This window comes from Cryobacterium arcticum (genome assembly GCF_003185895.1).
Classification (GTDB): domain Bacteria; phylum Actinomycetota; class Actinomycetes; order Actinomycetales; family Microbacteriaceae; genus Cryobacterium; species Cryobacterium arcticum.
Genome location: NZ_QHLY01000012.1, coordinates 1 through 57,671, shown reverse-complemented (window position 1 = coordinate 57,671; position 57,671 = coordinate 1). Strand labels below are relative to the sequence as shown.

38 protein-coding genes, 1 tRNA gene and 1 rRNA gene (1 of these 40 running past the window's edge) are annotated in these 57,671 nt (G+C 65.3%); 10 read left to right on the top strand and 30 right to left on the bottom strand.

The window, feature by feature from the left end; translation table 11 throughout:
- From CTB96_RS09915 to CTB96_RS09890, 6 genes are all read left to right on the top strand, one after another.
- Positions 1 to 960, top strand: partial view of a DUF6603 domain-containing protein gene (locus CTB96_RS09915; protein WP_110126764.1) — the 3' end only. Its footprint begins 2,499 nt before the window's first position; 960 of the gene's 3,459 nt are visible here — the last part of the coding sequence; the start codon falls outside the window, past its left edge; its stop codon occupies positions 958 to 960.
- A 2-nt stretch (positions 961 to 962) separates the two neighbouring features.
- The gene (locus CTB96_RS09910; RefSeq protein WP_110126763.1) at positions 963 to 4,406 is read left to right on the top strand and encodes a hypothetical protein; all 3,444 of its coding nucleotides are present in this window, start codon (positions 963 to 965) and stop codon (positions 4,404 to 4,406) included.
- Between the two features lie 6 nt (positions 4,407 to 4,412).
- Positions 4,413 to 9,089: a hypothetical protein gene (locus tag CTB96_RS09905; protein ID WP_110126762.1), complete on the top strand. Its 4,677-nt coding sequence runs from the start codon at positions 4,413 to 4,415 to the stop codon at positions 9,087 to 9,089.
- A complete protein-coding gene (locus tag CTB96_RS09900) occupies positions 9,086 to 10,831 on the top strand; it encodes a hypothetical protein (RefSeq protein ID WP_110126761.1) in 1,746 nt (581 codons plus the stop codon). Before CTB96_RS09905 ends, CTB96_RS09900 begins: the two co-directional genes overlap by 4 nt.
- Before the next feature lie 85 nt (positions 10,832 to 10,916).
- Positions 10,917 to 12,701 (top strand): caspase family protein, encoded by a 1,785-nt coding sequence (locus CTB96_RS20335; protein WP_146215787.1) that lies wholly within the window; start codon positions 10,917 to 10,919, stop codon positions 12,699 to 12,701.
- A complete protein-coding gene (locus tag CTB96_RS09890) occupies positions 12,698 to 13,588 on the top strand; it encodes an alpha/beta hydrolase family protein (RefSeq protein WP_110126759.1) in 891 nt (296 codons plus the stop codon). The genes CTB96_RS20335 and CTB96_RS09890 overlap by 4 nt, the downstream gene beginning before the upstream one ends.
- 119 nt (positions 13,589 to 13,707) lie before the next feature.
- Here CTB96_RS09890 and CTB96_RS09885 read toward each other — a convergent pair whose 3' ends face one another.
- Entirely contained in the window at positions 13,708 to 14,073 is a 366-nt protein-coding gene (locus tag CTB96_RS09885) for a hypothetical protein (protein ID WP_110126758.1), read from the bottom strand.
- 577 nt (positions 14,074 to 14,650) lie between these two features.
- Between CTB96_RS09885 and CTB96_RS09880 the strand changes: the two genes are divergently transcribed.
- Positions 14,651 to 15,010 carry a hypothetical protein gene (locus CTB96_RS09880; protein WP_110126757.1) on the top strand — a complete coding sequence of 120 codons (360 nt, stop codon included), beginning with the start codon at positions 14,651 to 14,653 and terminating at the stop codon, positions 15,008 to 15,010.
- Between the two features lie 18 nt (positions 15,011 to 15,028).
- A complete protein-coding gene (locus CTB96_RS09875; RefSeq protein ID WP_427846502.1) occupies positions 15,029 to 15,736 on the top strand; it encodes a TY-Chap2 family putative peptide chaperone in 708 nt (235 codons plus the stop codon).
- A 101-nt stretch (positions 15,737 to 15,837) separates the two neighbouring features.
- Here the strand turns inward: CTB96_RS09875 and CTB96_RS09870 are convergent, their stop codons facing one another.
- From CTB96_RS09870 to CTB96_RS09850, 5 genes are all read right to left on the bottom strand, one after another.
- Positions 15,838 to 17,340 (bottom strand): FRG domain-containing protein, encoded by a 1,503-nt coding sequence (locus CTB96_RS09870; RefSeq protein ID WP_146215786.1) that lies wholly within the window; start codon positions 17,338 to 17,340, stop codon positions 15,838 to 15,840.
- Positions 17,341 to 17,441: 101 nt separating this feature from the next.
- Positions 17,442 to 18,029 (bottom strand): hypothetical protein, encoded by a 588-nt coding sequence (locus tag CTB96_RS09865; RefSeq protein ID WP_248283321.1) that lies wholly within the window; start codon positions 18,027 to 18,029, stop codon positions 17,442 to 17,444.
- Between the two features lie 215 nt (positions 18,030 to 18,244).
- Complete coding sequence (gene mobF, locus CTB96_RS09860; protein ID WP_110128409.1) at positions 18,245 to 21,730, bottom strand: MobF family relaxase; 3,486 nt, start codon at positions 21,728 to 21,730, stop codon at positions 18,245 to 18,247.
- A gap of 389 nt (positions 21,731 to 22,119) precedes the next feature.
- Positions 22,120 to 23,961, bottom strand: a complete 1,842-nt coding sequence (locus tag CTB96_RS09855; protein ID WP_146215785.1) for a hypothetical protein — start codon at positions 23,959 to 23,961, stop codon at positions 22,120 to 22,122.
- A gap of 272 nt (positions 23,962 to 24,233) precedes the next feature.
- Positions 24,234 to 26,711: a helicase C-terminal domain-containing protein gene (locus CTB96_RS09850; protein ID WP_110128408.1), complete on the bottom strand. Its 2,478-nt coding sequence runs from the start codon at positions 26,709 to 26,711 to the stop codon at positions 24,234 to 24,236.
- Positions 26,712 to 27,160: 449 nt separating this feature from the next.
- Here CTB96_RS09850 and CTB96_RS20330 point away from each other — a divergent pair, with 449 nt between their 5' ends.
- The gene (locus CTB96_RS20330) at positions 27,161 to 29,620 is read left to right on the top strand and encodes a preprotein translocase subunit SecA (protein ID WP_146215784.1); all 2,460 of its coding nucleotides are present in this window, start codon (positions 27,161 to 27,163) and stop codon (positions 29,618 to 29,620) included.
- A gap of 1,006 nt (positions 29,621 to 30,626) precedes the next feature.
- Here the strand turns inward: CTB96_RS20330 and CTB96_RS20780 are convergent.
- The 4 genes from CTB96_RS20780 to CTB96_RS09830 all read right to left on the bottom strand — a co-directional run bounded on the left by CTB96_RS20780 (position 30,627) and on the right by CTB96_RS09830 (position 32,329).
- Positions 30,627 to 31,265 carry a tyrosine-type recombinase/integrase gene (locus CTB96_RS20780; protein WP_248283320.1) on the bottom strand — a complete coding sequence of 213 codons (639 nt, stop codon included), beginning with the start codon at positions 31,263 to 31,265 and terminating at the stop codon, positions 30,627 to 30,629.
- Positions 31,244 to 31,813, bottom strand: coding sequence for an N-terminal phage integrase SAM-like domain-containing protein (locus tag CTB96_RS20775; RefSeq protein WP_248283319.1), 570 nt, complete (start codon positions 31,811 to 31,813; stop codon positions 31,244 to 31,246). The genes CTB96_RS20780 and CTB96_RS20775 overlap by 22 nt, the downstream gene beginning before the upstream one ends.
- A gap of 6 nt (positions 31,814 to 31,819) precedes the next feature.
- On the bottom strand, positions 31,820 to 32,074 hold the full coding sequence (locus CTB96_RS09835) for a helix-turn-helix transcriptional regulator (RefSeq protein ID WP_248283318.1): 255 nt from the start codon (positions 32,072 to 32,074) through the stop codon (positions 31,820 to 31,822).
- 178 nt (positions 32,075 to 32,252) lie between these two features.
- A tRNA-Pro gene (locus CTB96_RS09830) sits at positions 32,253 to 32,329 on the bottom strand.
- A 397-nt stretch (positions 32,330 to 32,726) separates the two neighbouring features.
- Between CTB96_RS09830 and CTB96_RS09825 the strand changes: the two genes are divergently transcribed.
- The gene (locus CTB96_RS09825; RefSeq protein WP_110126754.1) at positions 32,727 to 33,266 is read left to right on the top strand and encodes a hypothetical protein; all 540 of its coding nucleotides are present in this window, start codon (positions 32,727 to 32,729) and stop codon (positions 33,264 to 33,266) included.
- 101 nt (positions 33,267 to 33,367) lie between these two features.
- Here CTB96_RS09825 and CTB96_RS09820 read toward each other — a convergent pair whose 3' ends face one another.
- The 20 genes from CTB96_RS09820 to rrf all read right to left on the bottom strand — a co-directional run bounded on the left by CTB96_RS09820 (position 33,368) and on the right by rrf (position 57,101).
- Positions 33,368 to 34,990, bottom strand: coding sequence for a chitinase (locus CTB96_RS09820; RefSeq protein ID WP_219993248.1), 1,623 nt, complete (start codon positions 34,988 to 34,990; stop codon positions 33,368 to 33,370).
- Positions 34,987 to 37,308 (bottom strand): glycosyltransferase family 2 protein, encoded by a 2,322-nt coding sequence (locus tag CTB96_RS09815; protein WP_110126753.1) that lies wholly within the window; start codon positions 37,306 to 37,308, stop codon positions 34,987 to 34,989. The genes CTB96_RS09820 and CTB96_RS09815 overlap by 4 nt, the downstream gene beginning before the upstream one ends.
- A 719-nt stretch (positions 37,309 to 38,027) precedes the next feature.
- Positions 38,028 to 39,548: a ribosome biogenesis GTPase Der gene (der, locus tag CTB96_RS09810; protein WP_110126752.1), complete on the bottom strand. Its 1,521-nt coding sequence runs from the start codon at positions 39,546 to 39,548 to the stop codon at positions 38,028 to 38,030.
- Positions 39,541 to 40,227: a (d)CMP kinase gene (cmk, locus tag CTB96_RS09805; protein ID WP_110126751.1), complete on the bottom strand. Its 687-nt coding sequence runs from the start codon at positions 40,225 to 40,227 to the stop codon at positions 39,541 to 39,543. Before cmk ends, der begins: the two co-directional genes overlap by 8 nt.
- 4 nt (positions 40,228 to 40,231) lie before the next feature.
- Positions 40,232 to 41,314: a prephenate dehydrogenase gene (locus CTB96_RS09800; RefSeq protein WP_248283317.1), complete on the bottom strand. Its 1,083-nt coding sequence runs from the start codon at positions 41,312 to 41,314 to the stop codon at positions 40,232 to 40,234.
- 51 nt (positions 41,315 to 41,365) lie between these two features.
- On the bottom strand, positions 41,366 to 42,199 hold the full coding sequence (locus CTB96_RS09795) for a pseudouridine synthase (RefSeq protein ID WP_110126750.1): 834 nt from the start codon (positions 42,197 to 42,199) through the stop codon (positions 41,366 to 41,368).
- Positions 42,196 to 42,891 (bottom strand): SMC-Scp complex subunit ScpB, encoded by a 696-nt coding sequence (gene scpB / locus CTB96_RS09790; protein WP_248283316.1) that lies wholly within the window; start codon positions 42,889 to 42,891, stop codon positions 42,196 to 42,198. Before scpB ends, CTB96_RS09795 begins: the two co-directional genes overlap by 4 nt.
- Positions 42,881 to 43,711 carry a segregation and condensation protein A gene (locus CTB96_RS09785; protein ID WP_427846501.1) on the bottom strand — a complete coding sequence of 277 codons (831 nt, stop codon included), beginning with the start codon at positions 43,709 to 43,711 and terminating at the stop codon, positions 42,881 to 42,883. Before CTB96_RS09785 ends, scpB begins: the two co-directional genes overlap by 11 nt.
- A 31-nt stretch (positions 43,712 to 43,742) precedes the next feature.
- Positions 43,743 to 44,630, bottom strand: coding sequence for a ParA family protein (locus CTB96_RS09780; RefSeq protein WP_110126749.1), 888 nt, complete (start codon positions 44,628 to 44,630; stop codon positions 43,743 to 43,745).
- A 230-nt stretch (positions 44,631 to 44,860) separates the two neighbouring features.
- Complete coding sequence (locus CTB96_RS09775) at positions 44,861 to 46,096, bottom strand: low temperature requirement protein A (RefSeq protein ID WP_219993247.1); 1,236 nt, start codon at positions 46,094 to 46,096, stop codon at positions 44,861 to 44,863.
- 479 nt (positions 46,097 to 46,575) lie between these two features.
- The gene (gene xerD / locus CTB96_RS09770) at positions 46,576 to 47,493 is read right to left on the bottom strand and encodes a site-specific tyrosine recombinase XerD (RefSeq protein WP_110128401.1); all 918 of its coding nucleotides are present in this window, start codon (positions 47,491 to 47,493) and stop codon (positions 46,576 to 46,578) included.
- On the bottom strand, positions 47,490 to 48,194 hold the full coding sequence (locus CTB96_RS09765) for an NUDIX domain-containing protein (protein ID WP_427846481.1): 705 nt from the start codon (positions 48,192 to 48,194) through the stop codon (positions 47,490 to 47,492). Before CTB96_RS09765 ends, xerD begins: the two co-directional genes overlap by 4 nt.
- Complete coding sequence (gene pyrG / locus CTB96_RS09760) at positions 48,187 to 49,878, bottom strand: CTP synthase (protein WP_427846480.1); 1,692 nt, start codon at positions 49,876 to 49,878, stop codon at positions 48,187 to 48,189. Before pyrG ends, CTB96_RS09765 begins: the two co-directional genes overlap by 8 nt.
- A gap of 32 nt (positions 49,879 to 49,910) precedes the next feature.
- Complete coding sequence (recN, locus tag CTB96_RS09755) at positions 49,911 to 51,614, bottom strand: DNA repair protein RecN (protein ID WP_110126748.1); 1,704 nt, start codon at positions 51,612 to 51,614, stop codon at positions 49,911 to 49,913.
- Positions 51,615 to 51,623: 9 nt separating this feature from the next.
- A complete protein-coding gene (locus CTB96_RS09750) occupies positions 51,624 to 52,544 on the bottom strand; it encodes an NAD kinase (protein WP_110128398.1) in 921 nt (306 codons plus the stop codon).
- A 5-nt stretch (positions 52,545 to 52,549) separates the two neighbouring features.
- Entirely contained in the window at positions 52,550 to 53,494 is a 945-nt protein-coding gene (locus CTB96_RS09745) for a TlyA family RNA methyltransferase (protein ID WP_110126747.1), read from the bottom strand.
- Positions 53,491 to 53,757: a hypothetical protein gene (locus CTB96_RS20325; RefSeq protein WP_146215783.1), complete on the bottom strand. Its 267-nt coding sequence runs from the start codon at positions 53,755 to 53,757 to the stop codon at positions 53,491 to 53,493. Before CTB96_RS20325 ends, CTB96_RS09745 begins: the two co-directional genes overlap by 4 nt.
- A 10-nt stretch (positions 53,758 to 53,767) precedes the next feature.
- A complete protein-coding gene (locus tag CTB96_RS09740; protein ID WP_110126746.1) occupies positions 53,768 to 54,850 on the bottom strand; it encodes an HAD-IIA family hydrolase in 1,083 nt (360 codons plus the stop codon).
- Positions 54,786 to 56,882 carry a primosomal protein gene (locus tag CTB96_RS20770; RefSeq protein ID WP_248283315.1) on the bottom strand — a complete coding sequence of 699 codons (2,097 nt, stop codon included), beginning with the start codon at positions 56,880 to 56,882 and terminating at the stop codon, positions 54,786 to 54,788. The genes CTB96_RS09740 and CTB96_RS20770 overlap by 65 nt, the downstream gene beginning before the upstream one ends.
- A 102-nt stretch (positions 56,883 to 56,984) precedes the next feature.
- Positions 56,985 to 57,101: ribosomal RNA gene (rrf, locus tag CTB96_RS09730) — 5S ribosomal RNA — on the bottom strand.
- Between the last annotated feature and the right edge of the window lie 570 nt (positions 57,102 to 57,671).

The following is a 57,671-nucleotide window of genomic DNA, read 5'->3' as shown; positions in this document are numbered from 1 at the left end:
CATCTCTCGCCGTTCTCGTTTGAAGCCGGCGTGCGAGCCAGCGCTGCCCTCAAGTACCGCGGCCGAGAACTCTTCGGGGTGCATCTCAGCCTTACCGTCTGGGGTCCCGACCGCTGGCGGATCAAGGGCCATGGTTCCTTCAGCATCCTGTTTTGGGATGTCAGCGTCGACGTCGATGAATCGTGGGGCGATGACGTCGCTATCGAGCAAACTCGCTTGAACCTGGCGGAGCTGGTGGGAAAAGACCTGGCCAACGACTCCTACTGGTCGTACCAGCTTCCGGCCGGTGGGACCCTCGTCTCCCTCAACGTTGTGCCGCCCGCCGAGGGCGCTGCGCACCCCGTCCACCCTCTCTCCAGCATGAGTTATGTGCAGCGTCGCATCCCCTTTGGCCTGAACCTGGAACGGGTGGGATTCTGCGGGATTGAGGGGCTGACGAACTTCCCTGTTCCCACGATCGCTGTCACGTCAGCATCGACGCTGGCGGACGCAACGGTAGTCACGGACCAGTTCCCCGTGCCCGAATACCTCGATTTGACCGACGCCCAGAAGCTTTCGCGGCCGGGGTTCGAAACCCTGCCGGCCGGAGTCGCCACCGGCGCCGGGGGTTACATCGTTCCGAACGGGATCGACGACACCCCCTTCGACTGTGAACTGATCTTCTCCCGCCGCACCGGAGGAGGCATCCTGTCGGGCCTGCTGGAACTGGGCGCCGGGGCTATCAACGTGTTCACCGCCCGCGAGGCGGCCAGCCGTTCTCAGATGCGCCCCCTTCAACCGTCGAGACCGGATCTGGACCCGGTGGGAGTGCTCACTCCGCAGTGGGTTGTGGCAGACCACGACCGGATGGTGCAGGTCGACACCGGTGTTTTCGCTGCGGGTAGCGGCTCAGCGTTTGCCTTGGAGCATGAATTCGGCGGCGTTTATAACGTCGTCGAGATGTACGAGCTGGGAGGCTGACCGTGGCTCAGGTGTACCGCTTTTTCCCGTGGGTACGCCGCGGGCTCGCCGCCGGGCTGCCCGCCGTCCAAACGCCCCCCGCCCGTGGCACCGTGTCGTACAAGGTGACGGTCACCGCCGACATCGTCGCCGAACGCAGCGCCCAGCTGTATGGCCCCGGCGACATCATCGGCATCGACCAGCGCCTCATCGTGCGCACCGACCCCCGTCGCGCCGCCCGGGACGTCGAACCTAACTATCTCCCGTCCATCGAATTCGACACCCCCGACTTCCCGTGGCTGTTCACACCGTCCTCGGCCGACGCGTCCCGCCGGCTGGCCCCGTGGCTGGTATTGGTCTGCGTGAATGCCGATGTGGTCGCCGAACCGAATCTCACCGCACGCCGGCCATTGCCGTCGATAAAGGTTCCCGGACGTGCAGACGCCCATCTACCGGACCTCGCCGACTCGTGGGCCTGGGCCCACGCCCAGCGATTCGCCCAGGCGGGGGATTATTCGGACAGTGACGCTCTGAACACTGCTCCCGATCTTAACGTGTCTCGCCTCATCTGCCCCCGTCGCCTGGAGGAAGGCAAAAAGTACTTCGTCTGCCTCGTGCCCGCCTGGGATGCCGGCCGGGATGCCGGGCTCGGGATTCCCCGCGCCGATACGGCCGCGCCGCTGGCACCGGCGTGGAAATCTGAGTCGACCGACGTGGAACTTCCCGTCTATTTCCATTACGAGTTCACCACCGGCACGGCGGGAGACTTCGAAGCCCTCGCGCGCCGGCTAACACCGCTGGTCGTCGACACTGACGGGCTCACCGCCAACGAGCAACGCGCTGGCCGGGTCTACCTCGGCGCGGCCGATGACCAGACCGACACCGCGCAGGCGATGCCACCAAACGCGCCCCAGTCGTCCATCCGCTTCGACGCACCGCTGGAAACCCTGGACCGCCCGCTGCCGACGGTCGCCGATGTGCCGGCGGCGTTTGTCGCTGCCGTCGATCGGCTCGTTTCCCCTGCTGCGCCGAATGAACTCCTCCCGCCGATCTATGGCGACAGGTTCGCCCGCCGCGACGACGTCGACCCCGCGCACCTGACCACCACCTGGCTCGACGAGTTGAACCTCGATCCGCGGTCGCGCCTTGCGGCGAGGTTCGGCGGCGACGTTGTGCGAAAGTTTCAAGAGGAACTGATGCATGTCGCGTGGGAACAGGTCGGCGATGTCATGACCGCCAACTCGCAATTGGCCCGCTCCCGCTTTCTAGCGATCGTAGCGGCTCGCGCCCTCGAACGTCACGTCAGTGCGCTGCCGGCGACCCGGTTTCTCGCCGTCACCTCGCTGATGCACCGCCGCGTGCGGCTGGACGAGTTGACCGTCGCGGGAAAGATCGCCGCGACGAGCCTCCCCGACCGCGCCTTCGACCCGGCGTTGCGCCGGCTCACGAGCCCGGTGGGGCGAGCCGCCCGGGTATCGCCCAGCCGTACGCGCGTCAGTAGCAACCCGGAGTTGTCGCGGACGGTCGCTGACGCGTTACAGCGGTCGGACGTCGCCGTTGACCCTGCTCTTGTCGAACGCGACGGTGTTCACCAGTTTGAGATTGGAAGGCGGGCCAAGGAACTCGGATGGGATTCCATGGCCTCCGCCTTCGCCCCCGACCTGCAGATCCCGATCGGACAGGTCAATGCCAACCGGGAGATCGACCTGAACCTGCGCGTACGGGACGACATTGCGGCAACAGGCTTGTTCACCGCAGAGCATCTCAGGGTCGCCGCGCAAGTAGAGGCATCCACCGGGGTCGCGACCCAGCAGATCCTCGAACTCGCCGCCGCGACGATGAAACAGACACCGGATGCCCTGCAAATCGGTTTCAAGGCCCCGCTGGTGGCCGGCGGCGCCCTCGAGGTGAGCGCCCTCAAAGTCACCCTGCCCGGAGGCGGCCTCTTCGCCCCCGACGGCATTGTCAACGATTCGATTATCGACACCGGCGCGGTCATCACCGAGGTGCACCCGGGTGGCCAGGAAACGAAGCTCGTCACCATTGGTACCGCTCTCGTCTCCGCGATGCTGACACCCCAGGAGCGGCTCGAGCGTCTGTTGGTGCATCTACCTGCCCCTGCCGCCGGGGCAGCGAGTGCGACGATCGCAGACGGTATGCAGGCTGGTGCGGATGCCTCCCAGTTCACGTTTGTGGTGCGGGACACTAGCAACAGTGAGCTTCTGAAATATACGGGCACGGTGCTGGGACGGAAGGTGCTCTCTCGCGGCGGGGGAATCGTCAGGCCACCGGACGGCCTTCTCCGGGGACGCGCACCCAGGAACCTGAGGATTGACGAGACCACCACCGCGGCAGCCGGTAGTGAAAAAACTCTATTCGTCGGTGTGATGCCTCCGCTGGCCCACATCGTCTCGGCTTCCGCCTTCGACACCGCCTACCAGGAGATGGCGGGCGCCCTGCCCGCGGCTGCCGCAGCCCAGCACCTGGTGCGTGCGCCGCTGGCCTCCACCGCGGCCAACCCCGGGTACTCCGACACCCTGCGGGACGCGATCGCGCCGGGGAGAGTCTTCCGGCGACGCGCGGAGATGATTGTGAAGATCCCCGAATGGATCGATCGTACGGGGATGGACATCCTCGACCCCATCTCCGCGGCACCGGTCGTTGATGTCGCGGCGGTCGAACTGTTCGCGAAATCCGCGCCGGAGCGGATACTGCCCGCCGAGGTGTCCTTGCCCGACGACAGTGTTGCGGCGTTGCAGACCAATCCGCGTTTCGTCGCCGCCTTTATGGTGGGGGCCAACCACGAGTTCAACCGGGAGCTTCTGTGGCGCACCTACCCGAGCGACGCGCGCGGCACCTCGATATCACGATTCTGGAACTGGACCGACCGCTCTCGCCACGATATCGAGACCATCGGGCTCTGGCCCGGCACCGGCCCCCTGGTCGAGCGGTTGGCTGGCGGCAAGGCTCCGCAAATCGCGATGGTCATCCGCGGACGGCTGCTTCGCCGCTACCCAAACACACACCTGCTTGCCTGGAAAGCGAAATCTATCGGGGTACTGGAGGACATCCCCGCTGACCCCGCGAAGATTCGTGATGTCCTGCTGACTCCCCAGTTCACCCTGACGATAGAGCCCGACATCACCGTCGCCGGATTCGAGATCACCGGCAGCCAGTTCCTGGCTGAACCCGGGTGGTACCTGGTGCTGCAGGAGCCGGTCACCGAAGCGCGCTTCGGTCTCGACGACAACCAGGGCCGCGGCCCCTCCCGCCGCGGGTCAACCCGCCCGAACGACCTCGACTGGGACCAAACGGCTGTCGCCCCCGGCGGCCACCTGACGCCGGCACCACTGGCCATGACCGCCGGTGACTCCGCGCAGGTGGCGAACCTGCTCCTGCAACGCCAGGTCAGGTTCGCCATCCACTCCAGCGAACTCGCGCCTGTCCTTTCCCAAGACCAAAGGTGACCATCGATGCCTCCCGTCGACTTCTCCGCCTTCAGCCAGGCCCGTGAGCAGGTCGCCGGCGCCGACCAGCAGGTGCGCTCGGCGACCGCGACGCTAAGCGACCTGGTGGCCCGGCGCACCCAGGCGCTGCGCACCGGGGCGCCGCAGTCGCAACTGGACATCATCAAGACCGAGTTGGCCAGCGCCCGCCAGGCCCTGGACCGCCTAATCATCGACCGGCGCGACGCGGGGCTCACCCTCGGCGGTATTCTCGAGGCCACCCTGTTCGATCCCGAAGATCCCATCAGGTCGCTGCCACCCCACACGCCGGTCGCGCTGTTCCCGATCCGGATCGAGACGCGCTTTCTCAGCGATACCCAGATGCAGATCCGGGTCTACCCTGACCAGATCCACATCCACCAGCACAACCCCGACGTCACCGCGGCCGAGGCCGCGCTGGCTATCTCGTATTGGAACGCGGTGTGGGCCAATTCAGAGCTGGCCACCGATTTCTGGAGCGCGATCTCCGCCGAGATCGGGCCCGAGCGGGCGCGCTACGTGGTCGACCGCTTCACCCCCGAGGGCCTGGACAATCATGACCCGGCGACACCACCCGAGTTCCCCGACGTCGAGGTTCCCGTCACCCCCGTCCCGCGGCCGCCGACGGCCGGACTCCTGCCCACCCGCTGGCATGTGAAGATGACAGCGTCCAACGGCGAAGAACTGCACCGTGAGTGGTTTGCCACTGCCGTCGCCGATGAACTCCGCATCTCTCCCCTCGGAGAGGTGACCGACATTGAGACTCCCGGCGTCGACGGGGCTCCGGAACCGGCCGGGGTTGCAGTTGACGAATCTGTGCAGTGGCTCGTCGATTTCACCCAGGCAGAAAAGGTAGGGATGGCCCACACCCTCACCCTTCCGGCCGGCAAATCTTTCCAGGGCGGCGTCCAGACGCTGGTTGTTGTGGGTGTCGACACCACCCGCAGTGCGACCGAATCTGCACAGCTGATTGCATCCCACCTCGCCGACCATGCCCACTCCGACGGTTTCGGCCTACTCGAGAACAACATCCCGACCAACAACAGCGCCGGCGGGGCATCCGATTATGAGGCACGCAACCGCGACCGCTCGCGAACCGTCGCGCCCCTGGCACGGTCAGGGGCACCCGGTATCGACCTGGTGCGAGTACTCACGGCGTTCGGAACACCGGCGCGCGCGGAAGAATTCCGGGGCGTTCCCGGCAGCAGCGCCGACTACGAAACCACCGTCGGGGCGATGCACACCGCCCTCTGGGGAGCATCCTTCGGGTTCTACTTCGGGCACATGCTCTCGCCGCTGGCCAGCGAGAGCACCGCGGGCAATATCCGCGCCCTGGTGCAGCAGCAGGTGCGCCCGGCCGGCCCCTACGCAGCGATCCGGGTAGGTCGCCAACCCTACGGCATCCTCCCCGTGCTCCCCTCGCGAGGGTCCGTAAACAGGCCCGGCTCCCTCGACGGTGGGTTCGACGCGGCACTGCCAGAAATCCTCCAGCGCCTGCGCACGTTCGTCGAATTCTCCCCCATCCACAACACAGACGGCGAGGTCTCCTCCATCAGCACCCTTGACGCCCTTCCCAACCTGACCCACCAGCCGCCAGACACCTCCTCCAGCGATGTGCTCGCCCGCATCCTCAAGCTCGGACCGCTGGCGACCCGGCTCTCGATCCGCCCAAGTGCCAGCTCCGCCGTCTTCGCCAACTCCAATAAGGCGAGCGCCGAGGCGGTCAAAGCGCATCAGGATGCGGTCAACCTGATGCTCGCCCATCTGCTCGGAATCACCCCCACGGTCCTCGCCATCAACGGCCAGCGCCCCGCCCTGTTCGACCTCGTGGTGCTGCGCAAACCCACCTACTCCTTCAACGGGCTCCCCTGGGTTGCCGCCGACCTCGACTCCCCCGACGTCGTTCGGGTCGCGGTTGAGAAAATGAAACTTCGGGTGGCGGATGCTTCACACAATGTCAACGACGCCGCCAAACTCCTCACCGTCGCCCACGGAGACGCGGCCTCGATCTTCGAAGGCCTGCTGTTGCTCTCCGGCGCCTTCGACTACTGGCAGGCGGGCGAGCGGCACACCCACGACCTGCTGCTGAACCCCACGTCAGCCGAATTCCAGCTCAACACCGAGTTCCTCGGGCTGGCCACCACTGTCGCCCCGAGCGCCGCCACCGCCGCCATCGAAACGCCGCGACAGCTGTTCCAGCTCGCAGGCCCCCTCACCGACAACCTGCCGTTACTCGAATTCATCACCAATAACGCCCACTCCGCGGCCCCCGCACGAGCGATGCGCGACGTGCAAGCGTTCAGTGCAGCGCTCGACGCCCTCGCGACGCGCCCGCCCCGGGAGGTCGACCACGCCCTGCGCGGTCTCCTCGACCTCGGCTCTCACCGCCTCGACGCCTTCATCACCGCTGTCGCCACCCGACGGCTGGAGACGATCCGTTCCCAGCAGCCCAACGGCACACTGATCGGAGGGTACGGAATTGTGCACGATCTGTATCCCGAGAGCACCCCCGACAGTGAGGGCTACCTGCACCTTCCCTCTGCCGATCACGCCGCCGCCGCGTCGATCCTCCGCGCCAGTCACATCGCGAACCGCGCCGACGACCCGCGGGCGTTCGCCATCCGGCTGACCTCGGAACGGGTGCGCGGCGCCCTCGGCATCTCCGAGGGGATGACCCAGGGTCAACCGCCGAGCGCACTGCTCGGGTATCGGTTCGAACGCTGGCTTATCGAAGACCGTTTGCGCGCCAAGTACATCACCTGGTTTCGCAAGATCGCACCGCATCCCTTCGACGGCACGGCGGCGACCGTCGCGAGCGACGCCATCCCCGCCCACGATGTTGTCGACGGGGTCGCCCTCGCCGCCCTATACCTCCAGCGCCCCGAGGAGGCCCTCGACCGCATCACCGCCGCGGGTGCGGTGATCGCCCCTAGCGACCGCACAACATTGTTGCGCTACCTTGGCCGCCTCGCTGACCTGTTCGACGCTATGTCGGACCTATGGACCACTGAAGCCGTCTACCAGCTTGTGCGGGGCAACGCGGCGCGGTCCGCCGCAGCCTCCGCCGTCATCGACCGGCAGGAGCGTCCGCCCGAACCGCAATCGATCCTCACCTCAAGGGGCGCCACCGGCTATGCGCAGCGGATGCTGTGGCTGGCGAACGATGACGTCAACCCGGCCTGGCCAACGGACCTAACGGGTCAGATCGGCGTCGGCGCCAACGCCCTGGCTGCCAGTGTGCTCGGGGATCCAGCGCGATTCTCCCTCGCCGTCTACCTCGCCGACGACACCGGAAACCCCCACGAAGGAATCGCGCCACTTGTGGTATCCCTCGCTGACCTCGGCTTCTCGCCACTGCACCTGGTCCTAGCTTCGCAGGCCGACCAGGCCGACGAATCCAGCGCCCTCGAGGCCGCCGTCGCCGACTTCGCCAGTGCCCAACCGGGCTTCGGTGAGGCGCCATTGGTCATCGCTCGGGAATCCTCTGCCGGTGGCATCTCAATCGGCATGGGTAAACTCGTCGCCCTCTTGGACGCCGCCTATCACGCCATCGTCGGCCGCCCCGCCGTGACCCGGCGCGACCTGCTGACACCGTCGGGCCCGAGCGACGACGGCATCGACCTCGCAGCCTTGCAAGCCTTGGCCTCGCAGCTCCACGCAGCGGTCATCGATGCCCGAGCCACCCTTGGCGGGGCGTTCACGGGCGACGCGATCACCGACCGGGCCAAGGCTCTGGCGGGAATGGCCGCCTGCCGGACCCTGCTGATGCGGGTTCCCCCGGCGATGGTACTGGCCTCTCCGAGCGGTGAGAATGTCGGTGACGTTGCCCTGTTGACCGCAAGCCGTAATGCCCTCCGGGCCCTCGACGAGGTTCTCGGCGCCTGGGATAGAACCACCGCGACCGACGCCGACGAGAAGGAACTTGCCCGCATCCGCAGCGTGTTCGGAAAGGATTTCCCTGTCCTGCTCGACACCACCCTCCCACCCGAGCAGGTCGCGGAATGGCAGGCGACGCTTGGTGACCAAGACGCGCTGCGTGGTGGGCAGGGGCGCGCACCCCTCACCCGTTGGCGACGGCAGATGGCGATGGTGCGGGCCCCGATGCGGGCCCTGATGGACGCGCTCGATGCCGCGGCGCTCACCGGTGACCGGTCGGCCGGAGAGAACCTGTCCCTCGCCCAGTTTCCCCACGTTCCCGGTGCTATTTGGGTCGGCCTGCCGGTCGTCGGCACCGACGAGGAGTCAGTGAACAAGCCGACGGTCAGTATGTCCGCGGTCGTACTGGGGGCGTTCGACCCGACACGGCCGGTGCGCGGCATCCTCGTGGATGAGTGGACCGAGGCCATCCCCGAGCGGCAGACCGCGACCTCGGTCAGTTTCCAGTACGACGCCCCGGCATCAAGGCCACCGCAGGCCATCCTGCTCGGGGTCACCCCGGCGGAGACGGAGCGCTGGTCGACCGACCTTCTGGTCGACATCGTCACGGAGGCGTTCGACCTCGCGCGGCTGCGGCTTGTCGCACCCAACCAGATGCCCGGCGCCGGCGCGGTGCTGCCGACAACCTTCCTGCCGCACAACCTGTCGCAGGAGACGGCGAGCTGGGACTTCATCAAACACCTCGACATCAACGTGGATCTCACAGTGCTCGGAAAGTTGGCGAAATGACCACGTTCTACACCGAGTTGCAGAGCGACAGTGCGATCCTGAAAATCCTCCAGCCGGGAATCACCACCTGGCACCGCCTGGAGGCAGACCCCACCGCGCTGGACATGGCCCCGGGGCTCGACGCCCGCCTCGCCGACCCCCTGTGGTTGATCGGGCGACAGTGGCAGCTCGGTGAACTCCGGGGCGAAGACGCCGGAACCCCCATCCACGCCCACTTCTCCGGAACCACCGCGGCCCTCGCTGTTGCAGGCAGCGCACCCCCGACCGAGGATCCCGCCGACGCCTTGTGGGAGCCGCGGGTGGAAGCCGAGGCGAATGCCATCCGGGCCTACGGCACACTCCCGGCCGAGGCAGGCCTCGACTTCGAGCGGTGCCTGGCCGTCGAGGGAGCCGAGGCCCTCGTTCCCTCGGCGCGCCATGCCTTCCCTCTGGGTGGGCTCGACGACGCCATTCCCGCCGACCGGCGCCAGCGTTACCTACTCGAGTTGATGCGTGGCTCGGCGATCGACGGCGCAGCCCTGCTCGACGTATTTTTGGGACAGATGGATGCCGCGGGCTCGGTCTCCGCGTACCCCCCAACCATCACCGTGCCGGCCGAACTCACGGAAAAAGCCCTTCGCGCCGCCACCTCTTTCGTCGCCGAATGGCGCGACATGTTTGTGCCGGCGTCGCAGCCGTCCGCTTGGATCGACCGGCGCCTGGAGTACGCGTTTGACATCGCCTCCGACGACGGATCCACCATCAGCGTCGACGAGTACTCCGACGGACGAGTCGACTGGTGGTCGATGACGGCCGGAAATACCCCCGGGGTGCCAACGGATGCATCCCATAAGATCGAGGGAGATCGACTGCCCCTGCCGATCCGCTACGCCGGGATGCCAGCCGATCGGTATTTCGAGTTCGAAGACGGCACGGTCAACTTTGCCGGAGTCGACGGAGGAGCGGCATCCGTCGCCTCAATGCTGACCCTGGAGTATATGCTGGCCGCCAGCAACGACTGGTACCACCTGCCCCTGAGCCTTGAATACGGGCACAGTTTCACCCTGGATGAACTCACCGTCACCGACACGTTCGGCCGCACGACAACTGTACAGAGGGCTCCGGAGGGCGACAGCGGCTGGTCCATATTCACGATCTCCCGGGCATCTGATCCGTCGGCGACTACGCCTGCGTTTGTGCTACCCGCGGTGGTCGCCCAGACGCTGGAGGGTGAACCGATCGAGGAGGTCGCCTTCTTCCGCGACGAGACGGCGAATCTGGTCTGGGCGACCGAGCGGCGCACCCCGGGCCTTGGCAACGCCGCCACCTCCCGCCGCGCCGATGCCACCGTGGTGCACCAGGCAATTACCTCGGAGGGCCTGACCGACGCTGCGTACGTTTATCGGATGCAGTCTCCGGTACCTCTGAACTGGCATCCGATGATCGCCGTGGCGAATCCCGATGCCGAATTGGGAACGGTGCTGTTTCGGCGGGTGGCCCTTCGCCGCACCGTGCTGGATGTCGAAGGGCAGCCGACCGTCGACGACGGCCGCCCACACGGCGCCCTGCTCCAGGGCACCAACGATGTGCTGGAGATCGAGGAGAATGAGGTTCCGCGTTCGGGGATCATCGTCACCCGGTCATTCCAGATGGCGCGCACCACCAACGGCGGAAGGCTCCTGTGGCTGGGGCGGGCGAAACGGGTGGGGCGGGGCGAAGGATCGAGCGGTCTGTACTTCGACGTTCTCGACCCGGCCGAGTAGATCTCGTGTCAACCCGCAACCCTGCACGCCCAAGATTCAAACTCAGCACTCCGACTGAGCTTTCGACGATGAAAGGGAAACGCAAATGAAACGAGCGGCGATTCTCATCGGCGTCAGCAAAAGTGGAACGCTACCAGAACTCCGGGCAACCTTGCCAAGTGTTCGAGCCATGGAAGCATGGGCGCTCGATCAACGTATCGACCGCAAAATGGTCCAAGTGTTCACTGACGAGAATGGCCCACTCGACCCTGCTCCGATCAAGACTGCCATCGCCGCCTTGGTTGACTCTGGTGAAGTGGGGCAGCTGATCATCTATTTCTCCGGCCACGGTATCAACAATCGATACAATGAGTTTTGGCTCCTTTCCGGTGCACCCGAGGACCCCCAGGCTGCGGTAAATGTCTCAGGCAGTATGGAACTGGCTCGGTTCTCGGGAATACCACATGTTGTCTTTTTCTCGGACGCCTGCCGCACCGCCGCCGTCGGAATTCAGGCCCAGTACGTCTCCGGCAGCGAAGTCTTTCCAAGCAGGCTCCCTGGAGGAACTGAGCTTGCAGTTGACGTCTTTTGGGGCACAACGCTTGGGAATCCTGCATACGAGACAAAAGACGCCAACGACGCTGCTACGGCGTATAAGGCTCACTTCACTGAGGCGCTCGTCTACGCACTTTCAGGACGTCGAACGGACATTGTCGCTCCTGACGAGCACGGAGGCTTACCCCCATCCGGGCTAGTCCATCCCCGACCGCTTAAAACGTTCCTCAGGGGCGATGTCACGAAAAGACTTCTCGCGGCTGGGATCCCGATGAGCGTCTTTCAAGTCCCAGACGCCCGGATAAGTTCCGAACCGGAAGCGTGGGTATCTCGCGTACCCTTGCCTGCAGCCGGTGAGCAGTCGACGGATCGCGTTCCGGAATCGCCGCCCGCGCCAACTACCCCAACGGACGTTTCGACAATTCTCTTGGACAAAGCACTCAACCCCGATAGGCGCTATATTCGGGACCCTCTGGCGGAGGTTCGGAATGCACCAATCGCACAGGAGTTGTTTGACCGAATCCGGGAAACTGGCAACCCGTTCGGGCCGGATCGGTATGAGACACAGTGCGGGTTCAAGATCCGAGGCGCAAAGTGCGTTGACGCATATTCGAGCAGGTTTGCACCCGAGATCCTGAACGAAGCTACAGATTTCGACGCACAAGGAGTCAATTTCGAGCCAGGACAATTGGTGCGTATGCACACGGCCCAGTGGCCGCCTCCGCCGGGAGACAACGCACTGCTGACTTTTGAGGGAGGACATAGCGTCCTTCTTCCTGTCATTCCGGAATATCTCGCGACAGTAACTGTCGCAGATGAGGGAGTTACAGATGTCTTCTATGAGCCTTCTGCGAACAGCAACCGCTGGGTGACGTACGAAAGCCTGAAAGACGAACTGCGAGAAATCCGTAGTGTGGTTGCAGCTTCGGCGTACTTTGGGGCTTTCCAGCCAGGGGACGAAAACATTGAGGCGTTCGCTCGCCAAATGCAAGTCGCCAAAGGGCTGGACCCCACATTGGCCATCTACGCTGCGTATGCCTATCACGAAGTCAACGATCGTCAACGTATTCTGCAGATGGCGGACGTCCTACTGGCGGATATCGGGCTCGTCTTCTTTGATGTTGCAATGCTTGCGCGAAGTCTGGACGGACCCACCGTCGTTCCGTTCTTCCCGCTCCTTTCTCAAGGGTGGGCGCTCTTGGGAGCCTTCGATGCCATGCTCCCTCCCGCGCTTGAGGGGTTGGAGGGACATCTACGTCAATCGCTGTGGACCACATTCGATGACGGAGGAGCGTCCCAGGTGCGCTCATACATGCAGAGAGAGGCAAGAAAATGACCGCGGAACTCGTCCTAATTCACGGCCGGTCCCAACACGACCGCAACCCAGCAGAGCTCGAACAACAGTGGATCAGCTCGCTGAAGAAAGGTCTCGCTGCATCGTCGCTCGAACTCTGTCTACCGGACGACAAAATCCACTTTGTCTACTACGGAGACACTCTCGCGGACCTGGTCGCGGGAGTCAAGCCTGGAACAATAGCGGACGTCATCATCAAAGGTGAAGGCGACCAGAATGAAGCGGAAAAGCAATTCCAGGCCGCCATTGTGGAAGAGCTTCGGCAACAAATTGGCATTAGTGACGACGAAGTAAAGGAATGCCTTTCCGTCGAGTCCGTAGAAATGGGGGCGCTGAACCGGAGATGGGTTCAAGCGATTCTTGAAGCGATTGACCATCACGTCCCTGGAGCTAGCGGCCTTTCCTTGGCCTTATTCACCCGGGACGTGTACCAGTATCTACGCAACCCAGGGATACGCGACGCAATCGAGAACGGTGTTCGCCGCGCGATCAAGCCAGGTGTCCCGGCGGTCGTCGTTGGGCACTCTCTAGGTTCGGTTGTGGCCTACAACGTGTTGAAACGGGAAGGGAACCACGGAGGCTGGAGCATTCCACTTTTGGTGACCCTTGGCAGCCCGCTCGCGGTCGGAGCAATAAGGCAGGCGCTCACGCCTAACCACTTCCCCGAAAGCGTTTCAAGTTGGTTCAACGCGATGGACGACGACGACGTGGTTTCTCTGTATCCGCTCGATCAGAAGCACTTCCCACTTGATCGGGAAATAGAAAACCATACTGGCGTCGATAATTGGACAAAGGATAAACACGGGATTGAGGGGTACCTCGGCGACCCAATTGTCGCTCGCAAGATTCACGAGGTGTGCTGTACCTAGATCCACGCCCTGATAGCCGGTCATCGCGTGTTAGCGGGCGGTCGGAGCCTTGCGGGTGCCGATGTCGCCGAAGGTGCCGAGTATCAAGCGCAACCGGGACAGCTCAGTTCACCGCCGATCTACTGGTTCAAGCTCGCTTCGTATTCGGCGACCGCTGCGTCAAGCTCCCACCCCTCCACGAACGAGTCGTCCGGGATGAGGTATGGGCGATCGTTGTTCACGCCGTCCGAGCACTGGTAATCGTCGTGCCAGTCGTCGTTCATCGTGGGGTCCCAGTAACACTGCCACCCGCTCGTGGCGAAGTCGTCGGCACGTTGCTGGCCGGCGTAGTAGTCGCCCTCGGCCTCCAGATATTCTTCGGACTGCTCGTAGTCGGCGCGGCTGTCGAGGTGATCCTGGTAGCCGGGCTGAACGTCGGCGTACGAGGTGCAGCCCGCAAGGGCGAAAGCGAGCGTAGCGAAGAGGATTGCCGAGCGGAGTTTCATGGAAGGCGGGGCTCCAGGAGTAGACGAACGGACTAAAGCGCCCGGACTAGTAAGCACGAAATGAGGGTTTATCGTGGGCGTAGGGGCTTTGCCCATGTCCGGTCCAGGCCCAATACGAGGTGTCAGCGCCGGTCAGGGGCGTCTGTCAATGTCGAGAGTGCAACTGACCGATATGGGCGGTTATGCCAGCCAAACTTCATTTAGCCCTCCATCTTCTTTGCCTTGGAGACGAAGTGTCCTAGGGGACGGTGGCAGCACCGTGCCGGGGTCCCGTTCGAAGGCTCCAAGGGCGCATCCGAGCTGTCTTTGCAGCATCTCAGAGGAAGGTCAGAGCATTCGCTCAGTACGACCCAGACCTAGCGTTCGACTCGCAAGCTGACGCGGTTTGGCACGCGGCGGCGGAAAGCCTGCAGCACTTCCCAGCCCTGCCCGAGAACGCCTGGCTCGCGCCCCCTCCACACGACGAGTTCGCGGTGTGGGGCGTGCACCAGGAATGACATTGGCGGAAAACTCAACTCGTACTGGTTCTCAATTGGCCGATAGGCTGCACCTGCATCGACAGACCCGGAGGCCGCCTATGCCCATCGTGGCAATTCACTCAGTGCGCACGGCCAAAGGTCTCCCTCTAGAACCAGTCGGCGTGTGGGCGATTGACGGCGACCATTTCACTCCGCATTACCCGTCGGCCAATGAACACTTCATTGGTCGAGCTAAGAAGGCGCTGTTTTTCCGCCCAGGAGGAGTTCGGCTCGAGGACTGGGCCTTCCACAAGGCGCAGAGCTCCCCGAACTGGCGAATCCACGAGAAGGACGCCTTCTTATTCGACGAGACGGTCGACCCGCTCGTGGTGTTCTCAAACGCGCAGAAGGACCATTCCGCGACGGTAACGACGATGAAAGAGTGGGCCGTCCATGAGCGGCTACTTGCCGCCGAATAAGACCTAGCCGAGCACGTTATTGCGAGTAGGGGGTCAAACCGTTTCATCGTCAGCCATTCGTGGTGGATAGCGTCGGAACTCGTCCGGCGCCATCCAGAACTCATCGTTTACGAGATGCATCCTGGGGGTGGCTCCTACGACCTGCTGTGCGTTACTCACCCAGAAGTGGTATCCCCCGGCGGGGCTACGTACCCGCGCGTGATGCTCAACCGAGCCGGCACCATACAAGTCCACGACGGCCAGCATCACGAAATCATTGGGACATGGAATGACGCGTTCGCCGCTGCCACCCCGCACACGATCATCAAGGCGATTGAAAAGTTCTTTGCGGTGCCGCCGGAGAAGGCTCCCGAGACCACGCCACGCGCGCTCGTCTACCGGTTCATCGCAACAGCCCTCTCAATATCAGTGAACGCGCTACACCCGTGGGACGCGCGGTGTGAGTTCGTCGACTCCTCCGGAGAGGACGATCCTCGCGCGGGATACCTCAGCAACTTCCCGGCCGCCGTGGAAGCGCTTCGGTCAACGCCCGCGATCGGGATTTGGGGGGAACCACAGAGTCATTTTTGGGCGCTCCTTCTCGGTCAGGATCCCGTGGCGATTATCTCGATCGAAGGCACACTGTACTTGCCTACCGGGAAACCAATCAATCTCATGAAGACGTATCTCGAGCACGAGCGGCGCATCGTCCCGATGACCGTGAGGTTACTCAAAGCATTGTTCTAGGGCTATTTCGTGTTATTCGAAGACAGAAATAACCACACTTGAATCGCGCTTGCGTTGTGTGAGTAGACATCCCTAGCCGTAGATAGCGCGTAGTTCAGCTGTCACTTCGTGAGGTCGTCGAAGTGCTCGTTGAGGTACCGCCCCGACCCTGAAATGTCTGGGTACATCGTGGGGAAGTTGTACCCAAACCGGCTCTCTAGCACGTCACGAATCTCCGCTTTCGCCTTCGCAGTGATTCGGTACGTGAAAGTCGGGGCGAGGTTCGGCCCGTTCGCTTTTGCAGCACGGTTCGGGTGGTAGGTCTTGGCATATATCGAGGACGACGCGAGCAGGTCGGCCTTCGACCAATACTCCCCCGCGGCCCCGCGGCGGAACGACCGAGCGGTCTTCGCGTTAACGATGGGTACCCCGTCGAGCACGAACGCGCCGTTCTGGGCGGCGATGCGCGACTCGTACGCGGATGGCACCCACACACGTCGTTTGGCACCTGTCCCCCAGTCGGCGAGTTGACGCTCCTCCGGCGATACGAAGTAGTGCCAGAACGGTAGGGCGGTTTGCGGGAGGTCGCTAATCTTGACTCTCGTGTTCGCCTCAGAGACACGCTCCTCTTCGCCTTTCTTCGGTATCGGTCGCGTCGCTAGCGCGAGCAGGCGCGCGTCCTCCTCGTCCTGGCCGGGGTCAGCCTCACAGGCAAACCACGCCGCGACGTAGGGGTTACGAGTCACGTCGAGCAGCCGGGTTGGGGCCCCGTAGTGCTGCAACCTCGCGAGCAGCTCCAGAGAGTGCATTTCATCGAGACGCCAGTTGTCTCGGGCATATTCGATGAGACGCGCCTCAGCTTGCCGCATCTGCGTCTCAGTCGGGAACGGCTGCTCGCCCTTCGGGTCTTCCGACGGTTGAATGACGCCGTTCTGCTCCTGGAGCTTTCGGTAGAGGCTGCTCTGCAAGCCCCAGTCGGCGTTCTGCTGTCCGCGCCAGACCAGAGGCAGGTCAGGGTTCTTCTTGATGAGCTGCGCTATCGCCTTGTTGAGCGATTCAAAGCTGTCGATGACAACCTCGTCTCGCTCGAAGTAAGACGCGGGCGACCGCATTTCCTCCGAGTACGCGTAGTTATGCTCATCGCTTTCCTCGAAATAATCGCTCGCGCTAAGGGTGCTGGTCGAGAGCGCTGCGAGCTTCGTCCAGTCCATCGAACTGCTCATCGAGGAGAGGAATGACGTGGCACCCAGGCTAAGGCCCAAATCGGGCGTCGCCGGGAAGCTCTTCATCAGGTTACTTACCATCCCGGCATTCAAGCCCAGCCCTGCCATTGATGAGAGCTTCTCAAACCCCGGCCCGAAGGCCGCCTTCTGCGATTCGCGGATTGAGGCCGAAAACTCCGATAAGAATCCGGTCAATGGCCCGAGGGACTTTCCCGGCGCACCTGACGCAGCCATATTGTCGAGCACCGGCCCGAGCGCCCCCCTATGAGCGGCCAGGATCTCCGCCACCGCCTTGTCTGTTGCGGAGTAGCTATGGATCGGCGGTTGGGTTGCTTCCTTGATAGGAATATCCGGCACGTCAGTGATTCCATCGGACTTGTCATTAGCTTCGTCGTCTGCCAACGGTTCTCCCCAGCTCACTCCGAATCGAGCTATCTCAACCCGGCTGAGCACACCCTACCGAAACCTGGCTGGCCGGCCCTGATGCGAGTCGCTGTTCTCGGTCACCATTCCGGTATGCCAGAGTGCCACGGGTGCTCGGGCGGGAGGCCGACGCGCGGTTCTTGGGCAAAACCTCGGTACTCCGGCGGGAGAAGCACCGGTGCCTCGCGTGCGCTTCCGTCGAGGAGGTCCCACCGGTTCTCGTAGCGGCTCCAAACAGGAGCTAACACCCGCGCTCTTTCCACTGGGGCGTTCCGTTTCCCGGGCTCCGCGGACGGGTCGGTGAGCCAATTCATGTGCGAGATCCACGCGGCCGCTGCGACATGGTCGCGCGGCACGACGAACGCGCGCGGTGACGTCGCCAGATCGTCAGGGAGCATGACGAGTACGAACCATTCGCGGTCTGAGATCGACGGCAGCTGAGCGTTGGGACCCAAAGGCCAACTGACCTTCTCTCCGACACCACGCGCAGCCTTCACCTGGACCTCGATCATCCGCCGATCGCCTGTCGTTTGTACGGCGAGTATGTCCGTCCGCTCGAGACCATCGCGCGTGAGCGCGACGCCCCAACCAAGAAGGGAGAGCGCAGCACATGTCCAATGCTCACCGGCCGACTTACTCATTTTGGTATCTACCATGCTGGTCAGCATGGCAGGGATCGGCGAGCGGATCCGACATGGCCCGCCAGACCCAGGTCCATGCGATACCCGGACGCGAAACCGGGCCGAGTAGATGGAGTGACGCCACAGCGTCTCCGTCCAGGCATACGCGCTCACGGCGCCTTCACGCCCCGTGGTTCTAGGGTTGCGAATTCCACCGCCACACGGACATTAGGGCTTCTAGCGCCTGTTGCAGTCACTGGTCGTCACATCCGGACGCGCACAGGTGAAAGACCCTTAGCGAATTCCGGGCGCGGTGTCGCAAAGGCATACTGTTCCATCGCGATCCGTTTGGCGGCTTCTATTGCGGCACGAGCACAATCACTATCGCGTCGATGGGTCTCTGTCTGTGGGGCGGCGCCAAGTGCTTTTGTGCCGGCTATTGCGTAGCGGTTTCGGTATGCCGCCACCGTGCGCGCCTGCTCTCTCCACCTGGTTCTCTCCTGTTGCCGTGGGACCGGACCAAGTACCCCAGTCCACCTGGCGCATTTGAGCAATGCTTCGTCGAGTAGCTCGTTCGCCCGCGATTCGATCAGGTCGCTGCGCTCATCGAGAGCCTGGCGCATTTCCACGGTCATCGGTCCGATTGCCTTCGGGATAAGTCCCGCAATAAGTCGCGGCGCCCTGCGCGCTCTGCCTGCGCGGGCGCCACGCGCGACCGACTCCGTTATCCGGGAACAGAGAACGGCCGCCACATCCGCGGCGTCCTCCAACCCGCGTGCTGCAACGCCGCGAGAGAGCAGGCTCTTGACGTCGAGGTGGTGGGCTTCGGCTCGCCGCAGTTCCGCGCTGAGCACTCCGAATGCAGGTGATGTGATGGCCTCCTCGGCCTCATCGGGTGGGAGTCCGCTACCCCGCACTAAGGCCGCCCACCTGTCGTGCTGCGCGGCCGACGCGATCGTCTCATACTCCGCCGCAAGCTGTGCAAGTGAACCCCACGTATCCTGCTGCGCCGCGATCGTCTCGTGCGCGGACTGTGCGGCGCCGACGTGCTGCAGCACGCCGCAAAGGACGTTGCGAGCTGTCCCATCCGTGTCGTCGCCAGGTCGCGGCCCGACGTGGGCAGCATCGGGTCGGTCGACGGCGACGAAGGCCGTGTTTGCTTCGCGGCCCCTCGTCATTGCCACGTAGAGGTTCTCCCGCGTCATGCTAGCGGTCACGAGGACGTGAGCGGTGTCGGTCGTGATGCCTTGCGCGCGGTGCGAGGTGACGGCGTAGCCGAGTTCGAGGTGGTGCTTGACGTAGTCCGCGGGAAGCCGCACTGCGCTCCCCCACCGGTGGCCGTACCGGCGGACGTCGACCGAGCCGTTCTCGCACACCCTGCTCACGGTCCACCGGTCTCCATTGCGCACCCAGGTTCGGGAGGTGCGCAGTTGCCGGTCGTTTCGGCGGGTGATCACTGTGTCACCGGCAGCGGCACGGTTTCCGTCGTGGAGGGAGACTTCGCGACCCACGTCGATGCGACCTTCAAGGATGAGTTCTGTGCGGGCACGTGCATTCATCGCGGTGACCGCCTCGTTCGAGTCGCTGATCAGGACGGTCGCCCTGCCTGCTCGGGTGTCCGCGCGCCAAGCCGTGTAGGCGGCATCCGTCATCGACTCGGTGTCACCGCCGCTCACTCTGTCGTGTGCGATATAACGGTCGATCGAGTCGGGGTCGCCCTGGCGCAGTCCGAGGGAGGCGGTCTTCTCCCACTCGTGGGTGAAGCGGTGCACGTGGACGAGCTGAGGGGCATCCGCCCGGCTGTGGACCAGCATTGAGAATGCGCCTCCGGCATCCACCGAGTGGAGCTGGGCGTAGTCGCCAACCAGCAGGACCTTGGCACCGGCGCTCGCGGCGACCGCGGTGATCCGATCCAAGGTCAGGGTGCCCGCCAGGGATGCTTCGTCGACGATGACGAGCTGGCTGGCGTGGAAGGTCTCTCCATGGTCGAGATGGTTCTGCCACCACTTCGCCAGGTTCTCAGTGGGGATGCCGAGATCTTCTGTCAATACTTGAGCGGCGGCGGCCGAGGGAGCGAGCCCGACCACCGAGCCCGCATGGTGTGCTGCCTCCCACGCGTGCCGAAGCGTGGTCATCGCGGTCGTCTTGCCGGCTCCGGCCGGACCCACCAGGACATCAACAGCTCGCCCTGAGCCGGCGATCGCGCTGAGCGCGGCGACCTGGTCGTCAGCTAGCACGACGCCATTCGGTCGCTGCCTGAGTGACGTTGCGCGAAGCGTGGCCGGGTCGATTCGGGGGCCGGTGGTGTCCGCGGCGCGCTTCAGGAGCCGAGACTCCGCGTCGAGCAGTTCCGTCGAGGTAAAGACGGTGGCGTGCTTCGGCCGGAAGACGGATGTGCCGTCCGCTCGCTGGAACGAAGTAGGACTGGGCGCGAGCTCGGGAAGGGTGATCCGCAACGAGGCCCGCTTGGCGGTATCCACAACGAAGCCAATTACGGCTTCGCGATCAGACGCCGAGGCGAATCGCTGCTGTGCCAGCTGGCGTGCTGCCTCGGCGGCGAGATTCCAGTGCCGCCAGGTCGCACGCTTCTCGCTCACCGCCATCATCACTCTCGACCCGATCTCCTCGATCGCCTCCCCCGCCACCTCGTCGGCACGCAACACGGGAGCCCGCGAAGGCGTGGCTGCCACTGACGCCCACTTCGTCGCGTCCTCGCCGAGCACCCGCTCCGCACGTTCGCGCCACGCCGCGGTGAGTTCAGCAAGCGAGCGCACCTCCTTCCCGGGCCTCGTGGAGAGCGTCGCTTGCGCGCGAAGCCTTATGATCGTCACCGGGCCTGGCCGGCGGCCGTACCGGTCCAGGTAGGCGGCGATCAGCGCGTCGGTCCCGATATCAATGTGCCGCGACCGCGACGAGAACTCTGTTACAAGCGCCTCCGGAATTGTACTGATCGACAATGCGGGGTGGCGATCCCTCCCCCGCTCCCGCATTTCCCACCTCACGCCCAGTGATCGTGTCAAGGCGTCCGCAAATAAGGATTCGTGTAGTTCGGAGAGCGCAACGACGGCGGCGTGCATCGGCCGACCGTCGAGTGAGCGCCACTTGCCGTCGACTACGGTTTGTACCTTATTGCTGATCACCACGTGCGTGTGCAGGTGCGGGTCGCCCGCCCGGCTGTCGAAGTGGTCGAATGCAGTGGCGATCAGGCCCGTCACATCGACTTGCGCCACGGCTCCGTCGTACGCGGTGGTTCCTGTCCTTGTCGCCGCGACCTCGCGCTCCATGTACGCGACCACTTCGGCGACAGCTAGGTGATGTGCCTGGGCAATTCGCGCCTGCGTGGCTGCGTCTGCCACGCCCCAGAGGATGCTCGCCGACTTCGGAATCGAGAACGTGAAGTCGTACCCGGCAACCGCACGCCGGCGGGTCACAGTCTCCTGAGCGCTGCCGGGCTGTGCAGGGTCAGCTTGCCTTTGGTACTCGGGATAGGAGCGACCGAGCGGTGCCCCATCGACTGGGTCTCGTCCCAGCCCGATCAGGTTCTGCAGCTGGGGCTCCGTGACCTCGGCGCCCTCAAGGATGCGACCCGAGGCAAGGCCCGGCAGACCACTTCCCAGCCATCGACCTGGCGGGGTGCCCTTCGCGCTGTAGTAGCGGGTCAAGGGCGTGGCGAGCGAACGCTGTCCGTCGCCGGCAGCGACGGTGCGCAGCAAGTACTTGCACCCATCGCCGGCGCTCATCACCCGCATCGACACCGTCACCGCGGCCTCCTTCGTTGTTACCTAGGAGGTGTGCCGCCTCGATCTGCAAGAGGCGTGGCAATTCAAATTCGGATTCTCAGCGGTCCGGGGGTGCCGTTCCCCGAGTAGAGCTGGTGTCGCCGATCCGGCTGCCGACTCGACGAGATAGCGGCGTGGTCAACGGCTGATTGAATCAGGGCATGTCCAGCAGTTCGGAGTGCGTCTACCGGCTAACTTCATCTGGGAATGCGATGTCAAACGATTCCTTGGAAGGTTCAGGGCAGTTGTTCTGATGACTCGGCTCGTTCAGTTTGATGGGAGCCGACACGCCGAGTTCGTGCCGGATAGCCCCGCTGTCACGATGCCAGCGCCTGCGTGCTTGCGCCGGAGATGCAGTTCTACCTCTGGATCCTGACTCGGGTACTCTCCGGAAGGTTTAGTTCTAGTTCCCGCACGTATTCGTTCAGTTGGGCCTTCAGCCTGTGTGCAGCATGGCGGTCTTTGACCCGAGACTGAAGAAGGATCTCGTGGATTAGCTTTATTGCATCGAGATCCCCAGCGTTTCGGGCGAGCACCTCGACCTGGCGAATGTGACGGATCATGGTCACGTCAGAATTAAGGATGAACAGCCCGAGCACGGCAATGGCATACCTGAAGTCACCACTGCCAGCTAGAGGCTGCGACCCTGAATGGCAGCTGGCTCGCAGCTTCAAGAGACTTATGAGGAACTCCGATGGAGTGTGTTCTGCGGAGAGCATATCTGCGTGCGCAATGTACATGTCGAGTGGTATTTCAAGCCACGGGTCGGTAGAAGCGTGGCGTTGAACAGAGATTTGGTGCGGGAGTGTGCCCTCCGCCATGGCCAGGGTCAAGGCAATCTCTGAAACGCCACCAACGCCGTCAAGATCAAATTCCCACGCATTGTCTTTCTCCTCCGACCGACAAACGCCCTCGCCCCTATCGGACAACCAGAGCGCGGCGGTCTTGAACTTCGACATCCCGATGTAAGCCGCGTCGGCATCCGGAGTGGGCACCTCAATCCCAGCGTTGGAGAGTGCATTCGAGAGCGCCCAAGAGGTGGCAGCAAGGGACTCGAAAAAAGTGAAAATAGTGTCGATAACTTCTTCGACGCGCATCGGCTCTCTGGGCTTGTCCAGCTTGAAAAGCACTCTGCCGTCCACTATTGAGAACGCGCCCCCGTGCTGCCCAGCGTGACGCAAGTAAGCATCACTGCCCTGGAACCAAGGCGCGATCTCGGAATTAAGAAGTGTATTAGCGGCACCTGTCGCCCCTTCCATGACCAATTTATGAAAAGGCTTCTGCTTCATCCCTGACAGGAGGGCATACCAGACGAACTGATAGAGCCCCACTCCTTCATATATCTCGGAATGAAGTTTGATGATTCGCCGAATGAGCGTTGTCTCATTCTTCTCGTGCTGCAGGACGGCCTCGAATGCGGTGATCGCTTCTGCGTACGCACGATTCCCTTCTACTAGCGCTTGGATGGCCTCCGGAGCCGCTGCGATCTCGCTCAGCAGCTTGTTCTTATGGCAGAACTGGGCCGCCTCACTGGCCACGCGGCGGAAGCGGTCTATATCGAGGTGGACTTCAGCCACTGCGATGAGCGTGAGGTACTGAGCCCCGAGAGCATCAGCAACGGGGACGCCTACTTCCGCGGACGCCTCGGTCGCGCCCAATGAGGCAACTTCGAGCAGAGATAAGCCTGGGCGGTTGACGCGAAGTGCCTTAAGCGCGCGCTCCGAAAGGCTGCCTGCAGTGTGATCCTCGAAAACTGCTACCGCGTCAGCGCGGGCGTTATGCTTCCGAATAGATTCTCCGGCCCCGTCGAGTAAAGCCTGCGCTCCTTCAGAAAGCTGCACAGACTCTGCCATCGTGCTTGCCGTCAATACCGGTTTGTATGCCTCCCAGAGGAGTGATATTTGGGCGAGCGTTCGGCTGATAGCTCGTGCAAGCGCTAGGTCCGGTCTCAGGATCTGCACGGAGTCATGCCGAAAGCGCAGGCTCTCAATTGCCGCCACCGCATCGGTCACCGCCTTAACGGCGGCAGGGGAACCATCGGTTTCAGCGAAAGTGCTGATGGCGTTTGTGAACGATTTGATAGCGTCTAAGACCTGCGAGGGCTGCGCATGCTGGGCTCCCGAAAATTGGACGCGCCTTATGACCAATTCATCGTCGACTCGAACGACTGACGTCCGTCGCCGGACGACGTTAGCGTTCACCTCATTCTTGGGAGCCTTGGCCCCACAGTCGGGGCAAGCCGCGCCCAGCACTCGAATGCCTTTGCACTGGTCACATCTAAGGGTTTGAAAATGCATCGTGCCGCGTGATCGCACCGATAGCCTCCGTCGTTGCCTGGATACTACTGGGAGCCGACGACGTGGCTCGCCCAATCGGTTTCGGCGTGGAGGCGGACGGTCGGCTTACTAGCCCATGGGAGCTTCAACATGGAACCCCCGACCGTCACACTTGCGTGCGCTGCGTCGGTGCGGAACTAGGAAGTGCCACCGGTCGGTGCGATGAGCCTTGCAGTTAGGCCGTCGGGGTGGAGCCGGTTGCCTTCAATGAGTGCAGCGACTCGGCCGAGGTCGTTCCAGCCTTCGGCCGCAAGGCCCTCGCTGAGCGATCGGACGGAAGCGCTAAGTTCGCCCATCGCCCGCATGTTGAGAACCCGCATCCCCGTAGGAGCTGTGGCGTCAGAGTAGAGCTTCCGGGAGTGGTGGATCATCACTGGCGTTGCTGCTTGGTCCACGGGGTACTTGTTTCCAAACCACTGGAGCGCTGCACCGAGCTGCGCAGCGTCGCGCTTACCGACGAATTCACTGGTGGCGCCGCTCTTTGCTTCAATTACCCAGTATCGGCCACTTTCGATAGCCCATAGATTGTCGGGCCCGTTTCCGAGTTCACGCTCCGGCCGTTGCGAGCCGATTCCAAGAAATAGCCCCAGCTCCATAAGAGCCTCCTCGAATTCCTCGACGGCCGTGGGATCAAATGCCAATCGCTCTAATACGCCTTCTATCCCTACCCTCATGTGTGCTGGCGTCCCGAACATTCGTGTCAGTCGCGTCGACATCTTGTCTGCTTGGGCTCCAAGATAGGAGATCGGCCGGAATGTCAGACCAGAAAGAGGACGGACTACATACGGGTTCTTCGCTCGCGCCACAGCAAGCACACTCTGTGCCGTGGCAGGATCGTATCTGCCGATGTAAACCGCTTGCTGCTCAAGCAATTGCCCGGCCAATCGGGGGTCCACGCACGCTTCAGCAGCAACCGCGAGTTGCTCTGCGGCTCCGTGGAGGTCCCCAGCGACAGCGTCATCGAAGGAGCGCCGCAATGCTGGTGCGCTTTCTTCGACCCTTGCCAAGCCTGGGTCAATCCCTCTGAGAGCCCTTTTCGCAAACGTGACCCAAGACTCGTCTCGGTCTAAGGCCTGTCGAGCGGTCTCGACGATCTTCGACAAGGGTGTGTTATCCATTGTCCGAGCTACAGTGCGTGATGCTTTGAGTTGCGCCTGTGTCGCGGGGCTGAAGCGTTCAAGGGTTCGTGGGTCCACTGTCAGCTGTGCGAGCCTTTTCCCGATCAAGAAAACCACGCAATGATCTTCGTTGCTTCGAACCGCGCGTCCCATGCCCTGTTCGAGCCGCTGCACTTGGCGATCGTCGATTCCTGCAGCGGACTTTGCCAAAAGCGCCTCGAGACGTTCATCGCCGCTAAACGATTCAGGTAGGCCGTCCAAAACGAGGATCCGGCACGCTCGTTGGGGTAGGTCGATGCCATCGTATTTGTTCGCCATCACGACCAATCCGACGTGCCCGGCCTTCATATTCGCGACAGTTTGCTTCATGTTGCTCTTGTCGGCGCGGGCGTCGGCTAGCCCATCCCATCTGTCCATAGCTTTGTCGCTGGGGACGATAACGAGCGTGTTTTGGCTCTTGCTTAACTCGTGGACAGCCGCCCGAATATCTTCCGCCGATATAGACGGATTGATTTCCTGTGGAGCCAGGATCAAGCGCTCTCCGATATCGCCAGCCGTGAGTGGCTGGATAGGCGCCCTGGCGAGATCTGGTTCCACCCCAAAATCCGTGACGAGGGAACTGTCGTTTGCGAGGGTTGCGGTGAGGAAGATTCGCCGCTTCGCTTCGACGTAGCTCGACACGCGCTGGATTGGAGGACACGGGGGAACGATGGTGATCGCAGACCTGGTAAAGACGATCCTGCATAGCTCCAGAACCTCTCTGATCGCATCCCATGAAAAGTCGCTGGTGTTGGCGGGACTATGGGCACGGAGAATACCCCGGAGGGCGTCGATTTTGGAGTTCACTGCCCAGAACGGGACACGGACAAATCCACCACCGGTTGCTTCCCGGATGTCGAGAAGTGCGTCAGGTGATTGCTCCTTGAGGTCATCCTCGAACAAGTTCAGCAGTTGGTCGAAAGTGGCATTCTTGCGGGGGATCTCAAGCGACATCTGCCCCCGGAGAATCGACAGAATTGCGTGCGCGTCGTCAATTACTACGGCACCGATGGGCACTCGTTGGGAAGTAGGTCTGTTGTCGGAAAACACTGACCGCCCGTTGAAGAGCTTCGCGGCGGTAACCACCGCAATTGCCTCGCCGGAGAAATATCGACTGTCTTCTGGATCGGTGACGGCTTGTATCCCGAGATGTTCGGCCTCACTGATTACCTGAGAAACGAGATAAGAGTCGGGTGCGACGTACAAAGCAGGAGCAATTCCCTCATTGAGGTAGCTCTGCAACATCACGAGCCCATCTATCGTTTTTCCGCCGCCAGTATTGACCTTCACGACGATGTCTCTTGTGTCGCGCACTTCGTGCCAACGCGTGAGGATCTGAGCTTGTACGTCTCGGAGGTAGCCCCATCCTTCTTGCTTTTTCGGGAGTTGTTCGTACAGCTCCCGTGGCTCTGTTGGCAGTCCGAGTTCGGCGTCCCGAAGTAGCGCGCTGAAATCCATGGTCCTTCTCCGCTCGAGAAGCATCTGGCCGCGACGCATCGATGCAAGCGCGGCGCGCCCCCGGTCCAAACATTACTGTTCGCGCGTATCCCATAAGCCAGAAGTGAGCTCCCGGGCTCCCCCCCTTTCTAGTTACTCACGGCGGGGCCGGTCCGAGAATTGCCCTTCTTGCCTGGAACTAAGGGCCGTCTAAACAAAAATTAGTTGGACACGTTGGCTGGACACGTCCGACAGCTGTCGCCTCTGGGACCAGAATGGGGCAGCCAGCCGGGCGATTTGGCGCGATCGACTTTGGGCCACTGAAGACCACGCCGTGCGCCTGAAATTCTCACCGACCCACCATCGATATGCCCTCGGTTCAACTGTTCGAGCACATCAAGATCGGGTTCAGCGAGGCCACTACCCTGAACCATGACCTCACAGACTAGCGAACGAACAAGGGACCGTTGATGGGTCGATCAAAACGCAACAAGAGGAATTCGCGGGGGCAAGCTGCAGGACCAGGCGCTGAAACCGATCCGCACATCGCGGTCATTGCAGACAGTTGGGCCGCAATGCTGGACTTGGCCAATAAGTTCGCGACCCCGGACGCTTCTTCGGAAGCAATCGAGATTGCATTTGCCGAATCAGTTGATGCCCTCGCGAGTAAAATGAGTCGATTTGACGCCATCAGGCTTATAGAGGTGGCTCGCATGTCTCTACTACCCATGGCCCCAGAGGGCGTAATGGCGAACTCGGCCGATGCCGGGGCAGCCAACGTGGAACTGCTCGCGCTGGTCGCACTTGCTGTCAGGCCGGAACCGCCGTTCGCTAAGGTCCAAGGGAAAGAGGTTCAATCGCAAGAGATGAGCGAGTTCGTCGCAGGAGCGAAGGAGGAGCTAAATGCCCTGCTCCGACTCGCTCAGTTTCGAGCGGCTGCTCAGGCGGACCCGACTGACAAGATGTCGATGGTTTCGCTGCTCATTCAAGGGTCCGAGATTTGGGTGCGAAATCTCTCGTACCCGGAAATGGTGAGCGAGACAAATCTCGCACTCTTAGACGGAGACTCAGTCATCCAAGCAGCGCTCACTACCGGACTTGGATTCAACGCCGGTGAAGCACTCGCCATTCTGAACGCCTGCCATGACTTGCAAATGGTTGCGCTCAACGCGCGGCGCGAGGCAATGGCAGTGACGATGTCCACGATGATTGACTCGGGTGAAGGTACGGAGCACGATCCTGAGCTGGTGAAGAGCGCGAGGGAAACCTTCAACTCGGTCTTTGAACCGGAGGCTCGTGACGTCACCGTGACTGCCAGTGAATTGGCGGAATGCACAGGCATCAGCGAAACGCGTGTCCGCGCAGTCATCGAGCGATTTCGGCTCGACCTCGGAGCTTCCTCAGTTTCCGATGTCGTCGACGCTTTTGTGACCGGGAACAACCCGATGCGTAGCCGTCCCCTGATTATTGCCGCCGAGGATCGAGTGATGCTCGCCCATAATGCTCTCAACACCTTCGCGGTCCGGGAGAACTTGGAGGAGTACCTGAAGACAACCGTTGTCTGGGACAAATATGCAAAGCATCGGGGCGACTTGCTTGAAGCCAGGACGCGGGTGGCACTTGACAGAGTTCTACCGGGTGCATTTTTCCGAGACGCCTTCGAGTACTACGTTGCCGCCAATGAAAACGAAGAGATCACCAAGGACCCTGCGAGGTACACCAAACGAGTAGAGGGGGATCACCTCGTCGTCCTCGATGACGTCGCGATAATTGTCGAAGACAAGGCAGTTGCCCTGAGCTCACTCTCGCGCGGCGGGAAGAAGCAACGCATTCGTACGGACCTAACAGGGATCATCACCAAGGCGGCTGCCCAAGCCGGGCGTATGCGGGACCGCATCGATCACGACGGTGGGCTTCGAATTGAGGGCGAAGGCTGGGTCGACCTAAGTCACATTCGAGAGATTCACACTATTGCGGTCAGCCTCGATGACCTCGCTAGTGTGCTGACGGCTACGGCACATTTGATAGAGGCTGATTTACTTAGCGTCGAGAACATTCCATGGACTGTGTCGCTCCATGATCTTGAGCTCATCACTCAGCTCATTGAGCGTCCGGCAGAGTTTCTCCTGTACCTACGGAGGCGACGCGACCCCGAAGTGACAATTATGTTTAGTGCTCCGGATGAACTTGATCTCTTCCTCTACTTCTTCGAGGCGGGACTCTGGGTAGAACCAAACCCCGAGGCTGTCCAGGCTGCTTTTCCGTTCATGCCGGCTCCAACTACAGCGGATCGGCGACGCTATAGAACTCAGGTCCCGCAGTTCGTCACCAGTCGAACCGACCAATTGGACCAGTGGTTCTACTCCGCGCGGCATCCGGATACGGTAAACGCGCCTAAGCCCACCATGGTCACCTCACCCGCCGCGGCATTAATCGACGAGCTAGAATCCAGGCGAGTGACCGGATGGCTCAGCATCGGCGCCACACTCCTGTCCGGGTCGACGGGCGCACAGCGTCAATTCGCTCGCAACGGAAAGGATCTGCTCAGCAATCCGTCAACGAATGGCCGAGGTCGTAGCTTGGCAACGCCACTCACAGGGACCGCCAAGCAATCCGAGGGCTGGCTCTTGATCTGGGCCACACGACCCGCTCACGAAAGTGCTATCAACGCGGAGACGCACATCCGCAGATATCTCCGTGTGAAGAAGCATCAGCTCGCCATGCCTCGTGGAGCGGTCTTCATGTATGACGAGTCGAAAAAAGACCTCGCGGGCGTGTATTACGACGGAGACATTGGGCCGCTCAGCGCCGAACTCGTCCCTCTTCTGGCGTCTCTTCGGCCAGCCTCAGACTTGATAAGCCGACTCCCGCCGAGCGCCAAGCGGTCGACGCCGATCTCGAAGCCAGCGAAGCGAAAGAAGCGACGTTGAAATGCGGGATTCCGGGACGTGCCGATACAGCGGTGCGTGTCAGCCGCGAAGCCGCCGCAGATGAAGCACCCGCCGTCGCCGACACCGTCGTACCCATTGCCCCACTTCACGGAGTGTTGGAGGTCGGGCAGCGTCGTGACCGCTAGTGCATCGACTGCTTCGGCGATGCCGCGCTGCGGCTGCGGGAGGTTGGCCTGCGCGCTGGTGAAGCTGGACGACATCTCGATCAATTTGTTCGCCATGGACGGCTTGGACCCGGCGACCTCGTACGGAAGCGCCATCATCACCGTCGCAGAACCCAGTGAGCGCCACGAGGCCTTCAAGGCCGGACTGCGGGCTTGCTACCCAGCATCAGCTCGGCTCGGATGCAGAGCGGGCGCTGATCCTCGCGGTCAAGGCGCAACTCACGAGAGAACAACAGAACGAGATAGGCCAGTCGGGCGAGGACGCGAACGTGTACATCGAGAATGGCAGGCCCTCAGGATGCCCTCCAAGGAAGTTACGGACATTCCCCCCGCTTTCGATGATGGAATGATTGAAAACGCTCGATCCTCGGCGCAAAATGGAAGGTAGATCTTAGAAAGCCCGAACATTGCATGGACGATCTGATTCTCGGGCCCTCGGTAAAATTCCAGATGGGACGGTGGGGCCACCGTGGCACAACCGTGAACGGTGGTCATCTCTCGCCAATGCCGGTCGGTGAGCGCGGCGGTCCGAAGCGAAGATTCCCTGCGAAGCGACAAAACCCCAGATCGCATGGTGGGGCCGCAGCGGCATCACCGCAAGCGATCGACATCCGCGAAACGACAGTTGAGGGCCACTTAGGCAGATTTGCCTCGGCACTACAAAACCCCAGATGGCACGGCGCCGCCGCCGTGGCGGCACCGTGAGAAGTCAGCATCTATCGCGAGCACGGTCAGGATAGCTGCGGCGCTCGGGCCACAGATTCGGTTCCAAGCGGCATAACCCCAGATGGTGCGGTGCTGCCACGGTGGCAGCACCGTGGTCAGTCTTCATCCTTCGCGAACGCGCGATCGAGGAGTGCGGCGGTGGCCGGGTTCACCAGTTCGCTGCGTTGGATGTAGTGCATCACCGTGACCCTGGTGTCCGTGTGGCCGAGCAGTTCTGCGGCAAGTTCGACGCTGGCGTTGGTGTTGACCGCGGTGGCGACCGTACGGCGGAACATGTGCGGGGTCACTCCGTTGATGCCGGCACCCTCGAGCACCTGTCGGAGTTGCCGGCGCACGTTGCCCGTCGTTAACGGGGTGCCGTCCCGGGATTGGAACAGGAGGTCATCCAGGCCCATGCTCCCGACCTTGGCGAGGCGCCGGCGGACCGCGTCGGCGGTGAAAGTGGGGATGGCGACAACGCGAGTGGACTTGGCGGTTTTGGGGTGGTCCTGCCGGAAGGTCTGCTCGCCCTTGCGGCTGACGATGGTGCCGGCCAGGCGGATGGAGGGCACGGGGCTGGTGATGTCGATGTCCCGGCGGCGGATGGCCAGGACCTCGCCGATCCGGGCTGAGGTGCCGAGCATGACCTCGATCATCGCGCCGAGCTGGCCATCGGGCTTAGGGCCGGAGGTATGGTCGACGGCGCTCTCCCACTGAGCAATCGCCGCGCGGATCACATTGACCTCTGGGGCCATGAGCGCAGCGGGGACGTGCGGCTCGCGGTGGAGGCGGGCGACGTGGTCCATCGGGTTGCGCGGCAGAACTTCGTGCCGCACCGCAAGCTCGAGGGCGAGCCAAGCACTACCCGGGCCTGCTTGGCGCGGTTGTAGGAGATCTTCGCCAGCTGCTTGATGAACTTGTCACACCGCGCCACACCGATTTCCCGCAGCGCGAGATGATCGAAGGCAGGTGAGACGAGGGTGCGCATGTTGCGCTCGTACAGGTTCCGGGTGGTCCGGGAGATCCGGTCCTCCAGGTCGATATCCTCCAACCAGTAGGTGACCAAGTCCCTGAACAGGCTGTCCGGCGTGAGCGACGTGTCGGCGGGTTGGAACAGGTCCCGGTCGGCGAGCTTGGCCTTCAGCGCCCGTTCGGCGGCCTTGGCGGTGGCACCCGTGCCTTGCACCAGTCGTGCGTGACCGTCCCAGTCGCGGTAGCGGGTTCGTGCCTCGTAGCGTCCGCTCGGCATCTGGCGGGTGCTGATGTCGCCGAAGGTACCGATCGTCAACCGCTGCCGGGGCATCTCAGCTCACCGCCGATCGGGGCGCCTGAGCTCGCTGGTGGGTTCGCGCTGTTGGGCGGTCCAGGCCCGCACATCGGAGATGGCGAACTTGAGGTGTTTGCCGAACCGGTACGCGGCGGGGCCTTTGCCATGCACCCGCCAGTCGTAGACCGTGGAGATCGGGATACCTAAGTAGGCGGCCAGCTCGTGGACGTCCATCAGGGGCTCCAAGCCCCAGTCGTCGGTGGGAACAGAAGTCGGGTTCTCGTTGTGAATGCTCATACCCAAGAGGTGTGCCGGGCGATCCCGGATGATCGGGAAGGACCGAAACCGACCTCAGCGCCTCAGATGACAGGGCCGGAAAAGCGGCGGAAATGGGCTGAAAGTGATGGGGTAGTGATGGGAACATCAAATCTCTTAACCAAAAAAGTCCCGGAAACCCTTGAGTTTCCGGGACATTTGGTCGGGCTGACAGGATTTGAACCTGCGACCCCCTGACCCCCAGTCAGGTGCGCTACCAAGCTGCGCTACAGCCCGCCGTTTCCCGGTGAATTCCTGTGAAGGCATCTACCGGAGACAACTGGACTAGCTTACAGCCTCGGCGGAGGGGTTGCGTGCACATTTGGGTGGGGTGGGTGGGTTTGGGGAGGTAGGTGCGGTTGACAGGGTGCGGGATGGACGTAGGTTGGGGCGCAGATTGGTTACGAGGTCTCGACAGGCTCGACCAGCGAGGCGGGGACTTGAGAGATTGGGTTGCGGGGTCTCGACCAACTCGACCAGCGGAGAGGGGGCTCGACCAGCGGATGGGGGCTCGACCAGCGGAGGGGCACAGGGGGCGTTTCTGCGATTCCCTGCTTGTACATAGGTTGTCCATAGGAATGGTGCGTAGCGTGACGCGAGGTCGTCACCGGCCGCTCAATCAACGAAGGAAGTTATGTCCCAGAACAGCACCGCTCGTCCCCTGTCCAAGTTCAACCTCGTCCTGGCGCTGCTGTGGCTGGTCGACGTGGTCGTGACCGGCGTTGGGTACTGGGTTCTCACCTCCTCCAACGCCACCCAGGCCGACTTCTACACCTCGCAGTCCGCGGACTACGTGAGGTACTTCTCCGCCCAGTCCGGCAGCAACCTCGGCGCCACCCTGATCGGCGTGGGCCTCACCGGGTTCATCATCACCCTCGCGGCCATGGTTGTGGCCCGCTCCATCTCGAAGAACGTCGCCCTGGCAGCGCCCGCTGTCGTCGACAACGGCCCCGACTTCGACTTCGATGACGACACCGACTTCGACGCCGACGAGAAGGCCGCCGTGCGCGAGCACGCTGCCTCCGAGACCGGCAGCATCAAGACCGTGACCGCGCACACCGTCGAGCCGACTCCGGCCGCCGCTCCCCCGGTTGCCGCTCCGGCCGCCGAGGCCCCGGCCGTTGACAGCACCACGGGCGACGAGCCCACCGACGAGCCCAAGTCCGCTCGCTAGTCGACCTCGCGCCGCGGCGCGAAACGCGGAATGCCCGGGGCGGTGCCCTAACCACCGCCCCGGGCATTTCTCTGTCTGGGCCGCGCCGCCCACTCGACCGGTCAGTCGGGCAGGGCGTCGAGGATCTTCTGCACCTCGGCCTTGGTCAGCGCCACCCACGGCGAGCCGTCGGGGTTGGAGGCCGCGGCATCCGGGCTCTCGCCCTGGTTCCACCACTTGCTCTTGAACGGCACCCCGTCGAAGAGGGTCACGTCACCCTTCTCGTAGACGGCGGTTCCGGCCCACTCCGGGTACGTGCCGGCGGGCAGGGTGGGCTGTGGGATGGGGGTCTCCCCCGCCATCACCGGGCCGATCAGCACCCACGGCGTCTCCCAGTCGTTGAGCACCGGGTTGTCGGGCAGGTCACCGCTGGTCCACCACTTGGCCTGGTACACGTTCCGGTGCCACACCACCTTGGTGCCCTTGAGGAACGACGAGTCCTTTGCCCAGATCGGGTACGGGCTGGTGGCCGGGTCGTCCACGATGGCTTCGACCGACTCCGACTCGTCGGTGGTCACGGCTGCCGCCGCGGTGACGGGTCGGCCGGTGAAGCCGCCGTCCAGCAGGTCCACGAACTTGTCGCCGCCCTGGTTGATACCGCTGCAGGAGTCAGAGACCCGCGTGAGTTCCACGTAGTTCGTGCCGCAGGTGGTGTCGCGGTTGAGCGACCAGAGCGACATGCGCCCCACCTTCTGTTCCACGGCGAAGGCGTTCAGTGCGGTGGCGTCGTCGAGGCCGAAGACCTCCCCGGCCACATCGTTCTGGCCCGCCATCGGGGTGATGCCGATCTTCGACCAGACCGTGCCGGCCAGCAGCTCGGTGCCGGCCTGCGAGTACAGCGCGCCCACCTGCCGGTGCGCGGCCGTGACGGCGCGAATGGATGCCTCGGCCATGGTCTCGTCGGCGTGCTTGCTGCTGCCGAAATCCATCGTCATCAGGTTCACCCCGGCCAGGTCCACCTGGGCGTCGAGCATCGCGCTGACCGCGTTGGTGCCGTCCTCGGTGAGGCCGGAGGTGGCGACGGGCACGGTGAGCCACACCGCCAGATCGATGCCGGCGGCCCGGCGGTCGGCCTGCAGCTTCGCGATGGCCGCGGCCCGGCGCTCGGTGGCGGCCGTGTCGGTGAGGTTGTCGCCCTCGAGGTCGAGGTCGATGGTGGTCACGTCGTAACGGTCGAGCACGGCGGCGTACGCGGCGACGAGGGCATCCTGGTCGGTGCAGCCGGTGCCGAGCTCGGTGTTGAGCTGCCCGCCGAACGACACCACCACCTGGCCGTCGAGCTGCTTCACCCGGGCGAGCCGGCGGTCGAGGTCGAGCTCGTCCGCGGCCTCATCGAGGGTGTAGTGGGTACCCCAGGTGGGCGTGCAGGGGTCGTCGGTGGCGGCCACGATGAAGGCAAGCACCACGTCACTGCCGGCCCGGTCGGCCGTGGCCTCGAAGTTGTAGGTGGGGGTGGCCGTCACGTCGACGTAGCCGGCGAACCACGGGTCGTAGGCGTCGGCGGCCTGCGCCGATCCCCACCACTGCAGGCCGAGGTAGCCGCCGGCGGACAGCGCCACGACGAGCACGATGCCCAGGAACACACGCACCGCGGAGAGCCGGCGCCGAGGCGGGTTCACCCGGCCCTTGAAGTCGGGGGTTTCCGGCATGGGTGGCAGGGCCGCGTCGCCCGCGGCGTCGCTCACCGGGAGACGCCCTGGCGGGCGCGCTTGGCCTTCACCGGCCGCGCAATCGGCCCGGCGATCACTTCCACGTCACTGGGCAGTTCGCCCTCGACCTGGCCGTGGTACAGCACCGCACGCCAGTCCAGAGTGCGCGGCTGCGGGCGCACCACGATGGTGGGCGCGCGGCGCGGGGTGGGCTCGATGAACAACCACTGGGTCACGCCCAGCCAGATGTCCACTACAGAGTTCCACAGGCCGATGTAGGCGAGGATGGCGAAGCTGGCCAGCACGGCGTTGAACGCGGCGAACGCGGCGTTGCCCCAGTTCTCGTTGGAGACATCCCGCCACAGGGTGAGGGCGGAGAAGGCCACGATGAGGAACGGCACCACCACGAACATGATCGGCGCGGCCGTGCGGTTGCGCACCTTGGGGGTGCGGGCGAACGGGATCTTCTTGCTGGTCACGGCCTGCTGCAGCGACTTCAGCACCCCGGCGAGCTGCACCGGCAGCAGAATCAGGTTGAAGCCGTAGATGCGCAGGATGTCGCTGAAGTTGTAGCCGCAGTAGCGCAGGTCGCTGCCCATGCAGAGAAAGTAGGGCAGGGCGGCGAGCACCACGACCGGGCTGAGCAGCCGGCTGTCATAGGGATAGGCGAGCAGAAAGATCAGGCCGAAGCTGGACCAGGCGATGCTGGTCATGTAATTCACCCGCAGGGCCAGTTCGATGATGCTGATCGGGTGGCCCTGGCTGCGGCGTTCCCGCATCTGGCGCCAGAGCTTGGGCAGAATGAGCAGGCCGCCGTTGGCCCATCGGCGGCGCTGCACGATCAGCGAACCGAAGTCGGGCGGAGTGGCGCTGTAGCTGAGCCGCTCTGGGTAGTTCACCAGCGACCAGCCGTGCGTGCCCAGGTCGATGCTGGATTCGGTGTCTTCGATCACGGTGCGGTCCTGCACGTAGCGGCGCACCTCGAAGCCGCCCACGGTTTCCACCTCGACGATGTCTTCGAGGGCCACCTTGCGGATCACGGCGTTGGCGCCCACCCAGAAGGTGGCGCCGTAGTGCGTCATGCCCTGGTGCAGGATGTGCTGGATGTCGGTGGTCGCGCCGGCGAGGCGTTCGATGCGGGTGCGGGCGCCGCGGAACGAGGAGTACGGCGTCTGCGTGACGGCGACCCGGGCGTTGGCGGGCTGCTCGAGCAGGTAGACCAGGCGCAGGCAGTAGTCGCGCAGCAGCAGCGAGTCGGCGTCGAGGGTGAGCAGGTATTCCGAGTCCCGCACCACGAAATCGGCGGGGGCGCCGTCGGCGGCCGGCCGCAGGATGGTGCCGCTGGGCGAGATCTCGCGCTGGAACCGGCGGCCCATCAGGCCGATATAGGCGTTGAGGTTCATCGCCTTGTTCGCGTCGTGCGAGAGCGAGGTGTACAGCTTGCGTTCGAAGGTGTCCAGTTCGGCGGAGAACGTCCAGACGAGACGGCGGTGCAGCTCAAGCATCCGGCTGGCGGTGGGGGCGGTGCCCTCCTTCGCGGCGGCGGCCAGGGCCGCGCCGGTGAGGGAGAGTTCGGCGGCGAGACCGCCGAGCACCTCCTCCACGAAGAAGGTGTCGACGTGGTCGTTGATGGTCTCGGCCGAGGCCATGGCCTGCAGCCAGCGGCCGGCCCAGCGGTAGCTGCCGGCGAGGCGTTGCACCGCCCGGCTGGTGACGTTGGCGGCGCTGCCGAGTTCGAGTTCGCAGAGCAGCAGTTCTTCGGTGAACCGGGCCTTCGGTTCGGCCAGCGCCAGTTCGATGTCGTGGGCGATGGTACGGGAGGCCTGCAGCTGCGCGGCGACGGCCGGGTCGGTGGGGTGCGGCGGGTCATCCAGCAGCAGCACGATGCGCAGGTCGGGGTATTCCTGCAGCGCGGCCGACCACAGGGTGGCGCGCACCACGCCGGGCTCTTCGCTGTAGGAGGGCACCAACACGGTGAGTGAACTGCGGTGGGCGCTGAAGTGGCTGTCGAGTTCGGCGCGGGGCACGCGCACGTGGTCGCGGAAGCGCTGCAGGGCGCCCTGCCGGGCCACGAGGTACATCAGCGCGGAAAAGGTGAGGAAGGTGACCACGACCACGTAGGAGATGGCCTCGGTGGTGAACCGGAAGCTCTCGGTGCCGTTGTTGAGGAACTCGCGCAGGATCGTGTAGATGATGTACGCGATCCAGGCCAGCACGGTCGCGATGATCGCGAGCCGGCCCCAGGTGATCTTGCTGTCACTGGGAATGTCGTGGACCGTGGAGAGGGGCTGAGTGTTGCGTTCGGCACCGAGTTGGCGTCTACGGGCAGGCGAAGTGAGGGACTTCGATGGCACAGGAACACGTCCTAGGAGTAGGGCCGGGGATCTCGCTGGATCGAAGGGTCGAGAGTTCGGGTCTCGTTCGCACCAGGTATCAACGAAATGCAGGGGACGGAATGTCGGAAGGGCTGCGTGTAACGGTCAGTGGTTGGTCGTCCGGGCACTGGGCCGGATGCGGGTGAGAGCGGCAGGGTAGCGCACCGGTCTGGTGGGTGCGACGGCGTTCGGGCGGTGGAGGGGCGGGTTTCGGGACCCGCCCGGTGGAGCGGTGCTGGATGGAAACAGGTGGTGCACGTCGGGGCGAAACGCATCGCTGTGTATCGCTTTGTGAATCGCGGGCCGGGTGGGGCTCGGTGACGTGCGGTGCTGGTTCAGCCGGGTGGACTTTGCCAACACCGAAAACTTAGAACAATCTCGGTGGCGACAGAACCCCCTCGGTCGGGGGCACGTTCAACCCCCAGTTCGAGGTTCAGGGGGCAGTTCCGCGCCAGCACTGGGATCGGGGCACATGGCTTGCGGTGACCTTCGGGCGTTCTTGCGCCAATCTTGCGCAAACCTTGCGCAAAAAAGAGCCTTTTTGGCAGGTCACGCGGCAAATGTCCGCTAGGGCCATCCACCCTAAAGGGGGGACGGAGGGTGCTCGAAAAGCGTCGGCGGGCATGAAAAAGCCGCGTGCCGGCATCCGTAGATGGCGGCACGCGGCCTGGTCGTTTCGACCGGATGACCCGGTCTGGTTAGCGCTTGCGCTTCTCGCGCACCCGCATGCTGATGTTGATCGGGCTGCCGGCGAAGCCGTAGACCTCGCGCAGGCGACGCTGGATGAACCGGCGGTAGCCCGGGTCGAGGAACCCGGTGGTGAAGATCACGAAAGTCGGCGGGCGGCTGGAGGCCTGGGTGCCGAACAGGATGCGCGGCTGCTTGCCACTGCGCACGGGGTGCGGGTGCTCGGCGGCCAGTTCGGCCAGGAAGGCGTTGAACTTGCCGGTGGCGACGCGAGTGTCCCACGACTCCAGCGCGAGCTCCAGCGCCGGAACCAGCTTCTCCATGTGACGACCGGTCTTGGCCGAGATGTTCACGCGGGGGGCCCAGGCCACGTGGGCCAGGTCCTGCTCGATCTCACGCTCCAGGTAGCGGCGACGGTCGTCGTCGATCTGGTCCCACTTGTTGAACGCCAGCACCAGCGCGCGGCCGGACTCGAGCACCAGGTCGATGACGCGCACGTCCTGCTCGCTGATGACCTCGGTCACGTCAATGAGCACCACGGCCACTTCGGCCTTTTCCAGGGCCGCGCTTGTGCGCAACGAAGCGTAGAAGTCGGCGCCCTGGGAGAGGTGCACGCGACGGCGGATGCCGGCGGTGTCGACGAAGCGCCAGACCTTGCCGCCGAGCTCGACCTGCTCGTCGACCGGGTCGCGGGTGGTGCCGGCGAGCTCGTTGACAACAACGCGCTCCTCGCCGACGACCTTGTTCAGCAGGCTGGACTTGCCAACGTTCGGGCGTCCCAGGATGGCAACGCGGCGGGGGCCGCCCACTTCCTGCTTGGCGACGGCGGAGATCTCGGGGAGCTTCTCCAGGATCGCGTCGAGCAGGTCGGCGACGCCGCGGCCGTGCAGCGCGGAGACCGGCCAGGGCTGGCCGAGACCGAGCGCCCACAGGCTGGCCGCTTCGGGCTCCTGGCGGATGTCGTCGACCTTGTTGGCGATGAGGAAGACGGGCTTGCCGCTGCGGCGGAGCAGCTTGACGACGGCCTCATCGGTGGAGGTGGGGCCCACGTTGGCGTCGACGACGAACATGACGACGTCACAGAGTTCGATGGCCAGTTCGGCCTGCATGGCGACGGAAGCGTCGATGCCCTTGGCGTCGGGCTCCCAGCCGCCGGTGTCAACGAGGCTGAAGCGGCGTTCGTGCCACTCGCCCTTGTAGGTGACCCGGTCACGGGTCACGCCGGGGGTGTCCTCCACGACGGCCTCGCGGCGGCCGAGGATGCGGTTCACGAGCGCGGACTTGCCCACGTTGGGGCGGCCGACGATCGCGATCACCGGCAGGGCCGGCAGGTACTGGATGGCATCGGGGTCGTCGGAGACCGAGTCGAGAACGTCGAAGTCCTCGTCGTCGAGGTCGTACTCGTTCAGGCCGGTGCGCAGCGCGAGGGCGCGCTGAGAGATCAGGGCGTCGTCGTCGTCGAGGTCGGTGAGGCGCGATGCGATCTCGGGGTCGAGTTCGGGGATCGTCGTGTCGTCGAATTGATTAGTCATGCGAGTTCCTCGCGGTATTGATGACCTCTACAACCGCGTCAATGGTCTGGTCGAAGTCGAGATGGGTGGAGTCGACGGTGGTCACACCGTCTGCGGCGCTCATGAATTCCACTACCTGGGAGTCAGCGCGATCCCTCGATCGCAACTGTTCCGCCACGGTGTGGGCCGATTGGGTTGATATTTCCGCAGAGCGCCTAGCCATTCTAGCCTCTTCGCTTGCTGTGAGTAGAATGCGCGCCTGAGCTTCGGGTGCCACGACGGTGGTGATGTCGCGGCCTTCGACCACGACGCCGGGCTGCGGCACGTTCCGGGCGATGCTGCGGAACAGTTCGGTGAGGTGCGTGCGCACGGCCGGAACCCGGGCGATGGCGCTCACCACGGCCGAGATCTGCGGCTCCCGGATGGCGTCGGTGACGTCGGTCTCCCCCACCCGCACGAAGTAGGCATCCGGGTCGGTGCCGATGGAGTAGTCGAAGCTCTCGAGGGCGCCGGCGACGGCGACGGCATCCTGCGCGTCGATATCACGCGCCAGCACGTGCCAGGCGAGCGCCCGGTAGGCGGCACCGGTGTCGAGGTAGCCGTAGCCGAGGCGGCGGGCCGCGGCGCGGCTCACGCTGGACTTGCCGCTGCCGGCAGGCCCGTCGATGGCAACGAACAGGGGGTAGGAGTGCTTACTCAAACGTCTAACCGACAATCCGCCAGCCGCGGGCGGCCAGCTCAGTGGTGAGACGGCTGACCGTCTCGGGGAGGATGCTGATTTCGGCGAGCCCGATCTGGGCTCCCGGGGAGTGCTCGAGGCGCAGGTCTTCGAGGTTGACGCCCACCGCACCCATGTCGTTGAAGAGCCGACCGAGCTGGCCGGGGGTGTCGTCCACCATCACGGTGATGCTGGCGTAGCGGCGGTCCTGGCCGTGCTTGCCGGGCAGCCGGGCCACGCCGGTGTTGCCGCCGGCGATCTCCTCGGCCACCTGGCGGCGGGCGCCGGGGGCGGAGGGGTCGGCGAGGGCGCCGATGAACCGGTCCAGGTCGTCGCGGAGGGCCAGGAGGATCTCCCGCACCGGTTCCGGGTTCGCGCCGAGGATCTGCACCCACAGTTCGGGGTCGCTGGCGGCCACGCGGGTGACGTCGCGCAGGCCCTGGCCGGCGAGGTTGAGCGCGGAGGCGGGACCGTCGGTGAGCCGGCGGGCCATCAGGGTGCTGACCACCTGGGGTACGTGCGAGACCAGGGCCACGCCGCGGTCGTGCTCCTCTGGCGTCATCTCCACCACGGTGGCACCGAGGTCGAGGATGAGGTCGTCGAGGGCGGTGGCGCGCTGGTAGCTGATCGCGTCGTGCGCGGCGACCACCCACGGCCGGCCGATGAACAGGTCGGCGCGGCCGGCGAGGGGTCCGCCGCGTTCCCGGCCGGCCAGGGGGTGCGAACCGAGGTAACGGGAGACGTCGGCGCCGCGAGCCTTGAGCTCGGTGAGGGGGGCCAGCTTGACGCTGGCCACATCCGTCACGATCGCGTCGGGGAACGCCTCGAGTTCGCGGGCCACGATCTCGGCGGTCACGTCGGGCGGAACGCACACCACGATCAGCTGCGGGGCGTCGTCGGTCTTCGCCGCCCGGCCGGCGCCGTAGTCGATCGCCAGCGACAGGTTGGTCGGTGAGGCGTCGGCGAGGATCACGTCGATCCCCCGGGCGGTCAGCCCTAAGCCGATGCTGGTTCCCAGGAGCCCGGCGCCGACGACACGCACCGGCCCGATCAGGCGAGACTCGACCACGTTCGGCTCCAAACTTGCGCGGTTAACAGGGTGAAACGGATGCTGCCTTGGTTACTTCTGTACTTCGGCGCGGGACACCGTGAGCAGCTGACCGAGTTCCACCTTAGTGAGGTCGCGCACCGCGCCGGCCCGCAGGGTGCCCAGCTGCAGCGGCCCGAACTGGCGGCGCACCAAGTCGACGACGGGGTGGCCGACGGCGTCGAGCATCCGTCGCACGATGCGGTTGCGGCCGGAGTGCAGGGTGAGCTCCACCAGGGTGAAACCGTCGCCGGGAGGGCTGGTGAGGATGCGGGCCTTGTCGGCGGCGATGGGGCCGTCGTCGAGCTCGATGCCGCTCTGCAGCTTGCCGATGGTCTGCGCCGAGACGCGGCCCTCGACCTTGGCGATGTAGGTCTTGGCGACGCCGAAGGAGGGGTGCGCGAGCACGTGCGCGAGGTCACCATCGTTGGTGAGGATGAGCAAGCCGCTGGTCTGGGCGTCGAGGCGGCCCACGTTGAACAGGCGCTCCTCGTAGCCGTCGGTGAACTGGCGGAGGTCGGGCCGGCCGCTCTCGTCTTGCATGGAGGAAACCACGCCGACGGGCTTGTTCAGCATCACGTAGCGGCGGCTGGTGTCCAGCTGGATGGCGATGTTGTCCACCGCGATCTTGTCGGTCTCGGGGTGCACGCGGCGGCCGAGTTCGGTGACGACCTTGCCGTTCACCCGCACGCGGCCGGAGCTGATCATGTCTTCGCTCACCCGGCGGGAGGCGACGCCCGCGGCGGAGAGCACCTTCTGCAGGCGGATGCCGTCGGCGGCGGCCTCGGGGTTGGTGGCGAAGTCGGGGTTGGTGCTGCTGGTGTCGGTGTAGCCGTCGTTGCTGTTGTCAGTGGTGTGGTCGGTCATGGTAGATCCTCGAATCCATTCGCACCGTCGGCGAGCAACGGCGAAATTAGTGGCAACTCGTCGAGCGAGTTGATTCCCAGCTGCACAAGCAGCAGGTCGGTGGTGGCGTAATTGATTGCGCCGGTCTCGCTATCGGTGAAGGCTTCGGTGATCAATCCGCGGCCCAGAAGGGTGCGCACCACCGAGTCGACATTAACGGCCCGAATCGAGGCTACCGCGCCGCGGCTGATTGGTTGCTTGTAAGCGATCACGGCGAGGGTCTCCAGGGCAGCCTGGGAGAGCCGGCTGGGGTTCTGGGTGAGCACGAAGTCGGCCACGACGGGGTCATGTTCGGCGCGCACGTAGATGCGCCAGCCGCCGGCTACCTCGCGCAGTTCGAAGCCGCGCCGCACGGTGCCGTCGACGCCGTCGAAGTCGGCCACGAGCCGCAGGATGGCCTCCCGCACGTCGACCAGCGGATGCCCGACCGCGGTGGCCAGGTGCACCAGGCTCTGCGGCTCATCCGCCACCATCAGGATCGCCTCGAGCCGCCGCTCAATCGGCAGGCTCTCGGTCTCGCCTGTCGAGACCCCGTCGCCAGGTCTCGACAAGCTCGACCCACGATCGGTCGCGCCCATCTCGCTGGTCGAGCTTGTCGAGACCCCGCCCTCGAACTCCACGTCAGCATCCGTCATACCGGCATCAGGCCTCATAGTCAGCTCCGAGATTCGCAAGATTGTCGTCAGACCAGCCCTCGGCATCCCAGTGCAAGCTCAGCTCGCCCAACGGCTCCAACTGGTCAAAGGTCAGCGCGCCGTGCCGGTACAGCTCCAGCACCGCGAGAAAGCGGGCGATCACGAGCCCCTTCTCGGTGCAGTCCACGATCAACTCCCGAAAAGTGAGGCTCTGATTGGCGCGCAGCATCGCCACCACGATCGCGGCCTGTTCCCGGATGCTCACCAGCGGCGCGTGCAGGTGCTCCAGCCCCACGGTCGGCAGCTCCCGCGGGGTGAGAGCCAGGGCGGCCAGCGCCCCGAAGTCGGCCAGCGACAGCGTCCAGACCAGCTCGGGTGTCGTAGTGCGGTACTTCTCTTCCAGCCGCACCGAGCGCACATGCCGCGTGGCCTCGTGCTCGAGGTGCTCGAGGAACCACGCCGACGCGGTCTTGAACGCGCGGTACTGCAGCAGCCGGGCGAAGAGCAGGTCGCGGGCCTCGAGCAACGCCACGTCTTCAGCATCCACCAGCTCGCCCTGCGGCAGCAGCCCCACCAGCTTGAGGTCGAGCAGGGTGGCGGCCACCACCAGGAACTCGGTGGCCTGGTCGAGCTCCTCGGCGGAGTCGAGCCCGCGTAGGTAGGAGATGAACTCGTCGGTGACCCGGCTCAGCGAGATCTCGGTGATGTCGAGTTCATGCTTGCTGATCAGCGAGAGCAGCAGGTCGAACGGGCCCTCGAAGTTGCCCAGTGCCACCGAGAAACCCGGGGCGGGCGTGGCCAAGTCGGCCCCGCCGGCATCCGTCACGGTGTCGCCCACGACGGTGAGCGCCGCAACGGCGGTGAGCCGCTTAGGCGACCGCGCCACGCTGGATCAGTTCCCGCGCCGCCTGCTTGTAGGCCCGGGCGGCAGCGTGCTCAGGCGCGAACTCGGTGATCGGCACTCCCGCCACACTGGCATCCGGGAATTTGACGGTGCGGCCGATGACGGTGTCGAGCACCCGGTCGCCGAACGCGTCGACAACCCGCTCGAGCACCTCACGCGAGTGCAGGGTGCGGGAGTCGTACATGGTGGCCAGGATGCCGTCGAGTTCGATGGCCGGGTTGAGCCGGTCGCGCACCTTGTCGATGGTTTCGATCAGCAGGGCCACACCGCGCAGGGCGAAGAACTCGCACTCCAGCGGGATGAGCACGCCGTGGCTGGCGGTGAGCGCGTTCACGGTGAGGATGCCCAGCGACGGCTGGCAGTCGATGAGGATCACGTCGTAGTCGCCGGAGACCTTGCGCAGCACTCGGGCGAGAATCTGCTCGCGGGCGACCTCGTTGACCAGGTGCACCTCCGCGGCGGAGAGGTCGATGTTGGCCGGAATGATGTCCAGACCCTCGACGGAGGTCTGCTGGATGGCTTCCTTGGGGTCTTTGTTGCCGCTCAGGAGCAGGTCGTAGATGGTGGTGACGTCGTGCGTGGGCACGCCGAGGCCGGCCGACAGGGCACCCTGCGGGTCGAAGTCGATCGCGAGCACGCGGCGGCCGTAACCGGCCAGTGCTGCGCCCAAGTTGATGGTGGTCGTCGTCTTGCCGACGCCGCCCTTCTGGTTGCACAGCGAGATGATGCGCGCCGGGCCATGGCTCTTCAGCGGAGCCGGCTCGTCGAACACCTGCAGCGGCCGACCGGTCGCACCGGTGGGTAGCTCTTCGAGTCCGGGAAGCTGCGTCCGGCTATCCGTCTTACGCGCCACTGGGCTGTCCTCGATCCGTCATGCAGTTCACTTGGTCGATTGTACCGAGCCTGCAAGCCCGCCCCGGCCAAGAACCCCGGTGTGCCGCACCCCGGTGCCCCGATGCCGATCTCAAAACGCACCCCTCCGCCGGTCGAGCCTGTCGAGACCCCGTGAGCCGGTCTCGAGGCTCGTCACGAGGTCTCGACAAGCTCGACCAACGAGGCGGGCGACACACACGCGGCGATCGCTCAGCCGGCCTTCTCGTCGTCGGTGCCGCGGCGCACCCTCACCACGGTCTCCCAGCCGGCCACGATCACGAGCACCACCGTGGTCACCGCGCCCAGCTGCAGCGGGCTGAGCGTGAACGCCACCGCGAAGGCCACCAGCAGCGCCGCCACGCCCACCAGGTACGACACGAGCAACTCCCGGGCCACCACCAGCCGGAACAACAGCATGCCCAGCACATAGAGCAACGGGCCGCCCACCAGCACCACCGCGGTGGAGAGGGTCATCTCGGCATCCGGATGCGTGAGCACCTCTTTGTCGGCCACGGAGGTGAGCACGATGCCGGCGATTATCACCGCGTGCACGTAGGTATACGCCAGCCGGGCGATGCGGCCGGGGTCGGCGGCCGCGGCGATCGCCTTGGCGCCGGCGCGTTCGCTGTGATCGAAGTACAGCCACCACATCGCCACGCTCGCCGCGAACGCCAGCAGCATGCCCAGGATGCCCGCCGGCGACGACTCCTGGTTGACGAACGCGAACCCGGTCACCAGCAGCGACTCCCCCAGCGCGATGATCACGAACAGGGCGCTGCGCTCGGCGATGTGCGGGCCGGAGAGGTTCCAGTCGTCGATGCCGGACGCGCCGAGTCCCGGCACCCGGAAGCCGAGCCCGGCGGAGAGGTACTCGATTGCCAGCGCGATGAGCCAGAGCGGCAGCCGGTATTCCAGCGGCAGCAGGGCGCCCACGATCCAGAACACGCTCGAGAGGGCCAGCCAGGCCAGGATGCGGGTGAAGGTGCGCCGCAGCTCGGGGTTGTGCCGGGACACGGCCGCCAGCATGAAGACCGTGCGGCCCAGTTGCAGCACCGTGTAGGCCAGCGCGAACACGATGCCCCGGTCGCCGAACGATTCGTAGATGGAGACGCTCACCACGAAGCCCACCAGCGACAGGCCGAGCACCGCCCCGCGCACGGGCAGCTTGGCCGGGTCGAGCCAGTTGGTTACCCAGGTCGTGTACACCCACACCCACCACAGGGCGAGCACGAGCATCGCCGACTCGAACGCGCCCTCCCAAGACTGGTTCTCATAGAGGTAGCGGGAGAGCTGGGTGAGCGCGAAGACGAAGATCAGGTCGAAGAACAGCTCCACGTAGGTGACGCGGTCGGCTTCGGTGGAGTCGTCGGGTCGCAGCAGATTGCGCCGGATGCCGAATCGGCCGGCCGGCGACGCTGCGGGCGGGTTCGAGGTAGTGCGGGTCACTCCCCCATTGTGGTCGAACCGGCCTGCGGAACGCACCCATTCCGTTGGTCGAGCTTGTCGAGACCCGGTGAGCCGATCTCGAGACACAACCACCCCGCTGGTCGAGCTCGTCGAGACCCGGTGAGCCGACCTCGAGACACAACCACCCCGCTGGTCGAGCTCGTCGAGACCCGGCGAGCCGACCTCGAGACACAACCACCCCGCTGGTCGAGCTCGTCGAGACCCGGCGAGCCGACCTCGAGACACAACCACCCCGCTGGTCGAGCTCGTCGAGACCCAGTGAGCCGATCTCGAGACACGTCACGAGGTCTCGACAAGCTCGACCAGCGATGGGGTGCGACATGCACGCTCGTCACGTGGTCTCGACAAGCTCGACCAGCGGACGGGCGCGACACGCAGGCACGTCACGGGGTCTCGGCAAGCTCGACCAGCGATGGGGCGCGACATGCACGCGAGTCACGACGTCTCGACGAGCTCGATCAGCGGGCGCGGGGGTGGGCGGTGGTGTACATGTCGCGCAGGGTGTCGATGGTCACCAGGGTGTAGATCTGGGTGGTGGCCACCGAGGAGTGGCCGAGCAGCTCCTGCACCACGCGCACGTCGGCGCCGCCGGAGAGCAGGTGGGTGGCGAAGGAGTGCCGCAGCGTGTGCGGGGACACCTCGATGCCCAGCTCGGCACGTTCCGCTGCCGCGCGGATGATCAACCAGGCGTTCTGCCGGCTCACCCGGTGCCCGCGCACGCCGAGAAAGAGCGCCGGGGTGGCCTTGCCGCGCCCCGACAGCAGCGGCCGGGCGCGCACCAGGTACGCGTCCACGGCGGCACGGGCGAAGCTGCCCACCGGCACGATCCGCTGCTTGTTGCCCTTGCCGGTGAGGCGCACCACGTCGCCCTCGAGCATGTCGTCCACGTTGAGGTTCACCACCTCAGACACCCGCGCCCCGGTGGCGTAGAGCAGCTCGAGCAGCGCCTTGTCGCGCAGCTGCGGCAGCTCGTCGCCGTCGGTCGCCGCCAAGAGCGCACTCACCTGATCGATCGAGATCGCCTTGGGCAGCCTCAGGCCCAGCTTGGGCGGTTTGGTCTCGTGCGCCACATCCACGTCCACCACCGACTCCTCGAGCAGGAACCGGTGGAACCCGCGCACGGTCGACAGGATGCGCGCGACCGACGACGCCGTCAGCGGCGACTCGACCCGGCTGCCCAGGTGTTGCACGAACGCGCTCACCTGCTGGGCGGTGACGGTGCGGAGGTCGGTGACCTCGGCATCCGCCAGCCAGCCGGCGTAGATCACCAGGTCGCGGCGGTACGCGGCCACGGTGTTGGGGCTCAGCCCGCGTTCAATCGAGACATGCCGCAGATACGAGTGCACGGCCTCCTCGACGAACGCGGGGCCGGTCACACCGTGCGATCCCAGTTCGACGGATGCCGCGGCCACGGCAGGTCTGCCGGGCCCAGGCTGGCCCAGCCGCGGGCGCGGGAGGCGGCAGCGGCCAGCACTCCCACCACAAGCGACGGGTTCTGCACCTTGCGGGCGAGGATCGCGTCGATGCAGTCGTCCAGCGACACCCAGCGCACGATCATGTCGGCTTCCTCATCGGTGCGCTCGAACACCTCGGTGGCCGGCGACAGTCCGCGGGCGAGGTAGATGCGAATGACCTCGTTACTGCCACCCGGGGAGGTGTAGAACTCGGTGAGCACGTTCCACTCGGAGGCGACGACGTCCGTTTCCTCGGCCAGCTCGCGCTGGGCACCGATGTAGGCGTGTTCGCCGTCGATGTCGAGCAGGCCGGCGGGCAGTTCCCACTCGCGCATCCGCACCGGGTGCCGGTACTGCTGAATGAGCAGCACCCGGTCCTGGTCGTCGAGCGCGAGCACCGCGACGGCGCCGGGGTGGTCGATGTAGTCGCGCACGATCTCGGAGCCGTTGTAGTCGAAGGCGTCCTGGCGCACATCCCAGACGTAGCCCTCCATGCGCAGAGCGCTGGAGTTCAACGGGGTGCTGGCCGGTTCGTCCTCGATCGGCGCCAACAGCGCATCCGCGTCGGCCTGCACGGCCAGCGGGTTCACCGGTTCAGCGTCGGCGACGACGGGCTCAGGCATCTTCTTTGACCTCGAACAGGCGGCTGGCCTGCTGGCGGTCCAGTGCGGCGCCGATCAGGCCGCGGAACAGCGGGTGCGCGTGGCTCGGGCGCGAGCGCAGTTCGGGGTGGGCCTGAGTGCCCACGTAGAACGGGTGCTCGGCGCGGGGCAGCTCCACGTACTCCACCAGGTGGCCGTCGGGCGAGGTGCCGGAGAACCACAGGCCGGCGTCGGCGATCTGCTGGCGGTAGTTGTTGTTGACCTCGTAGCGGTGACGGTGGCGCTCGGAGGCGACAGGAGCGCCGTAGAGCTCCTCCACGATCGAACCCGACGCGAGGTCGGCCGGGTACAGGCCGAGGCGCATGGTGCCGCCCAGGTCGCCGCCGGCGATGATCTCGACCTGCTCTTCCATGGTCGCGATTACCGGGAACTCGGTCTCCGGGTCGAACTCGCTCGACGAGGCGCCTGCGAGGCCGGCCTTGTTGCGGGCGTATTCGATCACCATGCACTGCAGGCCGAGGCACAGGCCGAGCACGGGGATGGCGTTCTCGCGGGCGAACTTGAGGGCGCCGAGCTTGCCCTCGATGCCGCGCACACCGAAACCGCCGGGCACGCAGATACCGTCGAGCTCACTGAGCATCGCGGCGGCGCCTTCCGGGGTCTCGCAGGTGTCGGAGGCGATCCACTCGATCTTCACCTTGGTCTGCTGGGCGAAACCGCCGGCGCGCAGGGCCTCGGTCACCGACAGGTAGGCGTCGGGCAGGTCGATGTACTTGCCGACCAGGCCGATGGTGACCTCGTGCTTGGGCTCGCGCACGGCGTCGAGCACCCGCTGCCAGGCGGTCCAGTCCACGTCCTTCACCGGCAGGTTCAGGGCGTCGGTGATGTACTTGTCCAGCCCCTGCTCGTGCAGCACGGCGGGGATCTCGTAGATGCTGGGCACGTCTTTGCAGTTCACGACGGCGTCTTCGTCTACGTCGCACATCAGCGCGATCTTGCGCTTGTTCGACTCGGAGACGGGCCGGTCGCTGCGCAGCACGAGCGCATCCGGCTGGATGCCCAGGGAGCGCAGTGCGGCGACGGAGTGCTGGGTGGGCTTGGTCTTCTGCTCACCGGAGGCGTTCATGAACGGCACTAGGGAGACGTGCACGAAGAAGACGTTCTTGCGGCCGAGTTCGTGGCGCACCTGGCGGGCGGCCTCGATGAACGGCTGCGACTCGATGTCACCGACGGTGCCGCCGACCTCGGTGATGATCACGTCGGGACGCGGCTCATCGCTGGCCTGCAGGCGCATCCGTCGCTTAATCTCGTCGGTGATGTGCGGGATGACCTGCACGGTGTCGCCGAGGTATTCGCCGCGGCGTTCCCGGGCGATCACCTGCGAGTAGACCTGACCGGTGGTGACGTTGGCCGCCTGGGTGAGGTTGATGTCGAGGAATCGCTCGTAGTGGCCGATGTCGAGGTCGGTTTCGGAGCCGTCGTCGGTGACGAAGACTTCGCCGTGCTGGAACGGGTTCATCGTTCCAGGATCGACGTTGAGGTATGGGTCGAGTTTCTGCATCACCACGCGCAGTCCGCGAGCAGTGAGCAGGTTGCCGAGGCTTGCTGCCGTCAGGCCTTTACCCAATGAAGAAACGACACCACCGGTCACAAAAATGTGCTTCGTAATGTCGTCTGATTTGTCCGCGTTTATATTGTTCACCACGGGCTTCGATCCTATCACCTAGCGGGGGCCTCTCAGTTGGAGCGAGTCGTGCGGGCAAGTTCGATGAGTTCGCGGGCGTGCTCGAGGCCGCTGGCGGAGTCGGGCAGACCGGAGAGCAGCCGGGCCATTTCGGCGGCCCGCGCGTCGCCGGTGAGCTGGCGCACGCTGCTCGCGGTCACCGAACCGTCGCTGTCCTTCACCACGCTGAGGTGGTTGCCGGCGAACGCCGCCACCTGGGCCAGGTGGGTGACCACGATCACCTGCGCGGTTTCGGCCAGCCGGGCGAGTCGCCGGCCGATCTCGATCGCGGCGGCCCCGCCCACGCCGGCGTCGACCTCGTCGAAGACGAAGGTCGGTACGGGGTCGGTCGCGTTGATGACCACCTCGATGGCGAGCATCACCCGGGAGAGTTCACCGCCGGATGCGCCGCGCGCCAGGGTGCGCGGCTCCGCGCCGGCGTGCGGCTGCAGCAGGATGCGCACCACGTCGTGGCCGGTGGCGGTCACCTCGTCTTGCCGGTCGACCTCCACCACCAGGCGGGCGTTGGGCATGGCCAGGGCGGCGAGTTCGGTGGTGACGGCGGTGCCGAGGGCGGCGGCCGCAGCGGTGCGGATGCCGGTGAGGGTGTCGGCGAGCTGCAGCATCAGGGTCTGGTCGGCGGCCGTGTCGGCCTGCAGGGCCTCGATCCGGTCGGAGTCGTTGTCGAGCTCGAGCAGCCGGCTGCTGCCGGTGTCGAGGAAGTCGATGGCCTCGTCGAGGCCGCCGACGAACTTGCGGGCGAGCACACCGAGTTCGGCACGGCGTTCCTGCACCACCTCGAGCTCGCGGGCGCCGTCGGCGTCGAGGCCGGCGAGGTAGGTGGACAACTGCGCGGCGATGTCGGCCACGAGGAAGCCGGCGTTGGCGAGGGCCTCGGCCAGCGGCGGCAGGGTGGGGTCGTGTTCCGCGGCGCGTTCCAGCTGGCGGCGGGCGGAGTCCAGCAGCGCCACCACGTCGGGGGTCTCGTCGGCGGATTCCTCGGCCGAGAGCAGTTCGCGGGATTGCGCGGCGGCGAGCCGGAGTTCTTCGAGGTTGCCCAACCGTTCGGCGCGTTCGGCCAGTTCGGCGTCTTCGCCGCGTTGCGGGGCGGCAGTTTCGATCTCGGCGATGCTCAGGCGCAGGTCGTCGGCTTCGCGCAGGCGCCGGTCCTGTTCGGTGACGAGCAGGTCGAGTTCGGCCTGGTTGGCGTGCCAGCGGTGGTAGACGTGCTGGAACGCGGTGAGGGCATCCGTGAGTTCGGCGCCGGCGAACCGGTCGAGGGCGTCGCGCTGGGCGCTGGCAGAGCGCAGCCGCACCTGGTCGGACTGGCCGTGCACCACCACGAGGTCGCCGCCGAGGTCGCCGAGCACTCCGGCCGGGGCGCTGCGGCCGCCGACAACGGCACGGCTGCGGCCCTCGGCCGAGACCGACCGGCTGAGCAGCAGTTCGGGGCCGTCGAGGTCTCCCCCGGCGTCGCGCACCCGCTGCGCCACGGCGCCGTCGGGTGCGATCAGCCAGCGGCCTTCCACCCAGCTCTGCGACTGGCCGGCGCGAACGGTGCCCGGGTCGGCACGGTCGCCGAGCAGCAGGCCGAGCGCGGTGACCACCATGGTCTTGCCGGCACCGGTCTCACCCGTGATGGCGGTGAAGCCGGGGCCCAGGGGCAGGGTGGCTTCGGCGATCACGCCGAGGTCGCGGATGACGAGTTCTTCGATCATGACCGGGCCTCACTCACGACCGACCGGGCCCCGCCAGCCCGTGGTGGGCAGATTGAACTTGTTGACCAGGCGGTCGGTGAACGGGCCGCTGTGCAGCCGGGCAAGCCGCACCGGCACCGGGGAACGGCGCACGATCACGCGAGCCCCCGGCGGAAGGTCGAAGACCCGGCGGCCGTCGGCGCACAGCACGGCGGCGCTGTCACCCCGAGCGAGAACTTCCACGGCGAGCGAGGAGTCCGGTCCTACAACCAGGGGTCGCGAAAACAGGGCATGGGCGCTCAGCGGCACGAGCAACAGGGCGTCCAGGCTCGGCCAGACGATGGGGCCACCGGCAGAGAAGGAGTAGGCGGTCGACCCGGTGGGGGTGGACAACACCACGCCGTCACAGCCGAAGGCGGAGAGCGGGCGGCCGTCGACCTCGATGATGACCTCGATCATCCGTTGCCGGTTGGCCTTCTCGACCGTGGCCTCATTCAACGCCCAGGTTTCGTAGACCACCTCGTGGTCCACCTTCACCCGCACGGAGAGCGTCATGCGTTCTTCCACCAGGTAGTCGCGCAACAGGGCACGGCGCACGGCCTCACCGAGATCGTCGCGTTCGCTCTCGGCGAGGAAGCCGACGTGGCCGAGGTTGATGCCTAGCAGCGGGGCGGAGCAGCCGCGCACGATCTCGGCGGCGCGCAGAATGGTGCCGTCTCCGCCGAGCACGATCACGAGTTCCAGGTCGATGGCCTGCACAGTTTCACCCAGGATGGCGATGCTGCCGTTCAGCTCCGGGCAGGAGGCGAGCAGGTCGGCGCGTTCGTCGACGGCGAGCACGGGCACGGCGCCGGAGGCCAGCAGCTGCTGGCAGACGGTGGCGGCGGCCTGCAGGGAATCCTGCCGGCCGGTGTGCGCAACGACAAGGATGTAGCGAGGCGTTGCGGTCATGCTCGTCACGCTCCCACCAGTGCAGTTATCCGGTCGATCCATTCTGTCGGATTGGTGCCGGTTTCGGTTCGCATCCAGCAGAGATACTCTCGGTTGCCCGCAGCGCCGGCGATCGGCGAGGCGATCAGGCCATTGATCTTGAGTCCCAGATCCCAGCCGGCCCAGAGCACCCCGGCCACGGCGTCGGCGCGCAGACCAGGGTTGTGCACGACACCCTCACGGATGCCGCTGCGTCCCACTTCGAACTGCGGCTTGATCAGCAGCACGAAGTCGGCGCCCTCGGCCGCGGTGGCCACGAGTGCCGGCAGCACGGTGGTCAGCGAGATGAACGAGAGGTCCCCCACGACCAGGTCGGGCCGGTCCGTCACGCCGGAGGCACCCACGAGAGTCTCGGCGGTGGCGTAGCGCAGGTTGAAGCCCTCCACGAGGGTCACTCGCTTGTCGGCGGCGATGGTCGGCGAGAGCTGGCCGTGGCCGACATCCACGGCGATGACCCGGCCGACGCCGCGTTCGAGCAGCACCTGGCTGAAGCCGCCGGTGGAGGCGCCGGCATCCATCGCGGTTCGGCCGGCGACGGGCAGGTCGAAGGCGTCGAGCGCGGCGACGAGCTTGTGTGCGCCGCGGCTGACGTAGTGGTCGGTGGGCGCCACGGCGATGACCTGGTTGGCGCGCACCTTGGCGGAGGCCTTGACGACAGCGGTGCCGTCCACGGTGACGAGTCCTTCAGAGATGAGTCGGGCGGCGACCGTGCGGGAGCGCACCAGTCCCCGGTCGAACAGCGCCGAGTCCAGGCGCTGATCCCCCGTCGGGGTCTCGTCGGGCTCGACCGGCGGCACCGGCGTGCTGATCGGCACGCTGGTGGGCTGCCGCGCGGACGGCCTCGGCTCCGGTGTTCCCTCGTGCTGAGTCCCCAGCTCGGGGTCGGGCTCTGGCGTGCTGTGCGTGGTCATTCGGCCTTCGATCGGGGCACGTCTCCACCTTCGAGGTGGTCGCGCAGACTGTCGTGCAGTTCGGCGTACGCCGCGGCGCGCTCCTCGAGCGGCAGCGCTTCGACGGCCGCGATGCGGGCATCGAGCTCACCGTCGAGCACGGGCGGCGCGGGCGCGTCAGCAGGGGGCGCGGCAGATGGCGCAGACGGCGTGGGGCGCGGCCCCGGGCGGCCCGGGGTTGGTGCGCCGGCCGGTCGTGCTGGGTCTACTCCGTCTGCACTCACGCTTCCTAGGCTACCGTCCGAGATACAGGCGCTCCGGAACGTTGAGGCCATAAATCGGCCGGCCGGATGCCCAGATCACCGAGCAGGCGGCGCGCAGCAGGTTGATGCCGTCGTCGCCCTCCGCCACGATCTCCACGTCGGCGCCGCTGATGCGCACGATCGCGCCGTCGACGGTCGCCTGCGACTTGTCCTTGGAGAACACGGTCTGCGGGTACGGCTGGTGCAGCTCGCGCAGGTCGGAGACGATGAACGTGGGGCGTTCCTCCGGGCCGGCGGCGAGGGCCTGCTTGGCCTTGTCGATGCCGGTGAGCACGAGCACCGACGGGATGCCGGAGCGGTTGGCGCCGAGAATGTCGGTGTCGAGCCGGTCGCCGATGAATAGCGGCTTCTTGGCGTCGAACCGTTTGATGGCCTCGAAGAAGATCGGCGTCTCCGGCTTGCCGGCCACGAGCGGCAACCGGCCCACGGCGGTGTGCACCGCGGCGACCAGGGTGCCGTTGCCCGGGGCGATGCCGCGAGCCTGCGGAATGGTCCAGTCGGTGTTGGTGGCGATCCACGGGATGCCCGGGTAGTCGCCGTCCGGCGTCACGCCGGCGTTCAGCGCGAAGCAGGCCTCGGCCAGCTGGGTCCAGCCCACGTCGGGGGCGAAGCCCTGCACCACGGCGGCCGGGGAATCGTCGGCGGACCGGGTGACCTCGAAGCCGTGCTTCTGCAGTTCGTCAACGAGGCCGTCGCCGCCCACCACCAGGATGCGCGAGCCGGCCGGCACCTCGTCCACGAGCAGCCGCATGGCGGCCTGCGGCGAGGTGACGACGTCGGACGGCGCCACGGTGAGGCCGAGCTCGGTCAGGTGACCGGCCACGGAGGCATCCGTGCGTGACGCGTTGTTGGTGATGTAGCCCACCCGGATGCTCTCGGCGGCCGTGTTGAGGCTGTCGATCGCATACGGGATGGCGTGCGGTCCGGCGTAGACCACGCCGTCGAGGTCGGCGAGCACCACATCGATGCCGGCCAGGGGCGTGGCCGGCTCAGTCAACGGGCGTCGTTTCAGGATCTTCGTCCACGCCCTCGGCGCCGTCGGTGGATTCGTCATCGGCGGTAGCAGCATCCTCGTTCTCGGTGATGGTGATGGTGTCGTCGGCGGTCTCGAGTTCGTCGGGCACGTCGGCGTCGTCGGACTCTTCCGCGTCGGCCTCGTCGGCCTCGTCGTCGTCTTCGTCGAATTCTTCGTCGTCGAGTTCCACGATTTCGATGGTCTCGTCCACGTCGCCGTTCAGGGCGGCGTCGGCGCGGGAGGCGCGTTCGTTCCAGAGGTCGGCTTCGTCGTCGCGGCCGAGTTCCTCGAGCACCTCGGCGTAGGCGGCGAAGAGTTCGGCGCTGTACGAGAAGGCGGTCTTGGGGTCGAGCTGGGCGATCTCGAGTTCGCTCAGCGCGGCCTCGGTCTCCCCCAGGTCGAGGCGGGCGCCCGACATGGCGATGGCCAGGGCCACCTGCACGCCGGCCGGCAGGGTGGAGCGGTCGACCGAGCGACCGAGCTCGAGGGCACGGTCGGGGCGGCCGACGCCACGTTCGCTGTCGACCATCAGCGGCAGCTGGGCGTTGGAGCCCGAGATGCGGCGGTAGGTGCGCAGCTCCCGCAGTGCCAGGGCGAAGTCGCCGGTGGCATACGCGGTGATGGCGAGGCTCTCGCGCACCACGGCGATGCGGCCGGCACGACGCGCGGCGCTCATCACGTGGCGGTGGGCCAGTTCGGGGTCTTCGTCGATGACACGCGCGGCCATGGCCAGATGGCGGCCAACGGCTTCGGCGTTGTCCTTGGTGAGGGTCTTCAGTTCGTTGCGCGCGATGCGGTCCAGGTCTTCAGACGTGATGTCGTCGGGCAGCTCGGGGTCATCGTGACGCGGGCGCACCGAACGCAGCTCGCGCTGCATCCGCTGCTCTTCGGTCATCTCTTCTTCGACGACGCGGGCATCGCGGTCGTTGCGAGCGGGGGCGCCGTCGCGGGTCCACAGCTTCTTGCCGGCGTCGCGGGGCGCGCCGGCGCGGGTCGGCGAACCGCCGCGGGCGCTGTCCTTCAGCCACGGCTTGTTCTCGGTGTCGCGCTGGGGGCGATCGGAGTTGCCCTTGTACGCCGGACGGTCGCTGTTGCCCTTGTACGCGGGGCGGTCGCCGTCGCGCTGCGGGCGGTCAGAGTTGCCCTTGTACGCCGGACGGTCGGAGTTGCCCTTGTACGCGGGGCGGTCGCCGTCGCGCTGGGGACGGTCGCTGTTGCCCTTGTAGGCAGGACGGTCCGAGTTGTACGCCGGGCGGTCGCTGTTGCCCTTGTACGCGGGACGGTCGCCGTCACGCTGGGGGCGATCGGAGTTGCCCTTGTACGCGGGACGGTCAGAGTTGCCACGGTAGGGAGGACGGTCGCCATCACGCTGGGGGCGGTCGGAGTTGCCCTTGTACGCGGGACGGTCCGAGTTGTACGCCGGGCGGTCGCTGTTGCCACGGTACGGCGGGCGATCCCCATCACGCTGCGGACGGTCGTTGTTGTACGCCGGACGGTCAGAGTTGCCGCGGTAGGGAGGACGATCGCCGTCCCGCTGGGGACGGTCGGAGTTTCCCTTGTACGCGGGACGGTCAGAGTTGTACGCCGGACGATCGGAGTTGCCACGGTACGGAGCACGCTCCCCGCCCTGCGGGCGGTCGGTGTTGCCACGGTACGGAGGACGCTCTCCACCCTGCGGACGATCGGAGTTGCCACGGTACGGGGCACGCTCTCCGCCCTGGGGGCGATCGGAGTTGCCACGGTACGGAGCACGCTCGCCACCCTGCGGGCGGTCGCTGTTGCCGCGGTACGCGGGGCGGTCACCGTCACGATGCGGACGGTCGGAGTTGCCACGGTAAGGAGGACGCTCACCGTCGCGCTGGGGGCGATCGGAGTTGCCACGATAGGGAGGACGCTCGCCGTCGCGCTGCGGGCGATCGTTGCCGGCGCCGTTGTTGCCGCGGTACGGCGGTCGTGCACCGTCCTGGCGCGGCCGGTCGGATCCGCTGCGACCCCCCTGGTAGCCGCCGCTTCGCTGGTCGCCGCGACCGTTATCGCGTGCGTCGTTCCCGTTGCGTTCGGTGGGGGTCACTGTTTATCTCCTGTGTGTGGGGCTTTCGTACGGGACTACATCTCCAGCGTACGTTAACGCAAAATGGCCACCCCGAATGGGTGGCCATTTTGACTAAGTTAAGTCCGGCGGTGTCCTACTCTCCCACAGGGTCCCCCCTGCAGTACCATCGGCGCAAAGAGTCTTAGCTTCCGGGTTCGGAATGTGACCGGGCGTTTCCCTCTTGCTATGGCCGCCGAAACATCGTGCGATGCGCAGGCACTTACGTGCCGGCCATCAAGTCGTTTCGAACCATCAAGCTTCGATTGGATCAGTCTACAGGACAATCCGCTCCCCCGCTCCTCGAGATCCGGTCGCCCACCCATGTCTGCGGGCCGCGCCCCTCCCGCTGGTCGAGCTTGTCGAGACCAGGTGACGGGCGTGGGTGACGGTGGGTAGGCCGTCTCGCGGGGTCTCGACGAGCACGATGGGCGGGTGGTGCGCTCTCCTGGGTCGTCGCGCGGGTCTCCGTGGTTCGCGAGCTGTGAGGTAAGCCCCGAAAAGCCGTGTGTTCTGGTGCTTTGCTCACGGTTCGCGGGATGCGTGTGGGTCGCGCCCGCCTCGCTGGTCGAGCGTGTCGAGACCGGGTGACGGGCGCGTGTTGCGTTGGGTAGGCGATCTCGCGGGGTCTCGACAGGCTCGACCAGCGGAGGGTGCGACCTCGAGACGGGCGCGGCCGGCGGATGGGCTAGGCGTCGAGGGGTGGGGGTTAAACGCAGAAAAGCCACCCCGGTGGGGTGGCTTTTCTGGTGTTGCTAAGTTAAGTCCGGC

Bases quoted from the DNA above. Each gene is read 5' to 3' on its own strand.
- CTB96_RS09905 (WP_110126762.1), top strand. From the start codon at position 4,413: ATGCCTCCCGTCGACTTCTCCGCCTTCAGCCAGGCCCGTGAGCAGGTC.
- CTB96_RS09900 (WP_110126761.1), top strand. From the start codon at position 9,086: ATGACCACGTTCTACACCGAGTTGCAGAGCGACAGTGCGATCCTGAAA.
- CTB96_RS20335 (WP_146215787.1), top strand. From the start codon at position 10,917: ATGAAACGAGCGGCGATTCTCATCGGCGTCAGCAAAAGTGGAACGCTA.
- CTB96_RS09890 (WP_110126759.1), top strand. From the start codon at position 12,698: ATGACCGCGGAACTCGTCCTAATTCACGGCCGGTCCCAACACGACCGC.
- CTB96_RS09885 (WP_110126758.1), bottom strand. From the start codon at position 14,073: ATGAAACTCCGCTCGGCAATCCTCTTCGCTACGCTCGCTTTCGCCCTT.
- CTB96_RS09880 (WP_110126757.1), top strand. From the start codon at position 14,651: ATGCCCATCGTGGCAATTCACTCAGTGCGCACGGCCAAAGGTCTCCCT.
- CTB96_RS09865 (WP_248283321.1), bottom strand. From the start codon at position 18,029: ATGCTGACCAGCATGGTAGATACCAAAATGAGTAAGTCGGCCGGTGAG.
- mobF (WP_110128409.1), bottom strand. From the start codon at position 21,730: ATGCGGGTGATGAGCGCCGGCGATGGGTGCAAGTACTTGCTGCGCACC.
- CTB96_RS09850 (WP_110128408.1), bottom strand. From the start codon at position 26,711: ATGGATTTCAGCGCGCTACTTCGGGACGCCGAACTCGGACTGCCAACA.
- CTB96_RS20330 (WP_146215784.1), top strand. From the start codon at position 27,161: ATGGGTCGATCAAAACGCAACAAGAGGAATTCGCGGGGGCAAGCTGCA.
- CTB96_RS20780 (WP_248283320.1), bottom strand. From the start codon at position 31,265: ATGGCCCCAGAGGTCAATGTGATCCGCGCGGCGATTGCTCAGTGGGAG.
- CTB96_RS20775 (WP_248283319.1), bottom strand. From the start codon at position 31,813: ATGCCCCGGCAGCGGTTGACGATCGGTACCTTCGGCGACATCAGCACC.
- CTB96_RS09835 (WP_248283318.1), bottom strand. From the start codon at position 32,074: ATGAGCATTCACAACGAGAACCCGACTTCTGTTCCCACCGACGACTGG.
- CTB96_RS09825 (WP_110126754.1), top strand. From the start codon at position 32,727: ATGTCCCAGAACAGCACCGCTCGTCCCCTGTCCAAGTTCAACCTCGTC.
- der (WP_110126752.1), bottom strand. From the start codon at position 39,548: ATGACTAATCAATTCGACGACACGACGATCCCCGAACTCGACCCCGAG.
- CTB96_RS09795 (WP_110126750.1), bottom strand. From the start codon at position 42,199: ATGACCGACCACACCACTGACAACAGCAACGACGGCTACACCGACACC.
- scpB (WP_248283316.1), bottom strand. From the start codon at position 42,891: ATGAGGCCTGATGCCGGTATGACGGATGCTGACGTGGAGTTCGAGGGC.
- CTB96_RS09765 (WP_427846481.1), bottom strand. From the start codon at position 48,194: ATGCCTGAGCCCGTCGTCGCCGACGCTGAACCGGTGAACCCGCTGGCC.
- recN (WP_110126748.1), bottom strand. From the start codon at position 51,614: ATGATCGAAGAACTCGTCATCCGCGACCTCGGCGTGATCGCCGAAGCC.
- CTB96_RS09750 (WP_110128398.1), bottom strand. From the start codon at position 52,544: ATGACCGCAACGCCTCGCTACATCCTTGTCGTTGCGCACACCGGCCGG.
- CTB96_RS09745 (WP_110126747.1), bottom strand. From the start codon at position 53,494: ATGACCACGCACAGCACGCCAGAGCCCGACCCCGAGCTGGGGACTCAG.
- CTB96_RS09740 (WP_110126746.1), bottom strand. From the start codon at position 54,850: ATGACGAATCCACCGACGGCGCCGAGGGCGTGGACGAAGATCCTGAAA.